The organism is Vibrio sp. 99K-1, from assembly GCF_013114585.1.
Classification (GTDB): Bacteria; Pseudomonadota; Gammaproteobacteria; order Enterobacterales; family Vibrionaceae; genus Vibrio; species Vibrio chagasii_B.
The window spans coordinates 1-57,671 of record NZ_VTXF01000013.1 but is presented as its reverse complement, the minus strand read 5'-3'; the positions used below and the strand labels follow the sequence as shown (position 1 = coordinate 57,671).

55 protein-coding genes and 1 pseudogene (1 of these 56 running past the window's edge) are annotated in these 57,671 nt (G+C 44.0%); 31 read left to right on the top strand and 25 right to left on the bottom strand.

Annotated features, from left to right (window positions below):
• Positions 1-592 carry the 3' portion of a LysR family transcriptional regulator gene (locus tag F0228_RS11955; protein ID WP_171730753.1) on the top strand. The gene continues 299 nt to the left of window position 1, outside the view, so the window shows 592 of its 891 coding nt (coding positions 300-891); the start codon falls outside the window, past its left edge; the stop codon is at positions 590-592.
• A 17-nt stretch (positions 593-609) separates the two neighbouring features.
• On the opposite strand, the gene F0228_RS11950 is transcribed toward F0228_RS11955, so the two are convergent.
• A complete protein-coding gene (locus F0228_RS11950; RefSeq protein ID WP_171730752.1) occupies positions 610-1,836 on the bottom strand; it encodes an AraC family transcriptional regulator in 1,227 nt (408 codons plus the stop codon).
• A 20-nt stretch (positions 1,837-1,856) separates the two neighbouring features.
• Here F0228_RS11950 and F0228_RS11945 point away from each other — a divergent pair, with 20 nt between their 5' ends.
• On the top strand, positions 1,857-3,863 hold the full coding sequence (locus F0228_RS11945; protein WP_171730751.1) for a TonB-dependent siderophore receptor: 2,007 nt from the start codon (positions 1,857-1,859) through the stop codon (positions 3,861-3,863).
• Positions 3,864-4,062: 199 nt separating this feature from the next.
• Here the strand turns inward: F0228_RS11945 and F0228_RS11940 are convergent, their stop codons facing one another.
• From F0228_RS11940 to F0228_RS11915, 6 genes are all read right to left on the bottom strand, one after another.
• Positions 4,063-5,007 carry an ADP-ribosylglycohydrolase family protein gene (locus F0228_RS11940; protein WP_171730750.1) on the bottom strand — a complete coding sequence of 315 codons (945 nt, stop codon included), beginning with the start codon at positions 5,005-5,007 and terminating at the stop codon, positions 4,063-4,065.
• Between the two features lie 215 nt (positions 5,008-5,222).
• On the bottom strand, positions 5,223-6,146 hold the full coding sequence (locus F0228_RS11935) for an amino acid ABC transporter permease (RefSeq protein WP_171730749.1): 924 nt from the start codon (positions 6,144-6,146) through the stop codon (positions 5,223-5,225).
• Positions 6,147-6,284: 138 nt separating this feature from the next.
• Positions 6,285-7,094: a transporter substrate-binding domain-containing protein gene (locus F0228_RS11930; protein WP_061030815.1), complete on the bottom strand. Its 810-nt coding sequence runs from the start codon at positions 7,092-7,094 to the stop codon at positions 6,285-6,287.
• A gap of 12 nt (positions 7,095-7,106) precedes the next feature.
• Positions 7,107-7,904, bottom strand: coding sequence for an amino acid ABC transporter permease (locus F0228_RS11925; protein WP_032553985.1), 798 nt, complete (start codon positions 7,902-7,904; stop codon positions 7,107-7,109).
• On the bottom strand, positions 7,904-8,650 hold the full coding sequence (locus tag F0228_RS11920) for an amino acid ABC transporter ATP-binding protein (RefSeq protein WP_032553986.1): 747 nt from the start codon (positions 8,648-8,650) through the stop codon (positions 7,904-7,906). Before F0228_RS11920 ends, F0228_RS11925 begins: the two co-directional genes overlap by 1 nt.
• Positions 8,651-8,884: 234 nt before the next feature.
• Positions 8,885-10,033, bottom strand: coding sequence for an iron-containing alcohol dehydrogenase (locus F0228_RS11915; protein ID WP_116871457.1), 1,149 nt, complete (start codon positions 10,031-10,033; stop codon positions 8,885-8,887).
• 193 nt (positions 10,034-10,226) lie between these two features.
• On the opposite strand from F0228_RS11915, the gene F0228_RS11910 reads away from it, so the two are divergent.
• The 10 genes from F0228_RS11910 (at position 10,227) to F0228_RS11865 (ending at position 17,459) form a co-directional block, all read left to right on the top strand.
• Complete coding sequence (locus F0228_RS11910) at positions 10,227-11,111, top strand: AraC family transcriptional regulator (protein ID WP_105023580.1); 885 nt, start codon at positions 10,227-10,229, stop codon at positions 11,109-11,111.
• Between the two features lie 484 nt (positions 11,112-11,595).
• Entirely contained in the window at positions 11,596-12,843 is a 1,248-nt protein-coding gene (locus F0228_RS11905) for a RidA family protein (RefSeq protein ID WP_171730748.1), read from the top strand.
• Between the two features lie 314 nt (positions 12,844-13,157).
• Positions 13,158-13,508, top strand: coding sequence for a hypothetical protein (locus tag F0228_RS11900; protein ID WP_105058285.1), 351 nt, complete (start codon positions 13,158-13,160; stop codon positions 13,506-13,508).
• Positions 13,509-13,527: 19 nt separating this feature from the next.
• Positions 13,528-13,983: a GNAT family N-acetyltransferase gene (locus F0228_RS11895; RefSeq protein ID WP_105058284.1), complete on the top strand. Its 456-nt coding sequence runs from the start codon at positions 13,528-13,530 to the stop codon at positions 13,981-13,983.
• Positions 13,984-14,107: 124 nt separating this feature from the next.
• Entirely contained in the window at positions 14,108-14,761 is a 654-nt protein-coding gene (locus F0228_RS11890; protein ID WP_105058283.1) for a DJ-1/PfpI family protein, read from the top strand.
• Positions 14,762-14,819: 58 nt separating this feature from the next.
• Positions 14,820-15,176, top strand: a complete 357-nt coding sequence (locus F0228_RS11885) for a hypothetical protein (protein ID WP_105058282.1) — start codon at positions 14,820-14,822, stop codon at positions 15,174-15,176.
• Between the two features lie 94 nt (positions 15,177-15,270).
• On the top strand, positions 15,271-15,438 hold the full coding sequence (locus F0228_RS11880) for a hypothetical protein (RefSeq protein WP_171730747.1): 168 nt from the start codon (positions 15,271-15,273) through the stop codon (positions 15,436-15,438).
• Between the two features lie 90 nt (positions 15,439-15,528).
• Complete coding sequence (locus F0228_RS11875; RefSeq protein ID WP_171730746.1) at positions 15,529-16,047, top strand: GNAT family N-acetyltransferase; 519 nt, start codon at positions 15,529-15,531, stop codon at positions 16,045-16,047.
• A gap of 103 nt (positions 16,048-16,150) precedes the next feature.
• A complete protein-coding gene (locus F0228_RS11870) occupies positions 16,151-16,627 on the top strand; it encodes a GNAT family N-acetyltransferase (protein WP_105058845.1) in 477 nt (158 codons plus the stop codon).
• A gap of 79 nt (positions 16,628-16,706) precedes the next feature.
• A complete protein-coding gene (locus F0228_RS11865; RefSeq protein ID WP_116871463.1) occupies positions 16,707-17,459 on the top strand; it encodes an alpha/beta hydrolase in 753 nt (250 codons plus the stop codon).
• Between the two features lie 168 nt (positions 17,460-17,627).
• Here F0228_RS11865 and F0228_RS11860 read toward each other — a convergent pair whose 3' ends face one another.
• On the bottom strand, positions 17,628-18,074 hold the full coding sequence (locus F0228_RS11860) for a DUF417 family protein (RefSeq protein WP_061030823.1): 447 nt from the start codon (positions 18,072-18,074) through the stop codon (positions 17,628-17,630).
• 192 nt (positions 18,075-18,266) lie between these two features.
• Here F0228_RS11860 and F0228_RS11855 point away from each other — a divergent pair, with 192 nt between their 5' ends.
• Positions 18,267-19,031, top strand: a complete 765-nt coding sequence (locus F0228_RS11855; protein WP_171730785.1) for a PhzF family phenazine biosynthesis protein — start codon at positions 18,267-18,269, stop codon at positions 19,029-19,031.
• Positions 19,032-19,141: 110 nt separating this feature from the next.
• A complete protein-coding gene (locus F0228_RS11850) occupies positions 19,142-19,504 on the top strand; it encodes a RidA family protein (RefSeq protein ID WP_004737330.1) in 363 nt (120 codons plus the stop codon).
• Between the two features lie 128 nt (positions 19,505-19,632).
• Here the strand turns inward: F0228_RS11850 and F0228_RS11845 are convergent, their stop codons facing one another.
• Entirely contained in the window at positions 19,633-21,219 is a 1,587-nt protein-coding gene (locus tag F0228_RS11845; RefSeq protein ID WP_171730745.1) for a BCCT family transporter, read from the bottom strand.
• Positions 21,220-21,695: 476 nt separating this feature from the next.
• Between F0228_RS11845 and F0228_RS11840 the strand changes: the two genes are divergently transcribed.
• On the top strand, positions 21,696-24,863 hold the full coding sequence (locus tag F0228_RS11840) for a glycosyl hydrolase family 18 protein (protein WP_171762256.1): 3,168 nt from the start codon (positions 21,696-21,698) through the stop codon (positions 24,861-24,863).
• Between the two features lie 304 nt (positions 24,864-25,167).
• Positions 25,168-26,631 carry a sensor domain-containing diguanylate cyclase gene (locus F0228_RS11835; protein ID WP_171762255.1) on the top strand — a complete coding sequence of 488 codons (1,464 nt, stop codon included), beginning with the start codon at positions 25,168-25,170 and terminating at the stop codon, positions 26,629-26,631.
• A 117-nt stretch (positions 26,632-26,748) separates the two neighbouring features.
• On the opposite strand, the gene F0228_RS11830 is transcribed toward F0228_RS11835, so the two are convergent.
• On the bottom strand, positions 26,749-27,003 hold the full coding sequence (locus F0228_RS11830) for a YgjV family protein (RefSeq protein WP_029627241.1): 255 nt from the start codon (positions 27,001-27,003) through the stop codon (positions 26,749-26,751).
• 268 nt (positions 27,004-27,271) lie between these two features.
• Here F0228_RS11830 and F0228_RS11825 point away from each other — a divergent pair, with 268 nt between their 5' ends.
• The 3 genes from F0228_RS11825 to F0228_RS11815 all read left to right on the top strand — a co-directional run bounded on the left by F0228_RS11825 (position 27,272) and on the right by F0228_RS11815 (position 29,689).
• Complete coding sequence (locus tag F0228_RS11825) at positions 27,272-27,865, top strand: DUF4136 domain-containing protein (protein WP_171730742.1); 594 nt, start codon at positions 27,272-27,274, stop codon at positions 27,863-27,865.
• 181 nt (positions 27,866-28,046) lie between these two features.
• Complete coding sequence (locus F0228_RS11820) at positions 28,047-29,231, top strand: D-alanyl-D-alanine carboxypeptidase family protein (protein ID WP_171730741.1); 1,185 nt, start codon at positions 28,047-28,049, stop codon at positions 29,229-29,231.
• Positions 29,232-29,395: 164 nt separating this feature from the next.
• Entirely contained in the window at positions 29,396-29,689 is a 294-nt protein-coding gene (locus F0228_RS11815; protein WP_080566553.1) for a YkgJ family cysteine cluster protein, read from the top strand.
• A 135-nt stretch (positions 29,690-29,824) separates the two neighbouring features.
• On the opposite strand, the gene F0228_RS11810 is transcribed toward F0228_RS11815, so the two are convergent.
• The 6 genes from F0228_RS11810 to F0228_RS11785 form a co-directional block, all read right to left on the bottom strand.
• Complete coding sequence (locus tag F0228_RS11810) at positions 29,825-31,507, bottom strand: RluA family pseudouridine synthase (RefSeq protein ID WP_171730740.1); 1,683 nt, start codon at positions 31,505-31,507, stop codon at positions 29,825-29,827.
• Between the two features lie 152 nt (positions 31,508-31,659).
• A complete protein-coding gene (locus tag F0228_RS11805) occupies positions 31,660-32,280 on the bottom strand; it encodes a glutathione S-transferase (protein WP_171730739.1) in 621 nt (206 codons plus the stop codon).
• 24 nt (positions 32,281-32,304) lie between these two features.
• Positions 32,305-33,336 (bottom strand): NADP-dependent oxidoreductase, encoded by a 1,032-nt coding sequence (locus F0228_RS11800; protein ID WP_061030831.1) that lies wholly within the window; start codon positions 33,334-33,336, stop codon positions 32,305-32,307.
• 150 nt (positions 33,337-33,486) lie between these two features.
• Positions 33,487-34,080, bottom strand: coding sequence for a TetR/AcrR family transcriptional regulator (locus F0228_RS11795; protein WP_008219345.1), 594 nt, complete (start codon positions 34,078-34,080; stop codon positions 33,487-33,489).
• A 180-nt stretch (positions 34,081-34,260) separates the two neighbouring features.
• Positions 34,261-34,734: an FKBP-type peptidyl-prolyl cis-trans isomerase gene (locus tag F0228_RS11790; protein ID WP_061030832.1), complete on the bottom strand. Its 474-nt coding sequence runs from the start codon at positions 34,732-34,734 to the stop codon at positions 34,261-34,263.
• A gap of 56 nt (positions 34,735-34,790) precedes the next feature.
• Positions 34,791-35,417 (bottom strand): thioredoxin domain-containing protein, encoded by a 627-nt coding sequence (locus F0228_RS11785; protein WP_061030833.1) that lies wholly within the window; start codon positions 35,415-35,417, stop codon positions 34,791-34,793.
• 258 nt (positions 35,418-35,675) lie between these two features.
• Here F0228_RS11785 and F0228_RS11780 point away from each other — a divergent pair, with 258 nt between their 5' ends.
• Positions 35,676-36,308 carry an OmpA family protein gene (locus F0228_RS11780; RefSeq protein WP_008219336.1) on the top strand — a complete coding sequence of 211 codons (633 nt, stop codon included), beginning with the start codon at positions 35,676-35,678 and terminating at the stop codon, positions 36,306-36,308.
• Between the two features lie 106 nt (positions 36,309-36,414).
• Here the strand turns inward: F0228_RS11780 and F0228_RS11775 are convergent, their stop codons facing one another.
• Both F0228_RS11775 and norR read right to left on the bottom strand, forming a co-directional pair.
• Positions 36,415-36,774, bottom strand: coding sequence for a glutaredoxin (locus tag F0228_RS11775; RefSeq protein ID WP_008219334.1), 360 nt, complete (start codon positions 36,772-36,774; stop codon positions 36,415-36,417).
• Positions 36,775-36,863: 89 nt separating this feature from the next.
• Complete coding sequence (norR, locus tag F0228_RS11770) at positions 36,864-38,456, bottom strand: nitric oxide reductase transcriptional regulator NorR (protein WP_061030835.1); 1,593 nt, start codon at positions 38,454-38,456, stop codon at positions 36,864-36,866.
• A gap of 370 nt (positions 38,457-38,826) precedes the next feature.
• Between norR and hmpA the strand changes: the two genes are divergently transcribed.
• The gene (hmpA, locus tag F0228_RS11765; RefSeq protein ID WP_171762254.1) at positions 38,827-40,023 is read left to right on the top strand and encodes an NO-inducible flavohemoprotein; all 1,197 of its coding nucleotides are present in this window, start codon (positions 38,827-38,829) and stop codon (positions 40,021-40,023) included.
• A 155-nt stretch (positions 40,024-40,178) separates the two neighbouring features.
• On the opposite strand, the gene F0228_RS11760 is transcribed toward hmpA, so the two are convergent.
• Both F0228_RS11760 and clcA read right to left on the bottom strand, forming a co-directional pair.
• Complete coding sequence (locus F0228_RS11760; RefSeq protein ID WP_171730738.1) at positions 40,179-41,159, bottom strand: TDT family transporter; 981 nt, start codon at positions 41,157-41,159, stop codon at positions 40,179-40,181.
• A gap of 206 nt (positions 41,160-41,365) precedes the next feature.
• On the bottom strand, positions 41,366-42,772 hold the full coding sequence (gene clcA, locus F0228_RS11755; RefSeq protein ID WP_105058272.1) for a H(+)/Cl(-) exchange transporter ClcA: 1,407 nt from the start codon (positions 42,770-42,772) through the stop codon (positions 41,366-41,368).
• Positions 42,773-43,390: 618 nt separating this feature from the next.
• Between clcA and F0228_RS11750 the strand changes: the two genes are divergently transcribed.
• From F0228_RS11750 to F0228_RS11740, 3 genes are all read left to right on the top strand, one after another.
• Positions 43,391-44,374 (top strand): GTP-binding protein, encoded by a 984-nt coding sequence (locus F0228_RS11750; protein ID WP_116871468.1) that lies wholly within the window; start codon positions 43,391-43,393, stop codon positions 44,372-44,374.
• Positions 44,375-44,555: 181 nt separating this feature from the next.
• Positions 44,556-45,842: a DEAD/DEAH box helicase gene (locus F0228_RS11745; protein ID WP_004740103.1), complete on the top strand. Its 1,287-nt coding sequence runs from the start codon at positions 44,556-44,558 to the stop codon at positions 45,840-45,842.
• Positions 45,843-45,978: 136 nt separating this feature from the next.
• Positions 45,979-46,599, top strand: coding sequence for a LysE family translocator (locus F0228_RS11740; RefSeq protein ID WP_105058271.1), 621 nt, complete (start codon positions 45,979-45,981; stop codon positions 46,597-46,599).
• A gap of 172 nt (positions 46,600-46,771) precedes the next feature.
• Here the strand turns inward: F0228_RS11740 and F0228_RS11735 are convergent, their stop codons facing one another.
• Complete coding sequence (locus tag F0228_RS11735) at positions 46,772-48,799, bottom strand: PhoX family phosphatase (protein WP_171762253.1); 2,028 nt, start codon at positions 48,797-48,799, stop codon at positions 46,772-46,774.
• Between the two features lie 254 nt (positions 48,800-49,053).
• Between F0228_RS11735 and F0228_RS11730 the strand changes: the two genes are divergently transcribed.
• From F0228_RS11730 to F0228_RS11710, 5 genes and pseudogenes are all read left to right on the top strand, one after another.
• Entirely contained in the window at positions 49,054-49,395 is a 342-nt protein-coding gene (locus tag F0228_RS11730; RefSeq protein ID WP_008219317.1) for a YggL family protein, read from the top strand.
• 391 nt (positions 49,396-49,786) lie between these two features.
• Positions 49,787-50,470 (top strand): spondin domain-containing protein, encoded by a 684-nt coding sequence (locus tag F0228_RS11725; protein WP_105058269.1) that lies wholly within the window; start codon positions 49,787-49,789, stop codon positions 50,468-50,470.
• A 9-nt stretch (positions 50,471-50,479) separates the two neighbouring features.
• On the top strand, positions 50,480-51,160 hold the full coding sequence (locus tag F0228_RS11720; RefSeq protein ID WP_105058268.1) for a spondin domain-containing protein: 681 nt from the start codon (positions 50,480-50,482) through the stop codon (positions 51,158-51,160).
• Between the two features lie 81 nt (positions 51,161-51,241).
• Positions 51,242-51,972 (top strand): annotated as a pseudogene (locus F0228_RS11715) (response regulator transcription factor).
• A gap of 45 nt (positions 51,973-52,017) precedes the next feature.
• Entirely contained in the window at positions 52,018-53,391 is a 1,374-nt protein-coding gene (locus F0228_RS11710; protein ID WP_171762252.1) for a HAMP domain-containing sensor histidine kinase, read from the top strand.
• Between the two features lie 65 nt (positions 53,392-53,456).
• Here the strand turns inward: F0228_RS11710 and F0228_RS11705 are convergent, their stop codons facing one another.
• Together F0228_RS11705 and F0228_RS11700 are read right to left on the bottom strand one after the other, a co-directional pair.
• On the bottom strand, positions 53,457-53,921 hold the full coding sequence (locus tag F0228_RS11705) for a hypothetical protein (protein WP_008219313.1): 465 nt from the start codon (positions 53,919-53,921) through the stop codon (positions 53,457-53,459).
• Between the two features lie 137 nt (positions 53,922-54,058).
• Positions 54,059-54,997: a DMT family transporter gene (locus tag F0228_RS11700; RefSeq protein ID WP_171762251.1), complete on the bottom strand. Its 939-nt coding sequence runs from the start codon at positions 54,995-54,997 to the stop codon at positions 54,059-54,061.
• 150 nt (positions 54,998-55,147) lie between these two features.
• On the opposite strand from F0228_RS11700, the gene F0228_RS11695 reads away from it, so the two are divergent.
• The gene (locus F0228_RS11695) at positions 55,148-55,606 is read left to right on the top strand and encodes an Lrp/AsnC family transcriptional regulator (protein WP_116871473.1); all 459 of its coding nucleotides are present in this window, start codon (positions 55,148-55,150) and stop codon (positions 55,604-55,606) included.
• 171 nt (positions 55,607-55,777) lie between these two features.
• On the opposite strand, the gene F0228_RS11690 is transcribed toward F0228_RS11695, so the two are convergent.
• Both F0228_RS11690 and F0228_RS11685 read right to left on the bottom strand, forming a co-directional pair.
• Entirely contained in the window at positions 55,778-56,020 is a 243-nt protein-coding gene (locus F0228_RS11690; protein ID WP_004740110.1) for a hypothetical protein, read from the bottom strand.
• 235 nt (positions 56,021-56,255) lie between these two features.
• The gene (locus tag F0228_RS11685) at positions 56,256-56,843 is read right to left on the bottom strand and encodes a hypothetical protein (RefSeq protein ID WP_171762250.1); all 588 of its coding nucleotides are present in this window, start codon (positions 56,841-56,843) and stop codon (positions 56,256-56,258) included.
• A 105-nt stretch (positions 56,844-56,948) separates the two neighbouring features.
• Here F0228_RS11685 and F0228_RS11680 point away from each other — a divergent pair, with 105 nt between their 5' ends.
• Entirely contained in the window at positions 56,949-57,620 is a 672-nt protein-coding gene (locus F0228_RS11680) for an SH3 domain-containing protein (RefSeq protein ID WP_171730731.1), read from the top strand.
• The last annotated feature ends 51 nt before the right edge of the window (positions 57,621-57,671 follow it).

Below are 57,671 nucleotides of genomic sequence, written 5' to 3'. Positions count from 1 at the left end.
CATGCGTTGGTTGATGCCTCGTTTAGGCGACTTTTACGCTGAGTCAGGTATTGATGTTCGTTTGTCGACTGCTGGTGGGCCTGTGAACTTGAATGCGACAGGACTCGATATGGCGATTCGCCGAGATGACTTTAAATTAACCGAGCGTTACGAACAGATACCGCTAGTTGAAGAGTGGGTAGGCCCTGTGTGTTCCCCGGGTTATTGGCATCAGGTAAAAGATAACTTAGATGATGTGAAATTACTGCATAGCAGTACACGGCCAGATGCTTGGAGTCATTGGGGTGCTATCACTAAAGATAAAGTTAATGGTGGAGAGTGGTCTAATGCTCGAGCGAACCAAACATTTGCACACTTCTACTTTTGCTTTCAGGCGGCTGTCGATGGGTTAGGCATAGCGCTTGGGTCTTATCCACTTGTCGCCGACGATCTTGAAAGAGGTAACTTGATCGCGCCGTTTGGCTTCGTACCTTCTGGTCACCAGTACATATTGCTCACGCAAGATAGCAATCAGGATGAGTCAGGCAATTCATTCGTAGCTTGGTTGAAGAGCGAGTTATCGCAGTGTGTTCCAGTTATTAAAAACAAATAGATTCTTTACGTCAGAAGCTAATTCCCCCTTGATGCAGAGTGTTTCGCAAGCGCATGAGGCGGAACACCGAACGCTTTCTTGAAAGCATTGGTGAAGTTTGAAGGGTGCTGATAACCCGCTTCATAGGCGGCTTCGGTTACTGATACCAAGCCTCGTTCTAAGTGTTGTCGCGCGATATCTAAGCGTCGGTGTCGGATATAGCCGTTGATCGTCAGGTTGTAAGACTGCTTAAATCGACGTTGTAAGTTGGAGATACTCATCGAGAATTGACCTGCGATGCTTTCAAGGCTGAGTGGCTTATCTAGGTTGATTTCAATGTAGCTGATGATGTCTTCAATCTTGGCATCGAACCCTTTTTCAGCCGACACTTGGTTATCGTTTTGGTCCAAACCAACGTTCATATCCGTGCCATTTGGACTCGCGTTAATGTCCTCAGAAGTGCACTCTTGGCAGCATTGAATCGGCATCTGAGACAAGGTTTGAGCAAGCAACTGCTGGGTTAACGTCTCTACGACAAGCTTGGCTTGAAAGTTGGTCGGTGTAGCTTGGCTAGTGAGTGTATTGGCGAGTTGAATGATGTCAGCGTTGAACTGCACATCGTAAAACGCCTTGTGTGAATCTAAGAATGATTTGCTTGAACAGTGGTCACTTAAACGTGGTTTTACCCATTGTGGCTTAACCAAGATGTTGATCTTGTTCATCTTGTTATCTTGAATTAACGAGCGCCTAAAGTTGGCAGGTTTAGCTAAGTTTACCACCACGCCTTGTGGTCCATTGCTGGCATCGAGATCGAACTCAAGATCATCGTAGCCAAAGGTGAGTTTTCCTTCGAGAATAATGGTAATCAAGATCGCTGAGTGGGCTGTTGAGACGATGTTGCTGTCGACCAATTCAATACAGCGGCCGCCATGCACGAAAATTTGGTCATTGTATTGATAAGAAAGGAATTTACCTTCAGCGAGCGAGGTCTGCTTGGTTTGACCTTGTGTCACAATGATCTGCTTTTCAGTCTGTTCTAGCTTTTTGGTTAGAGCGACTTTTTTCGTTAACACTGGTTTATTCGCTGACACAGCTTTCTTGTTTAACTCGACTCTTCCAGTCATAGCCGTTTCGGCAAGTTTAGTTTGCTCTGACGCTACTTCACCCATTTGACCTTTCCTCATAACAGCTGTGCGTTTTCGCATAAGCAAATCATCTGTGCATTTATAAATTACAACTCTATCATGTTTGCGAATTATTATCATTTACATCTAGGATTGAATTTATGGAAAGCCCAGTCAGCTCAACAATCAAGCTTTCAGCCCTCTGTATTGCAATAGCCAGTGCGGTTAGTAGCCCTGTGATAGCAGAAGAGAACACATCGCACTTTGACGAAGTGGTGGTGTGGGGAACGAAGGTATCTAGTAACACAGAATCGATCATTGCCGATGATATGTCACTCAAACAAGCTGACCATATGTCGGATCTACTGCGTGAGATTCCGGGAGTTGATGTTGGGGGAACGCACTCGGTGAATCAAAGAATCACGATTCGTGGCTTGAGCGAAACGGATCTCGATATTCGACTTGATGGAGCATCTCAGCACGCCAACATGTTTCACCACATTGGCAACCTCACGCTTAACCCAGATATTTTGAAATCGGCCGATATTCAAGTAGGTAACAACTCAGTCACGCAAAATGGACTCGGTGGTTCTGTGTTGTTTGAAACTAAAGATGCAAAAGACCTGCTTCGTTACGACGAGAGATTCGGAGCTCGTGTTTATGGAGGCTATGCCACTAACGCAAGTCAGCAAGGCTCTTTAACTGTGTATGGCTTACTATCGGATAACGTTGATGCCATGCTCTACAGCCACTACATGAGCCGTGACGATTTTAAGGATGGCGATGGCAATGAAACCTTTGGTTCAGAAGGGGATGTATACAATATTCTAGGTAAGATTGGTTTTGAACCGAGCGACTTGCACCGTTTTGAACTCGCTTATGATCTCTACCGCGATAGCGGCGATTACAGTCCGCGCCCGGATATGTCGGGTGGCGCGAATGAAGGCCTGTCTAACGATATTCTGATCCCAACCGATTACGACCGTGACACCGTCACTGCAAGCTATGAGCTTCGTGGCGATACTCACCAAGGGGACGTGACGCTTTACAACACTCAAACTGAAATTAAGCGCGATGAAAGTGTCATGGCACCACGCTGGCCGTCGAATCGCTTGTCTAACAACACGGCGAAGAACCAAAACTTTGGCTTGAATGCTAAGTTCCAATCGGACTATCGCTTGATGTCGTTTGATAATGTTGCGACCTACGGTTTTGATTACATGGACAAGTCATCAAGCAGTTATTACGGCAGCAGTAAGTTTATGGATGAGTCGGCCATTTCTACCGCGCTTTTTGTTGAAGACCAGTTCTACTTTACTCAAGCCTTCTCGATCACAGCGGGTATTCGCTTTGATGATTATCAGCGTAAAGCAGAGACAGGAAATGACGATTTCGATGACGTAACTTGGTCTCTAGCGACGCAATGGGACGTTACACAAGATTGGACGCTGTTTGCGAGCACACGTTCGTTATTTAAAGGCCCAGAGTTGATGGAGACCTTTATTGCGTATCAAGATGCTGCGTACTTAGCGGATGATATCAAAGCTGAAACAGGGCAGAACACACAAGGTGGCGTGCGTTTCGACAAGCGTATTGATGATCACTTTGTTGGCGCGAACCTAACTGTATTCCAAACCAATATTGATGATTACATTGCCGAAGAGTACCAGCGTGCTAGCCAAAGTTACTTGATTTACAACTTAGGCGACGTGGAGATCAAAGGCTTTGAAGCAAGCTTGTCTTACGGCTACGAGATGTTTAACAGTAAACTTTCTTATGCACGTTCAGATACTAAAAACAAAGACACAGGCGGCGCTGTCGCAGGTGGAAATGGTCGTAGTATTGATATGGGCGATAGCATCACTTTAACACTGGACTATCAATCTGAAGCGTTGGAAACGATTTTTGGTTGGAATTCGATGTTTGTTAAGGATGAAGACAACGTATTTGATGGTCAGCCAATCAAAGAAGGTTACGACGTGCATAACCTTTACGCACAATGGGTGCCATCTACCGTGGACGGATTGTCTGTCACCTTTGGTATCGACAACGTGTTTGACGAGCAATATACCTCACACGCATCTCGTTCAGGTACGGCGAGGGGCTTTACCCTCGATGACTATGAACCTGGTCGTAACTACAAGCTTTCTGCCGCGTATCAGTTCTAGGAATGAGGAACGAAATAGGTTCAGTCAGAGTGACAAACCAGCGGTCGTAGGGAGCCGCGAAGTTTATAATCTGAAGCTGAAGCTATCCGTTTAAGCCATTCGTTGAAGTGAATAGTGAAAACTAAAGCGCCTCTCGAGCAAGGAATCGAGAGGCGCTTTAGTTTTTGATTGCCAGAACGGTTACTCAGGCTCCAAAACACTACTCAATGGGCAGGGATAACACACCACCATTTAGCTCGACTTGCTTAAGCCATTCTTTTGGAATCGCACCGTCTTCTTCGTAGAAACAAGCCGCTAATACTGCGCCAATCACTATTGCCCGCCCACAGCTGTCACCGCCACATAAAATGTTATCTCGAATACCTTGCTTAAAGCTCTGAGCGCCAGCAATGATGCGAATCAGCAAGGGGAATGCGGCACTCAATTCACAATGCAATCCAAATTTCTTTGCCGCGTCAGTTATTGAAAGCTCAGGCTCTGCGAGGGCTTCATCGATTTGATCGTGTATAAACCTGCTGCAGGTCTGTCTTACCATTTCTACGGATTGTAATGGCGAATTACCTTGTATCGCAGCTTGAATCAGTAGGGTGATGGCTTGTGCCCATTCTACTGCTTTATCGTTGTTATTAGTGACTCGAACCGCGCTTTCAACCATTGCTGGTAAGGTGTGAGACGTATAGGTACAAGCCACTAAAGGGATGATTTTTGAAATTGCAGGCAATTGCGTGTCGTCAGCGCCACACGAAGTAATAGGGGCGTTTGCTAATTCTAATTGATGGATGTTCAGCAAGCTCATGCGCGTCGCTTTATCTATGTAACCTTGCCAACTGCCGCCGAAATCAAACCAGAAGCGGAAATGTTTGATGTAACTTGCTTCATCGTAGTGTTGATTGTCGACTAGGCTATCGACCATTGCTAATAGTTGAGCACCGTATTGCGATTGGTCGCCTGCGGATTTTCCTTGGTGAGCAAAATAACCTTTATCTTGATAATCGGATTCGTTTGGCGAACGAAACTCAGGCTCGAAACCCGCTACCTGTATGATCCTCTCTTGATCATATAACCAATGCAGCCCCATAGAGGCAGCGTCCCCAACTAATGCGCCGACAACGGCATAAAATGCTCTTTCTTTATGATTATCCATGTTGGTTTGACCTTTGAGAGAATCCGATGGGATTTAGTATTCAAAGTATAGTGTTTAAATGAAGGGTTTGCTGTGCTTTAGAAGAGAGTTTTGAAACGATTAATCCTGATTGGTCAATGAGTTAAACCAATCAGGAAAAGCTGATGAATATTATAGGCTAAGGGCAAGCAGAGGTTACTGAAGTACCACAGAAGCAACCGAATGACTAGTGCAAATTAGCGGTTGAGATAAGCACTTGAACGGTGCTCTATGGTTCTGAAAATGCGCGAGAGAGTGAAGCATAACGCGAAGTAAACCGCGCCGACAATCAGCCAGATCTCAAAGATCAAACCGGATGAGTTGGCCATCTCGGTGCCAATGAAGGTCATTTCTTGAATCGAAATCAGAGAGACAATCGATGTATCTTTTACCAACGAAATTGCTTGGCCAGCCAAAGGTGGGGTAATCGCGGTTAATACCTGCGGACCAACCACATATCGATATTTTGAGAAGACGGACAAACCAAGTGAGTCCGCAGCTTCCCATTGCCCTTTCGGAATGCTTTCCAAGCCAGCGCGAATCACTTCAGCGATATACGCCGAAGAGAGCAAACCAATACAGATAACGCCAGAAGCTAAGTTTTCCCAAAGGTTGGCAGGGCCAAATAGAAAAGCTTGCAGTTGGTTGATGTCGCCATTGTGTTCACGCAAAAGGGTTTCTAAACCAAGTAAAGGAATCAGTTGGTTAGAGACAAAAAAGTAAAAGATAAACACAAAAACCAGTGGTGGAATATTTCGAACCAATTGGATGAAAAGCAGCGCCGGTGTTTTGAATAAAGCGATCTTAGAGTGTCTTGCTACTCCTAACAGTGTGCCGAAAGAGAGCGCTAACACCATGCTCCATAAGCTCAAACGCAATGTTGCGACCAAGCCTTGGAAGAAATATGGAATATTGCCTTGAGAAGGTGGAATAAAGATTAACGTGAACGCGTCTTCCCATCGCCACTGATAGTTAATGCCGACAGCAGAGCGATAATAAAGCCAACCTGCGAACGCACAAATGATGGAAAACAACACTCCATCTAATAGATTGAGGCGTTGATACCAAGGCTTGGTGTGAAGGTTGGGCTTGGGCGTTGATAATGCGCTAGTACTACTCACGTCATTCCTGTTTAAACAATGATAATTAATATGCTGTGAGAGTGGCTATGAGTTTATAGCTATCTCGGGTGTTTCTTAAAAGGCAGTACCAGCAAGGTACTGCCTTGATTGGTTATTTAGCGTCTAATTAGCTATCAATTACTGACCTTGAGCAATCTGGTCTTGCCAATCTAGAGTAGAGAACCAGTACTCGTAACGCTCTTTCAACCAACCGTCTTCAGTACGAGCTTTGATCCACTCGTTGAAGAACTCAGCTTTGTCCGTTTCACCTAGGCGAACAGCAAATGCCTCGTTACCTTTTGATAGACGTTCATCAAATGGAATGAATAGCGTGTCAGCGTTCTTGATCGCTTCGTGCTCTGGCTTAGGGCTTGAAGCGATAACCGCGTGTGCATTGCCGTTTAGTACTTCTTGGAAAGCTTGAGCGTCGTCATCGAACTGAAGTACTTTCGCTTTCGGGAAGGTTTCACGAGCCACTTGAACTGTGAAGGCACCACGACGAGCTGCAATTTTCACTCGGCGAGAGTCAAAATCAGAAATCTTGCTGAAGCCTTCTGCTAGCTCTTTGTTAGCCGCCAGTTGAACACCAGAGTGAGAGTATGGTTCAGTAAAAAGAACACTCTTAGCGCGCGCTTCAGTGATCGACATACCGCCAATGATTACGTCAAACTTATTCGATAACAGTGAAGGGATAATGCCATCCCATGCTGTCGGTACAAATTCAACTTTCCAGCCTGAATCTTCAGCAAGGCGTTTTGCCACATCGATTTCAAAGCCGACAAGGTCGCCTTGTTTGTTACGCATTGCCCAAGGAACAAAAGTCGACATGCCAACACGTAGGGAACCACGATCGTTGATTTTGTCTAAGTTAGGCGTTTCAGACGCAAGTGCAGGCAAACTTACGGCAAGCGCAAGTAAAGCAGTGATAGCGGTTTTAAATAGCTTCATGCTGATAAATCCTTATTGTGTTCGCCAGTTGGCTCCGAGCTTATGCTCAAGCCAAGCTGCAACGGCAGAAAGTGAAAGTGTAAGTGCAAGATAAATGATCGCCACAGAGAACCAGATCTCAAATGGCATCGCAGTTTCAGAAACAATGTTTCTGGCCTCGGTTGTCAGGTCGAAAATAGCCATGACACTCACAATCGAAGAGTTTTTGATAAGGGAGATCACTTCGTTGGTAAGAGGTGGCAGCGTACGTTGCACCACTTGAGGAAGAATCACATCCCAATAAGTATAGGTCTTTGATAAGCCCAAAGATTGAGCAGCTTCAAATTGTCCTTTAGAAATACTATTTAACCCAGCACGAAATATCTCAGCGGTGTATGCCCCTTGAAAAAGTGCCAAAGCTAAAACAGCTGTGCTAAAGCGATCCAGACCGATTACAGGGCCGAATACAAAATAGAGCAGGTAAATTTGTACCAACAATGGTGTATTACGAATCAATTCCACATAGCTGGTAGCGAGGGTGCGACCAACCACTGAATTGGAGTTTCGCAATAGGGCTGTGGTTAAGCCAATCACCAGCGTTGCAACTAAAGAAATAAGAGAGATATTGATGGTAACGAGTAGTCCTTCCATCAATTCTGCAGGCCACCATTCACCATCTTCATAGAAAGCGATGTAGTCAGGTACTCGATCCCATTGCCAGCTGTATCCCATCGCCTGAGCACCAGAATCGAGGATCCAAACAACGGCTGCCGCAAGCACCACAATTTGTACCAAGGCAGAGAGGGCGGGTTTCACTATCTTCAGCAGCATCAGTAAGTCAGAATCTGATTTAGGAACGCTTGAGTACGTTCGTGTTGAGGATTTTCGAACAGACTTTGTGGTGTATTTGATTCCACGATCTGTCCCTCGTCCATAAAGATGACTCGGTCGGCAACGCGTTTTGCAAAGCCCATTTCGTGTGTCACGCACACCATGGTAATGCCTTCACTTGCCAGTTCGACCATTACATCCAGTACTTCATTGATCATTTCCGGATCAAGGGCAGATGTCGGTTCATCAAATAGTAGTAGTTCTGGCTTCATACAAAGAGAGCGCGCAATTGCTACACGTTGTTGTTGGCCACCTGAAAGCTGAGCCGGGTACTTATTCGCTTGCTCTGCGATGTGTACACACTCGAGATAATGCATGGCGGTTTTCTCTGCTTCTTCTTTGCTTTTTTTGAGCGTGCGAATAGGAGACAGAGTCAGGTTTTCGAGCACAGTAAGATGAGGGAATAAATGGAAGTGCTGAAACACCATTCCAACTTGGCCTGGTGTGTTGAACTTGCAGGGAAGTGACTGTTCTAACACGGAAAGTTCGCCACTTTCGAACGGTTCTAGCTGATTGATACAGCGGATAAGAGTGGATTTACCAGAACCAGATGGTCCGCAAATCACCACAATCTCTCCCTGTTCAATATTAAGATCGATATCCTTTAGGGCATGAAAATCACCATACCACTTGTTAAGTGACTTAAACTTAACCATTTCCTTAAGATTGTTCAAATCGTTGTTCATACCTAGTAAAGAGACAGGTTTACCTTAACAATATAGAAATATGATTGCACATAAAATTAGGAACTTATGAGAATTTAATAGCATCTTGTAGGGCAAATAAAAAGCAGCGCCGGATTAGGACGCTGCTTGAGGGTATACGCAAGGTCAAAGAATTTGGTTCAGTTTCGCTACATAAATTTTTAAATTATCGCGATTTTATTTAAAAACCTGATTTCTTTGCTTTAATTTTAACCATTAATGGATTGCAGACTCTAGAATCTCGCGAGTTTTCTCTAGCGTGATCGCTTGGTTCTCACCAAGTTGTAGGTAGCCGTGTGATTCTAGCTGTGCAATCACATTGTCGATAGCCGTTTCTTTATTCGCCTCGTAGCCATCAAACATGGTTGCTACGTCAAGGCTGTGATAGAAGGCTTCGATAGCGTCGATAGTGCGCTCTGCTAAATCTGCGCCCGCTTCTAGGCCAAATACGTTACGCCCCATCTGCTCTAGCTTAGTGCGTTTCGCTTCAATCTGGTTACGAAGCAGTGAAGGTTGAACGATAGCTAGAGAACGCGCGTGGTCGACATGCCACAATGCAGTGAACTCATGACCAATCATGTGCGTTGCCCAATCTTGAGGAACGCCAGTACCAATAAGACCGTTTAGCGCTTGGTTAGCCGTCCACATTAGGTTTGCACGCCATGTGTCATTGTCACGCTCGTCGTATTGTTTACCCAGTACAAGAAGGTTTTTCAGCAATGTTTCTGCGTATCCGTCTTGAACCATCGCGTTAGCAGGCATAGTGATGTATTGCTCACACACGTGAACCCAAGCATCAACCAGACCATTCACCAATTGGCGCTCTGGTAGAGACTTCATGACATCTGGGTCCATAACTGCAAACTTAGGTTGGACCGCAGGGTTAAGGAAAGCCAGCTTCTCTTGAGTCGCTTTACGAGTGATTACTGCGCCCATGTTTGATTCAGAACCTGTGGCAGGAAGCGTCAGTACCGCACCGATTGGCGTTGCTTCGGTGACTTGGTGCTTGCCTGTTAGGATGTCCCAACCGTCACCGTCGTATTTCGCTGCTGCTGCAACGTATTTCGAACCATCGATTACTGAACCACCGCCAACAGCGATAATGAATTCTACGTTTTCTTCTTTAACGATAGCGACTGCTTTGTCTAATGTTTCTTTGGTTGGGTTTGCTTCAACACCAGAAAACTCAATCCAAGCGTGATCTTTAAGAGCTGCGACTACTTGGTCGTAAACACCGTTGCTTTTGATTGAACCGCCACCGTAGATGACAAGCGCTTTCTTTGAAGTATCAACGGCTTGGCTGATAGCGTTGATTTGGCCTTGGCCGAAGTGAATAACAGTAGGGTTAACATAGGTAAATTGCATCGTCAGTTCCTTGTGTAAAGCTAAAATTTTTATTTTGTTGTAGTGCTCAATTTCTATATTTGCATATTAGTACACGGAATTAGGGGGGTGAAGGTCAATTTCTCCAAACTAATTGCCTATTTCTACATAATTGATATTCTCTTTGGGCTTTTGTGCAAACCAACATCACCCTTTGAATGGAACATCACCTGTTATGAATACACTCGCTCAGTTACTGCAATCTTACGTTGAACTTAAAGGTTGGGATGATCTTGAAGGGATCAGAGAAACAGAGATTGAGGGTGTGTGGTTGTATCGCAGTAGTGGTGGGAATCAGCGCCAACCATTCACTTATCAGTCAGGTATCATCATGCTTGGACAGGGTAAAAAGAATATCTACATAGGCGACAGGCCCGTGACTTACGCGGCTGGTGATTACCTTGTGGTGGGGGTGCCAATGCCACTGGAATGTGAAGCGTTACCGGTTGATGGTGAGCCGTTATTGGGTTTGTCGATCAACATAGATTCTCAGCGTTTACATAGCTTAGTGAAAAAGCTCGAAGAGCAAGGTTTTCTGGAGAGTTACTGTAACAAGCACAAACAGAATTCGAGTGGCTTAGAGTCCACTCGAATGGAAACGGCGATGCTAGAGAGTTTCACTAGGTTGGCGAAGACACTGCATTGCGATATTGAAGCCAACATCTTGGGTGATGCAATGGTGACGGAGATTGTTTATCGCGCTTTAACAGGCTCTGAAGGCCGCGTACTCTTTGATTTAGCCCATCATGATGGCCATTACGCACGCGTCGCCAAAGCATTGTCTAAAGTGCATGAAGAGTATGACCAAACCATTACTGTTCAATCGCTAGCCGATGAAGCGAATATGAGTGTGTCTGCTTTCCATAATGCTTTCCGCAACGTAACTTTCGAGTCACCACTCCAATATTTGAAGAAGGTAAGGCTCAACAAAGCCAAAGAACTGATCCAGTTAGAAGGTCTGCGAATCAGTGATGCCGCACGCCGAGTTGGCTATTCCAGTCCATCTCAATTCAGCAGAGAATTTAAGCGTCACTTTAATACAACACCAAGAGCTGTATAGTTTTCCTTCCTCGAAAATCTATATTCTGAAACAGGTGGTGTTTTTATTAAACATATTATTAACGTGACCATATAAAACACGTTATTTAAAATAATTAGTTAGATAGCCTAAACATTTATGCATGGATATAAGCCCGTAACTTATAAAACTTATCGGTTAAGGGTATTTTAGTGTGAACAAGTTAACAAACACGATCTAAATTTTAAAAGTTACCCATCATATTTTGTGGGAAAGTATTCAATATTGTTGGATATACTTAAAAATAGAGAGAGATGAGTAGTCCTCCAACCTAAGTTACGTGGATAATTAGTCTTTCGATGACTAATTATCCCATAAGTCAATGAATATTAGTTGAGTGATAGTCTGATGCATGTCACGTTCAACCCAAAGTTATTCACCTAACATGGCGCTACTTTAATTATTCATTCCAATACGATTGTTCAATATAAATACGTATTCTTATTCTATTAAAAGGATCACACCGATGAGTAGCGATATCATTAAAATTTCAAGAAATACTGAAAATGCTCCGCTAAACAATGTATCTACACAAACAGTTGCTTTTTCTCATTATAATAACTTTTCTGCTCAATTACCTATTGACCCTAAAACAGGTGAAATAGTCATCGGTGATATTAAAGATCAAGCAATGCAATGTTTGAATAATATTAAAGCGATTGTTGAAAGCATCGACCATGTAATGGATGATGTGGTGAAAATTAATATCTTCGTTAAGAACATTTCCGATATGGAAGCTATCGATGAAGTTTATAAGGGCTTCTTTAGTAATAGCCTTCCGACACGCACTGTGGTTGGTGTTGCCGCTCTACCAATGAGCGATGTGCTAGTTCAAATGGACGCTCTTATCTCAAATGGTGAAGGTACAACACCACAGGCACCATGTGCGTTAGTTAAGGTATCAAGAAACACGGATAAAGCCCCTCAGAGTGTTTTATCGACTCAGACTGCGGCTTTTTCTCACTACAATAATCTTTCGGCTCAATTACCGATTGATGTGAATACTGGTGAGTTGGTTTCAGGTGGAATCACAGAGCAAACAACTCAATGTTTAGCAAACATTAAAATGATTCTAGAAAGCATTGGCCATGTTATGAATGATGTGGTGAAAACCACGATTTACCTAAATGATATCGAAGATGCAGAAAAGGTAAACGAAGCTTGTGCCAAGTTCTTCCCAAGTTATGTTCCGGCGCGAACGGTTGTACAGGCATCTGAATTACCAATGGGCGCTTTAGTACAAATTGATACCTCGGTTTCACATGGCGATGGCACACCGCCACAACTACCAGAGGATACTTGCTTACTGGTTATTGAAGCAAATAACACTGCTGACGCACCATTTATGCCTTATTCACACACCGTTGCTTTCTCTCACTACAATCATATTTCAGGTCAACTTCCTGTAGATCCGAAAACCAATGAAGTGGTTGCTGGTGGTATTAAAGAGCAAGCTGAACAGTGTCTTAAGAATATTAAGGCGATCATTGAAAGTGTTGAACATTGCATAGACGATACGGTGAAAATCAATATTCAACTTAAAGATATTTCAGATATTGACGCGGTAAACGAGGTCTATGCGACATTCTTTAAGGCTGACTTACCGGCAAGAACGGTGGTTGGGGTTTCTAAGATTCCTATGAATGCTTTAATTCAAATTGATGCCGTCGTTTCTAACTGCGAAGGTACACCTCCACAAGACATTGTTGCTTAAACATCGTTACATACATCGATAACAGTGTTGAAATTTCGGCTCTAGTTCCTAACTTGGAATTAGAGCTGATTCAGTTTGAAGGCCTGCGATCAAACGACATTGTATACCGAATAATTCATCACAAGTTGGGCGCGAATGTAAGCGTCACCTCAATACATCACCACGAGCGGTGTAATGCTTCCTATCAGCAATAAAGGTTGTTAAACATGCGGCACTTCATATAGTGCAATCTTGCGCATAATTTTTGATTGACCGAGAAATCTAAATTTTATAAATACCTGTTACTGGATACTAAGATTCTGGAGGAGGTTCATTTGCTCGATTTGTTAAAGAAAGTGGTGCTTATCAATTTGATGGCTGCAATGGTCGTTTATGTGCTGTCGCAGTTTTTTCCTTTCTTTGCTTCTACTCAACTCGTCGACTTCTTATTTTTTGTCGTTATAGTCATTTGGATTTTGGCAAAACTTCTGTGGGAAGGAGGGGTTCATAGCAAAACAACGCGCTTAGATGATCCTATTACAGACAAAGTCTACAAAATGGTCGACGGGCACGATTTTGCTAAAGACCAACAAGAACACTACCGAATGAATTATCATACGGGCTTAGTGTTATTCATTGCTGGCTTACCGGCGTTTATTGCGTGTTTTGTTCTGCAATTCTTTTAAGTACAGGTAAGAGGCAGTAATGCAAGAATATTTAGAACTGGACGTGATGACATTGGAGTCAATTTCAAAAGAAGCGGGCTTTCCAATAGATAGAGATGTGTATTTAGCATCGCGCACCCAATCGATGGAACAAGGACTGCTTGTCGAATATCGGCGACATAATAAGCTAATTGGCTACACCACGTTAAGTGATTTAGGCGATGGCAAGTGGTTTGTCCCTATGTTTGTGGTGCACCCAGACTACAGAAGTAAAGCCGCTTTTCTTGCTCTATTTCGTGGCATTGTAAACATACTGAAAGATCGTGATTCAAGGGTATTAGTAAGCAATGTTTTACGCTTAAATGAACTGTCGGTGCAGTTTCATAAGCGATTAGGGTTTGAAATAACACGTGAGAATCACTTAGGTTATGAGTTTACTCTAGCGTTGACTCCCGAAGTCAAAAGAAAATGGTCTAATTTCGTCGCTGTTACCTAGGGGCCATAAATAATTGTGGTTCGAGTTTGACCTCAAGTATGTGGTGGTTAATATCACCTTTCTATGAATCGCTTCACTATTAACGCTTCTCATCTATCGAGAGTAATCAACAAGGGCATGTATTATGTACAAAGTCGGAATCGTATTATTTGATGACTTCACCGATGTAGACTTCTTCTTGATGTATGACTTATTAGGAAGAACGACAGACTCTTGGGAGGTTAAGGTTCTTGGAACCAAGCCTGAGCATCGCTCACATTTGGGGATGACGGTGAAAACCGATGGCCATTTGAGTGAGGTTGCGCAGCAAGATGTAGTGCTGATCACAAGTGGTTATCGCGGTATTCCGGCTGCATTGAAAGAGCCGGAGTTCATGAACTCATTACAGCTGGATCCGAGCGAGCAGTTAATCGGGTCGATTTGCGCGGGATCTTTTGTGTTGCACGAACTCGGTTTACTTAAAGGTAAGAGGCTTACAACAAACCCGCATGCAAAACCAACATTAGAAGCAATGGGTGGCAACGTTCAAGATCTGCCTTTAGTCATCGAAGGCAATATTGCTACAGCTGGTGGGTGTCTTTCTCTGGTCTACTTAATCGGCTGGGTGGCAGAGCGGTTATTTGATTCAAACAAACGTAGGGCGATACAAAATCAACTCATCCCCGCAGGGCAGTTAGATCTCTTCGAAGACCTTATCTCTGGAACCATCCAGTCCGCAGAGGCTGACAACTTACACAATAAATCACTAGAAGCTGAGCTGAAAGGCGCAGTGGTTTGAATCATCGTCATGGTATTTTTACAAAAAAGCGTTTAACGAGAGAACGAAAAACAAGTTTATGCAATTTCGAATTATTTTAATGTTGTGCCTAGCTCTAATGGGCTGCGCGTCCAATGAAGCTATACAACCTGACCCAACAAGTATCACGTTGTTTTATGGCGAGACATCCATCTCCGCAGGCGTATTAGAAGATAAAACATTTAATTCAGTACTCGCCGATAGGGCTGAAAGTGTGACTTTTTCGGGCTTAGTACGAAAGCAAGACTCTGGCTACTTGGTCGATATGCTTGTGATTCGAGAAACGAAAGAGCCACGTTCGACTCGACAATTAAACACGTCAATTCATATGAAAACTGGAGAGTTAGTAGATGTGGGTGGCGTGAACAACGACATTTTTAGGGTGATTTTGGAGTAACTCGTTTAACGATGTGAATTAACATGATTTTTCGCTTTACCTCAACCTAACTTCAAGTCTTAAGCTTCTCTTAGTTATTCAGAAGGAGCTTATTATGCAAAGTAATTACGTTAAGGAACTCTCCGTTAAAACTTACCAAGAAGCGATTGAGAGAGAGGTCGTTAAATCAAAAGTTCGACCATTTCATACACCGAGTTTTTTCAGTGGTGCTTTGTTATCTATGGCGGTAATGGGATTGCTTTTGGTCACGCCAATACTCTGAGCGATGGTTAACTCCCATCAACCTAGATAGAAACACAGAGAGTTCGAAATCTGAAAAACAGTACTTTAAGGGAGCCTTGTAGAGTTATTTATGGATATATCTATACACTTACTTCAACCAAGTGATGTTGGTCCTCTTTTCGAATTTGAAGTCGAAAATAGAGAGTGGTTTAATCAATTTGTTCCTGCTAGGGATGACAGTTTCTATTCTGATTCAGGGGTTGCCGACCAAGTTACGCGCTTCCTCAAGGAATACCAAAATGGTGAGTTGATCCCAATGCTAATTAAGGACGCTAACGGCGTTATTTGTGGAAGAATCAACGTTCGCGATATCAGCAAAAATGGTGAAAGCGGGGAGCTCGGCTATCGGGTTGGTCGAGCTTTTGGTTCTAAAGGTGTCGCCTCTAATGCGGTCAGAAAGCTGCTAACCTACTTGTCTAAGCACTCATCCCTAAAATATATTGATGCTTATGCATTAGTAGGTAATGTCGGTTCAAATAAAGTACTAACAAATACGGGTTTCGAGCTAGTTGAGCGTGTCCAAAATTACGCAGTATTCAAAGGACAACAACAGAATGCCAACTATTACCGCCAGGCAATATCCGTGTAAGTGGGTATTTGATATCTATTATTTTTCCTATAATCAATGAGATAATAGGCTCGGAAAGATGAGCTCACACCATTGTGGTGCGAAACAATACAGAGGTCAGTTTATGAACATTGTGACAGTCTATAGTGGTAATCAGCAGGTATACGCGAATTTATATCAGGGCTACGCGGCTGAGTTTTCAAAGATTATCGGAGACAAACCAGACGAGTATGGCTTGTTTGAGATTTACCCGACGCTTGGTGATGCCGTAACGGGTTATTTACTCTACATTGATGGAGTTCCTGCTGCATTAACCGCCATTGAAACCAAAGCGCCAAACGAGTTTGAGATTTGTGATTTCTATGTGGTGCCTTATTTTCGAAAAAATAAAGTCGGGAAGCAGTTTATCTCTGAACTGTTTGAACACCTAAAAGGCAGTTGGGAGATTAAGCAAGTATTGGGCGCAGATCATGCTGTTAAGTTCTGGAGAGAAGTCGTTAATGACTACACCTCAGGTAAATATGTGGAAGACCAGTACCAAGACGAAAAGTGGGGCTTGGTAACAAGACAATGTTTCAATCATGATGGTATTGAAGAGTAAAACCTAATGATGAGGTAGAGGTTTGGGACATATATCTTGATTCTAACCTATTAACTTTATAAGTATTACAAGGTGTTATGTGAAATATTTAATGGGCGCTATCTTAGGTGTTCTGTCTTTGCCTACGTCGGCGGAATCGATGGTTATTGTTGACTCGGAAAGAGATCGCCATATACCTGTAGAGATTGTTTTACCTCAGGACTCTGAAAGTTGCACAACGACAGAGCAGTGTGACGTGGCTTTTATTAGTGCTGGTAATCGAGTTCCATTCACCAAATATAGTTTTGTTGGAGAAATGCTCAACGATAGGGGTTACATGACCATTTATGTCGATCACGAACTACCAAGTGATCCTCCTTTATCGAAGACTGGTGACTTGTATGAGACAAGAATTGAGAATTGGACGCGAGGGGCAAAGACTCTCAATGTCCTCCAACATGAGCTAGCGAGTCGTTTCCCTGCTTATGATTTTGACAAGTTAACCTTAGTCGGGCATTCGAACGGAGGCGACATTTCTACATGGTTGAGTAACGAAAATAAAAGTTATGTTTCTCAGTTAATTACGCTCGACCACAAACGAGTCACTTTACCCAAAAGTGAAAATATCCGAGTGCTTTCCATTCGAGCAACTGAATATCCTACCAAAGAGGGTGTACTACCGACTGAATCAGAGCAAAAGCAATATGGTAGTTGTGTTGTTGAGATTCCAGACTCTAAGCATATGGATTTAAGTGATTATGGCTCTAATCTCGCGAAGCAAAGTACGAATGACATTATTGTTGGCTTTTTGGATGGATTAGAGTGCGAAGAGTTGAGAGTAAAAATTGAGTAGAAACATCTAATTCATTAGGGCTTGATATCTGTATTCGGAATAGACGACCGACTTAATCGATTATCGACTTATATATAAGAAGCTGGCAGCGTCCTTCTAGCCAGCTTCGAGTCTTTTTATTTCAAGGTTTAAGGTTACTTCTAGTTACGGCCACTTATAGATTTACGGTTACTTCTGAGGTTTGTTACGTTCGATTACGCTAATCGCGATAGCCAAAAACAGGACATCTTTCACTAGGAAGAAGTTAGTGACTAAGATGCCATCCGATACTTTCCAAGCATTTGGCGTTGTAATCAGGAAGCTAAGTGTCACAACAAAGATAGCCGTCGCAGCAATGCCAGAATAAAATGCGACTTGCGGTTTCTTAAATCCAATCATCAGTCCGATCGCGACAATGATTTCAGCACCACCAACCATATTAGACACGGCTTGGACTGAGAATAAATTGTAAAGCCAGTTCATTGCTGGGTGGTTTGCAATTAAAGGCTCAATCAACATCGCCTCGGTAGGCGTAAACTTATAAATTCCAATCCAAGCTAACACCAACGCGACACCTATCACGCCAAGGTTGTATCCGAAGTTGCTTTGTTTTAAATCATAGGTTTGAACATGCATAAAAGTACTCCATTAATAAGTTCTACACATGACCGCACTAGTGCAAAATTAATTTCACTGTGAGAGTATTACTTCTGTTTATGAATCATTACACTTGGCATTTCAATGTTATATGTATCAATGGTTTATTTGAAGAAAATGAAATGATAGTTTTTATTAAGAGCTTAATACGACGGTACAAGGAGATAAGTTATCAAAGCACTTATATATGATGTATTTAGTGGAGAGTCGGCGAAAGGGAACCCTTGTGGGGTTGTTGAATTAGAGCAATGGTTAGCAGATTCAGAGCTACTAGAAATAACACATCAACTAGCACAGCCTATTACTGCTTTTGTGAAGAAATCGGGAAGTCAGTTCTACATCCGTTGGTTTGGATTAGATGGTGAGATAAACCTGTGTGGTCATGGTAGTTTGGGTGCTGGTACTGATTTGATCGAGCGGTATAAGTTTGAAGAGGTTACTTTAAACAGTGATTATGGACAGGTCGTGATTTCTAGAAAAGACGGATTATCTCGATTGGAACTGCCAAGCTGGAATGGTAAATCTTATGTTGAGCGGAGCGATGCTCCAATTGATTTGTCGGCATTGAATCAGACCGTTGTCGATGTATTCTCGACAAGAGACTTAGTGTTGGTTTTAGATTCAGAGGAAGCTGTAAGGAATTTTGCTCCTGATTTTGAACAGTATAAAAAAATCAATGACCTGCATGCTGTGATGGTGACCGCCCAAAGCTCGGATGACGGTTATGTACTTCGTTATTTTGCACCGAAGATCGGCATTTCAGAGGATTTAGCAACCGGATCTGCGCAATGTTCACTGGCTCCATATTGGTTCGATAAGTTAGGAAAAGACAAACTCTCAGTTCGTCAGCTTTCGAGTGCTGGTGGTTATTTTGAAGTCGAGAAGGGAGCCAACTCTTCGATTGTCGTCTCTGCTAGAGTTGAATGCCGTCAGTGAAAGTGTGTTGAACCTAAGACCGATAGCACGATCTAGTTTTTGTTTTCAATATTAGGGATTTGGATTAGATTACCCTGATGTAGATCCTAACAATAAGAAGAGAATAGCAAGTGAAGATTCATAGAATTAACCCGACCAAGCGTTGGTCTGATGTGACTGTTTTTAATGGTATTGCAAGCTTTGTTGAAGTTGCTGAGTCAGACACATCTGCGGGCATTAAGAGTCAGGTTCAACAAATCTTTGAGCAAGCTGAAGAGATGATGAGCCTGGTAGATAGCGATAAATCTCGCGTATTGTCGGTCACTATTTACCTAACGGATTTTGCTAACTTTGATGCACTCAATGAAGTGTGGGAAGCATGGTTTCCTGAAGGGTGTGCGCCTAGCCGCGCATGTGTGAAAGCTGAACTGGCAAATCCTGAACTGTTGGTTGAAATGTCATTCATGGTTGCCGCTGGGGAAAAGTTTCAATAAGCCGAACTATCGGTAGAAATAAGCTTCGCCGATACAAGTACCGAGCAGATAAAACAAAGCCACTCAGGTGATTCACTTGAGTGGCTTTTTTGTTCGAAACACTAAACCGAGGTTAGTTGGCTTTGGTATTAAGCGATGCCTTGCTCTTTTGCCATCTGTGTCGCGATCTTAGGAGCATGCCATAAACATGGTAGTAAGATGAATGACACAGGAACGGCAGTAATCACTATGAACGACTGCAACGCAGAAATACCGCCAGAGCCCATTGAGATAAGCGCAATGGCTACAGCACCCATGATGATGCCCCAGAAGGTGCGAACTGCTGCGTTTGGCTCTGTGGTGCCTGTCATAACTACACTGATGGTGTAGGTCATTGAGTCACCCGTTGTTACGATGAACGTGGTGGTCAGGATGAGGAACAGAATTGCAATCAGAGTTGGGAACGGCAGTTGCGCAGTAATAGCAAGTAATACCGCAGGAAGGTTGAAGCCTTCGAACGCACTAGAAATTACGCCAGGGTTTTCTAACTCAAACGCTAAACCGCTACCACCAACGATGCTGAACCAGAAACAGGTTACTAGCGGAGCAACGATACTGATAGACACGATCATTTGGCGAATTGTTCGGCCACGTGAGATGCGAGCAATAAAGATTGCCATCATTGGGCCATAACCTAAGAACCAACCCCAGAAGAATACCGTCCAACCACCTAGCCACGCTGAATCTTGTCGGTAAAGCGCCATTGGGATGAAGTTATCGATCATTTCACCCATGCCTTGCAAGTAGCCATCAACGATGAAGCTTGTTGGACCCACAAGAAGGATGTAGCCGATCAGGCATACAGACAAGATGATGTTGTAACGGCTAACCAGTTGAATGCCTTTGTTCACGCCGCTCAATGCAGATAGGGTATACATGGCGATGGCGAATAGAATAACGATGCTCTGCGTAGCAAAGCTGTCTGAGATGCCAAACAGTTCACTTAGCGCATAACTGATTTGAAGACCTAAGAAACCAATTGGGCCGATAGTGCCTGCTGCAACAGCAACAATACTACATGCGTCGACTAAGTTACCAATCCAGCTATTGATCGCTTTGTCGCCCAGTAGCGGGTAAAGCAGAGTACGAGGTTTAAGAGGGAGCCCTTTGTCGTAGTGTAGGTGCATCAGTACGATAGAGGATAAGCCACCTAAGATTGCCCAAGCAAGAAAGCCCCAGTGCATGAAAGACTGAGATAGGGCGTTGAATGCCATTGCTTGAGGATCAGCGTTGCCGTATAGAGGCGGAGCAGAAACGAAGTGAGCAATAGGTTCTGCTGCTGCCCAAAATACACCACCGCCTGCGAGCAACGTACATAGGACAATCGACATCCATTTGAAGGTAGTCATTTCTGGAAGGGCAAGTTTACCCAAACGAACGTGACCTGTGCGTCCTAGTGCAAGCACTAAGCCGATGATGAAGTTGAGTAGTAACAGAACCTGCCAAAGAGCACCGAACCATTTAGTTGAGTAACTAAAGCCGATGTTTACAAGTTCTGACAACACCGAGGTGTTGGTGAAGGCAAGAATGACAAAGAGAGTTAAAAAGCTCCCACTTAGCCAAAATACTGGATTTCCAAGCTCCAGTTTTTCACCCAAAGATTGGGCTTTAGTGAAGTTAATAGAAGTAGATTCTGCGTTGATGTTTTCGTTGGCGACTTGCGTCAAGTTGGACATTATTTCTTCGCTATATTTGGCTCTTTCGAGCCTATGTATTTCTCCCACACTTGCATTGGAAATGTGAGGTTCGTCAAAAAAAGCCGCGATACTATCACAATTGTTAAGAAAAAGTGGGCAAATTTAGAAAAGAAATCAGTTCTACGGCGAAATCACTCCCTTTTGGTTAGTTTTAAAACGAAATTTCAGAACGAATAAATAAAGTAGATATGAATAGAGTTTTGTAATTAAGGATGCGAATTAGGCGATATTTTTTAGCGTACCGAAATAAATTTAATATTAGTTGTTCGTGCAAAATAAGTGTCGACTCATTGCATGCTATAAACAAATTATTGCGAGTCATTTTATAAATATCGAATATTTTAGGTGTTAAATTGGCACTGTTACCTACAGTTGTTTTGCGAAGAAATTTAAGTGATGAGATATATGACACTTAAATTAAGCATCTTGAAACAATAACTTAAGGGACAGCTAACATGCACCTAAACCAAGGAAGAGTGGCCAAGAAGGTTTTTACACTCAGTACTCTCACCGCGTCATGCTTAATGGCGTTCAACAGCTACGCGGCTGTTGATTGTTCAACGTTAGAAGCGTGGGATTCCGCCACGGTGTACACCGGTGGTGATCAGGTTTCACATGACGGCAGCGCGTACTCAGCGAATTACTGGAATCAAAATAACAACCCAAGCCAATTCGAGGGTGACTATGCACAATGGAAAAAGATTGATGTGTGTAGTGGTGGTGGAGGCGGTGGCACGCCAAATGAAGCCCCAACCGCTTCGTTAACAGCACCTACCGCGTCAGATGTAATCGTTGAGGGCGATAATGTCGTCTTAAGTGCAACAGCACTCGATACTGATGGCAGTGTTGCTTCAGTAGAGTTCTTTGTCGATGGAACTTCAGTTGCTGTAGCTACTGCGGCACCATTTGAAGCGGCTTGGGCTGCAACGTCGGGTAACCATCAGGTTTCTGTTGTTGCAACAGATAATGAAGGCGCGGCAAGTGTCGCAAGTGCAGTATCCATTTCTGTTGATTCACTACAACCAGGTAATGAAGCGCCAACAGTATCAGTTTCACTTTCAGCGGCTTCTGTTGATGTCGGTAGCGTGGTAACACTCACTGCAACGGCTGCAGACAGTGATGGTACGGTTGATAAGGTCGATTTTTATGTAGCAGGTTCTCTAGTCGGAACAGCGGCTACAAGCCCGTACACGCTTGACTACACAACCACTCAAGCAGGTACCTTGTCTGTTTACGCCAAAGCGACCGACGATCAAGGTGCAACAACGGATTCAGCGTTAGCTTCTTTAACGGTGAATGGCGCTCCAACGGTGAGTACATGTCGTCCTGATGGCTTGTATCAAACGCAAGGTGTCGATGTTCCTTACTGTACGATTTATGATGATGAAGGCCGTGAGAAAATGGGCGCGGATCACCCTCGCCGTGTGATTGGCTACTTCACCAGCTGGCGTGCAGGAGACGACCCTCAAGCGGCTTACCTGGTTAATGATATTCCTTGGGAACAACTCACACATATTAACTACGCGTTTGTAAGCATCGGTTCAGATGGCAAAGTGAACGTTGGTGACGTAAATGATCCAAATAATGCTGCTGTAGGTAAAGAGTGGCCGGGTGTAGAAGTCGACCCTGCATTAGGATTCAAAGGTCACTTTGGTGCGCTGGCAACCGCGAAGAAAAAACATGGTGTTAAAACGCTAATCTCAATTGGTGGTTGGGCTGAAACGGGCGGTCACTTCGCGACTGACGGAAGCCGAGTTGCTGATGGTGGCTTCTATACTATGACGACCAATGCTGATGGATCTATCAACCACCAAGGCATTGAAACATTCGCGACTTCAGCGGTTGAAATGTTACGTAAATATCAATTCGATGGCCTAGATATTGATTATGAGTACCCAACGTCTATGGCTGGTGCGGGTAACCCATACGACAAAGACTTCATGGAACCGCGTCGTGAGTACCTATGGGCTTCCTACCAAGTGCTGATGAAAGTATTGCGTGAGAAGCTTGATGTGGCGTCTGCTGAAGATGGCAATCACTACATGTTAACTATCGCGGCACCTTCTTCTGGTTACCTGTTACGCGGTATGGAAACATTCGATGTCACTCAATATCTTGATTACGTGAACATCATGTCTTACGACCTTCACGGCGCTTGGAACGACCACGTTGGCCATAACGCAGCCTTGTTTGATACAGGTAAAGATTCAGAACTAGCGCAGTGGAATGTATACGACACAGCGGCTTATGGTGGTATCGGTTACCTGAACACGGATTGGGCTTACCATTACTTCCGCGGTTCAATGCCAGCAGGTCGTATTAACATCGGTGTTCCATATTACACGCGTGGTTGGCAGGGCGTAACAGGTGGTGAAAATGGTCTTTGGGGCCGAGCTGCACTGCCTAATCAATCCGAATGTGCCGCTGGTACAGGTGAAGGTGAGAAGAATAACTGTGGTCACGGTGCGATTGGTATCGATAACATGTGGCATGATACCGACCCTAAAGGAAACGAAATGGGCGCAGGTTCGAACCCAATGTGGCATGCGAAGAACCTAGAGAAAGGTATTTGGGGTTCTTATGCGGACGCCTACAAGCTAGATCCTGTAAATGATCCAACGGATGTTCTAAGAGGCACTTACACGCGTAACTACGACAGCGTGGCGGTTGCACCTTGGCTATGGAATGCTGAAAAAGGCGTGTTCCTTTCTACGGAAGATAAAGAGTCTATCAACGAGAAAGCGGACTACGTTATCGACAAAGAAATCGGCGGCATCATGTTCTGGGAACTGGCTGGCGACTACAACTGTTATGTACTTGATGCAAGTGGCAACCGAACAACGGTTGATACCACAGAGCAAGCGTGTAACAGCGGTAACGGTGAGTTCCACATGGGTAACACAATGACTAAAGCTATCTACGATAAGTTTAAGTCGGCAACGCCATATGGAAACAAAGTCGCGACTGGTGCAATTCCTACCGAAGCACTAGACATTGCAGTATCGGTTGGTGGCTTCAAAGTCGGTGACCAAAACTACCCAATTAATCCTAAGATCACGTTTACCAATAATACGGGGCAAGCACTGCCTGGCGGTACTGAGTTCCAGTTCGACATTCCAGTATCTGCACCAGACAACGCGAAAGATCAATCTGGTGGTGGTTTGACTGTGATTGCTTCGGGTCATACTCGTGCGGATAACATCGGCGGATTAGACGGTACTATGCACCGTGTGGCCTTCACATTACCTGCATGGAAAGAACTGCCTGCTGGTGGTGTATATGAGCTGGATATGGTGTATTACTTGCCAATTTCAGGCCCTGCAAACTATGCCGTTAACGTAGGTGGTGTCGATTATGCATTCAGCTTTGAGCAACCAGATTTACCTTTAGGTGATATCAGTTCTGGTGGCGGTAACCCTGGCGACGGTGGTACAAACCCTGGTACTTGTGATACTGCAGGCTTAACTGTGTACCCAGATCTGCCTCAGAAAGACTGGGCAGGTAACCCAAGCCATGCAAACACGGGTGACCAAGTGGTTCACAACGGTAGCATTTACCAAGCTAACTGGTGGACAAGTTCTGAACCAGGAAGTGATGGTAGCTGGACCAAAGTGTGTTCGTAACCTCGTATTAGTTAATAGCTGATATCAATAATAGGAGTCATTAAAAGTACATTTTCATAATGATGATGAATGGTAGATGTAAATGATTTTGATTATATTTATCAGTCGTTTAGTGTGACTTTAGATGACAATGCAAACGCCGAACTGAAAACAGTTCGGCGTTTTTGTTATAAGTCACAGATTGCACATTGAAAGGCTCTAAAATATAGACATTCGTTCAGTAAAAACATCAATCATGATATAAAACAGTCTGCTTATTAGAAAAATATGAGTGTTACCTAAAATTAGAGATGATGGGGTAATCTTGAAAGTCAGACGTAAATACATTCTTAGCTTCTCAATTGTGCTAGCCGTTGTTTCTCTGCTCCTTTCTGCAGTTCAATTTAATCGAACCCAAAAATCACTATTGGATTCCAATCAGTTCTTCTTTCGTACTATTGTGAATGCGAGCTATGACATCGTCGACACCACAGTAAACGAAGCGATAAAAACCTATTTAAAAGGTATTACGGACACTGTTGCGTCTCACGTGTGGCATGCGGCCGAAGATCAAGAAATTGAACAGATAAGCGAGATAGCCAGTGAGTTGCACATTGGTCAGTCAGGCTATATCTATTTGACGTCTCCGCAAGGTGTTCATCTCTATCACCCTTTTTTGCAAGGAAAAAGGCGAGGACATCTTACCCATATACAAAAACAACTCAATATTGAGTCTGGTATGATCGAATACTTCCACGCCAACCCTCACGAGATAAGTCGACGAGCCAAAGTTGCTTATTCAATAAGACTACCAAGTGGCAATACTTTGGTGGCGACGACCTACAAAGAAGAGTTGATGTATTTGGTTGATCTAGATGCATTAAAAGACAAACTAAGAAAGTACTCTTATGGCGATAGCGGTTATGTATATATCGTCGATTTACAAGGTGAACTAGTGCTGCAACCTAGCGTTGAACATGAGCATTTAAAGGCCTTAATTGACGACTCTTCAGAGTTACTTATCAATAAAGTGGGCACTGAACCCGAAGGGCATTTTAGCTACTCGATTTCTGATTCGAATGGAACAACGAGCAAAAACGTATTTTATAAGTTCTACCCATATTTGAATTGGGTGATTTCAGCTGGGGTTTTAGAACAAGAGCTGAACAAGAACCATAGTTTGTTGCTGTTGAGCTTGGTGACGCTGGTTGTTAGTTTGCTCAGCATTATTGTTGTTTTGGTACTTTACTTACGCCATCGCCACTTAAAGGTACTGGATGTTGCGAGCCTCGATTATCTCACTGGTCTTTATAGCCGCCGAAGTTTCATTGAGCAGGTAAAGCTTAAAATATCTGATAACTCGCCATACCCCTTACAAGGTGTTGGTGTCATTTTGTTGGATATAGACCATTTCAAGCGAGTGAATGACCAATACGGGCATGCAGAGGGCGATAGGGTAATCTGTGCAGTAGCAGATACGTTGAAGCATTTGTCTAGCAAAGACAGATTGATTGCGCGTTATGGTGGGGAAGAGTTTATTTTGGTGACCTTTGATTGCGATGAGCGACAGTTGTTCGAACTGTCAGAAACTTTGAGGAAGAGGATTGAGCAAGTTCAGGGAGTCGTTTCACCTGTGACGGTTAGCGCTGGTTGTTGTTATGCTCAAGTGTTATTCCAGATAGAAGGGACAATCGAAAAAGCCGATCAAGCGTTATACAAAGCCAAAGCGAGTGGGCGTAACAATACCCAAATCTATAAAGAGAACGAATATCGAATTGCTTACCTGTGAGTTCACTCGTCATATTGAGTCTAAAAACATCTATTTAGAACAACACGAATAAAAAAGCCCAAATAGATCGCTCTATTTGGGCTTTTTCAGAATAGTTTGAAATCGCTAGTCGCTAAATTAAGCTTTTGCTTCTTTCATCGCTTCCGTTTTTTTTTCCTTTTGCATTTTTGCAAGGAAGTAGATGTTTACGCATGCGATGAAGCCGTTGGTTGCAACCACTGGCCAAGCGTCAATCATAACGCCGTATGCTGTGAAGAGTGCACAGCCAATAAAATTAAGGACACGCAGGCGAACGATATCTTTCATTGTTAATGAAATTGCGACCATAATAGACGCAGCGTAACCTAAAATCTCAACCATATTGAATTCCATTGTTTGACCCTCTTAAATTTGCCGATACTTTGTCGGTACCAATTCTTCTCTTCATGAGATGATTGAGGAAGCTCCGTGCCTCGAATGGTCTGGTTATGTTTTACGGGGTAGACTATACCAACTCCGTTTTTGTGATTAAACCCCCAAAATAGGTAGAAGTGAAGGTTAGCGATTACGCAAACGTTTAATGCACTTTCTACTAACATAATTACCATTTATGTTGGTGGTTAAATTGATAGTTATTGGTATATAGGTAAAGGCTCTAACCATGATAAAACGATCCATTTGTGCAACAAAAAGCATAAAGACCACTGTGCTTGTGACCTTGATGAGCATTGGTCTGACAGCATGTACTACCCAAGAACAGCCGCCCGTCCATGATTATGGTGTCGTGATCAGCGGCGACTTTGAGTTCATGAAAAATGGCGTATCAACTTATTCATGGCACCCACAATCGGAACAGGTATTCCTTTCTAAAAAGTACAATGAAACTGTGGTTACCGATATGGTGCGTGACGCAATTGAAGCGCAGCTAACGGAAAAAGGGTATCGCTTGGAGTCGGGGGGTGGCATCGGCGATGTGGTAGTTGGATTTGGACTGGCAGAAGAGTCAGAGCTGAATGACAATTCAATTTTCGAGGCGGTACAGCTTTCTACGGGCGTTCCTTTCTATGATGGCAAAGGAAAACTCACTGAAAAAGGTTCATTATACATAGTATTTTCGCTACCAAATTCTCAGATGATCCAATGGCAAGCGTTAGCTCAATCGGGGATTAAGCCTGACCTAGAAGCAAGCGAGAGCAAACAGCGCATTTCTGGCTTTGTTGAGATGCTATTTAGACGCATACCAAAGATAAATTAAGAATGTTTGAACAAGAGAGTATTTTCCTGGTCAATATTAACAGTTGAAAAAATAGACAAATCGCAGAATATACTTTTTTATTTGTAACTAAAGGTACATTTGCGTAAAGCTACGTAAAGTTCGCGCTTCTTTTGCTGGCATTTGTCTATACTGGTCAAAACGTTAACTTAGGTTTAATTCAATGAAACTGTTCTCAAAATACTCTCTTCCTCTATTAAGTATATTCATTGTAAGTAACGCAGCGATGGTTAGCACAGCAGCTATCGCCGCACCTTCTATCGTACCGGCTCCGCCTAGTTTAGGCGCCAAAGGCTATGTGTTAATCGACTTTAATTCTGGTGATGTGCTCGTCGAAAAAAATGCACATACCAAGCTAAACCCTGCAAGTTTAACCAAACTGATGACCAGCTATGTGGCGGGTCAAGAGATGAAGCGAGGTAACATTTCTGCAGATGACAAAGTAAGAATCAGTGAAAACGCTTGGGCGAAGAATTTCCCAGACTCCTCAAAAATGTTCATAGAAGTAAATACCGATGTGGCGATGATGGATCTATACCGCGGTTTGATTATTCAATCGGGTAATGATGCCAGTGTTGCAATCGCAGAACACGTCGCGGGTTCTCAAGATGCCTTTGTTGATTTGATGAACTCTTGGGCGACTTCTCTGAAATTGGAAAATACCCATTTCGCCAATGCACACGGTTTAGATGCGGAAGACTTGTATTCAACACCTTACGATATCGCGCTACTTGGCCGAGCAATCATTAAAGATCTTCCAGATGTCTATGGCTTATACAGCGAACGTTCTTTCAGTTACAACGGCATCACTCAACACAACCGTAATGGCTTGCTTCGTGATAGAAGCTTGACGGTTGATGGTATGAAAACGGGTTACACCTCTGGTGCAGGCTACAGCTTAGCGAGCTCGGCAACACAAGGTGAAATGAGGCTTATTGCAGTAGTGATGGGCGCATCGAGTGTTAAAAGCCGTGAGTTAGACAGCAAGCAGCTTTTAAGCTACGGTTTCCGATTCTTCGATACGCTTAATGTCCACCAAGGTGGGGACCAAGTGGCTGAAGAGAAAGTATGGTTTGGTGACCAAGACACATTGAAGCTTGGGGTTGCAGAAGACACGTTTATCACGCTACCTAAGTCAGACAGCAAAAAGCTAACCGCTTCTATCGAACTAAACTCGGAACTCAAAGCGCCGATTGCAGAAGGTCAGACTTTAGGTGTCGTTCATTACACGGTTGATGGTGAAGATGTTCAAACTCAGCCTTTGATCGCACTTGAATCGGTTGAGCAGGGGGGCTTGTTCAAACGTTTGATGGACTACATTAAATTGTTCTTCTCAAGTCTGTTCTAAACGAACTGGCACCAGAGAGAAAAGTAAAACGACTGGGCGCTGTGATTTGATCACAGCGCCTTTTGTTGTTTTAGAACGGGACAAAGCGAGGTGAATAACGTTCTTTATTAGCAGTCGCTGATGGTTTCGATTACTATACGCAAAATTTAGCAGTGTAGTTACTTATGACCATAGAGATAAAGAACATCACCGAACCTGAAGTAACTTGCGCCAATTGCCAGGCATGCTGTTGTCGTTTAGAGGTTATGATCATCACAGATACCGGTGTCCCAGAAGAGCATATTGCTTACGATGAGTGGGGCGGTGAAACCATGAAACGTCTTGATGATGGTTGGTGCTCAGCGGTAGATAGGGAAACACTGATGTGTACCATCTATGAAAACCGACCATGGATCTGCCGTGAGTTCGAAATGGGCTCGTTTGAGTGTGTCGACCAGCGTAAAGAGGTGATGGGTTAGGTTGTGTTGGCAGCCGGTTGATCCATATTATTAATATCAATACACGATTTCTTGAAAGTCAGGGCTTTATATCTCGATTTGATATAGAGCCCTGATTCGTTTTACTGATTTAGTTTTGTGTGAGAACGAGTCGATTTAGAACTTAGAAGGCACTTCAAATTCCATCCATTCCCCGGTGGTTGGGTGAATCAGTTTGAGGTAGCCCGCATGAAGGTGCAGCCGTTCGCGCTTATAGCCATATAGGTCATCACCACGAATCGGTACGCCAAGTCCTTGTGGGTGAGCGCAGTGTACGCGTAGCTGGTGGGTACGGCCTGTTTTAGGATACAAGTGCACCTTGGTTTTGCCGTTATTAGTGCTGACGGCTTGCCAGTGCGTTTCTGCGTTACGTCCGTGCTCATGACAAACCAGCTGTCTTGGCCTGTCGGTGATATCGCCACGCAAAGGAAGGCTGATGTCACCAGATTCACCCGTTATTTCGCCATCAAGTAGTGCGGTGTAACGCTTTTCGACCGTTCTATCGATGAACTGCTTTTGGATGTGCTTGTTGGACTCGGCTGTTAGCGCCAAGATCAACAAGCCAGATGTCGACATATCCAATCTATGGATAATCAAAGGGCCTGTAGCATCTGGGTAGCGCGCTTTTATACGCGTATACACTGAGTCTTCGATGAACTTACCAGGAACAGACAAGAACTCTTCAGGCTTGTTCACGATCACGATTTCTTCATCTTCATAAACAATATCAAACGACTTACCCACCGCAGGGTTTACGATAAGCGGATTATCCTCTAGATCAATGCCGTTTAGCTGGTGTTCAAGGATCTCAAAGCTTTTGCTCTGGCAAACTGGGTAGAGGTTCCCGTGTTGTCGAATGATATCTGTTGGCGGTAATCCCCACCAAAACTCAGCTAAAGCCAACGGTCTAAAGCCGTATTCAAAGGCAAAATTAAGCAGCTTTGGCAGGCAGCAGTCGCCAGAGCCTTCAAGCGCGTCTTTACCATCCAACAATTCAACTAGGCTCTTTGATTCTGCCGTTTGGTTGATAAAACGATAGTGAGACAAGCGCTGTGTTTCTAACTCTGCAGAAATGGCCTGGTAGTCGTTCTTACGGCTTTTAAGCTCGCTTTCGATAGCGTCTACTTGTGATTGTTTTTCAGCGATCTTCTGCTTCCACTCGATCCGAAGTGCTTTTAGGTCGCGCTTCTCTTGGCTGCTTTGATTTCCTAACTGCTTAAGTAGGTTGGCCGCAGATTCTGGGTTTCCTAGATCTTTCTCTTGAGCTGCTTGCTCTCTAAGCTCATTACGCTGTGCTTTGTTGGCGGCCATGGTGAGCTGAAAGGCTTCTATTGCTTTGTTTGCGTCGTTTTTAAGCCCGCTTAGCGTTGAAGTCAGTTCATTTAGGTTATGAGTTTGCTCTAGGTTCGTAATGTCGTTAGCTAATGTCGCTTGTAGGATTAAGCCTTGCGTGTTTAGGGCCTGAAACCTCTGCTTATCAAAAGCAGAAGGAACAAAGGCGGTACTCGACACCAGAGGCTCCAAAGACGAATCTAGCTGCAAACCTGAGAACGCAGAAAGGTAGCCCAATTCTTGAGTTTGAGGGTGTTGAACCAGAAGAACGGCATAGAGATTACCTTGTGATGTTTCATTCACACCACAGTCAAGCAGTGACTGTTGAAGCTGCTGCATCGCTATTTCACACAGTGGATGCGGAGTATAGTAATACGGGAATGTAAAACGCTCTGGCAGCGATAAGGTTTGATTCGCTGTTTGGTTTAACGTGTGCAGTGGTGTGTATTGAGCAAGGTTTGCTGACATGAAGATCAAACTCTATGGGTATTCAGTTTAGAGCTCGATATTGTTGTCGAAATGAAGGTAAATGAGAAGCCAAAGCGAAAGATAAATCGGCTTTGGCTTCATTTAGACAGTCATTTTCACGCTATGGAGGCATTGAATAGACTGAAAATCAATTAATTGGAGTGTTCTAACTCGAGTTGCTCTGCCTTTTGGTAAGCAGGGTGGCTCGCCAAGAGCTCACCGTATTTGGCAATGTTAGGGTAAAGCGCAGTTGCACCAAAGTTACCGACGATTTCTACGATGAATGACATCATAAAATCGGCACCAGTGAGTGTTTCGCCTACAAGATAGGTTTTGCCTTCAAGAGATTGGTTTACGAAGGTCAGGATCTTTTGATTTTCGTCATCAGCGTAACCACCAAGGAAGTTTGTTTCGGCGCCGTCTTTCATCACGAAGATCTTAAGCAGCATTGGTAAAATCCCCGAACTTTCGGCAAAGTGTAGCCACTGAGAATACTCAACGTATTCAGCTGTGCCACGTGCTGGTGCAAATTTACCTCCGCCAAACTTGTCGATGAGATACTCAGTAATCGCGCCAGATTCGCTGATCACCACGCCATCATCTTCAATGACTGGAGATTTGCCTAGAGGGTGAACAGACTTCAGTTCAGGTGGTGCTAAAAACGTGACACTGTCTCGTTGGTAAGGTTTGATTTGATAGTCGACACCAAGCTCTTCCAGTAGCCAGATGATGCGCTTAGAACGCGACTTATTAAGGTGATGTAAAGTAATCATAGTTCTGTCTATTCTATCCTTGAGCTATTTTGGTTCGTTAGTTTTGATAACAAGTTTGCCGAAGTTCTGACCTTCTAACAGACCCATGAATGCTTGTGGTGCTTCATCTAGGCCTTCAATTAGATGCTCGCGGTAGTGCATTTTTCCTTGAGACAACCATTCAGTCATTTGAGTTGCGAACTCGTTGTAACGGTGCGCGTAGTCGTCGAAGATGATGAAGCCTTGCATCTTAATGCGCTTAACTAGAAGGGTGCCCATAAGGCTAGACATGCGATCTGGGCCTTCAGGGAGTGACGTTGCATTGTATTGTGAGATAAGGCCACAAACAGGAATGCGAGCGCCTGTATTAAGTAGAGGCATTACTGCATCGAATACCTTGCCGCCAACGTTTTCAAAGTAAACGTCGATGCCATTTTCACACGCTTTCGCCAATTGCTCTGCGAAGTCATCTGCCTTGTGGTCGATACATTCATCGAAACCAAGAACCTCTTTCGCGTACTGGCACTTTTCTTGACCGCCAGCCACGCCAATGACACGACAGCCTTTTAGTTTACCGATTTGTCCTACGGTAGCGCCAACTGGACCAGTTGCAGCCGCTACCACTAACGTGTCGCCTTCTTTCGGTTGGCCGATATCCAGTAAACCCATGTAAGCGGTAAAGCCTGGCATGCCCATGATGCCCAATGCGTAAGAAGGATGAGTCGGCGCTTTTCCTAGCTTGATAAGACCTTCACCGTTCGACACGCCATAATCTTGCCAACCTGTGTAAGCCAATACCCATTCGCCAACTTCATAATTGCTGTTGTTTGATGCTTCGACCTGACACACAGTTGCACCAACCATCACCTCATCAATAGCAACTGGATCGGCGTAAGATTTTGCATCACTCATACGGCCACGCATGTAAGGGTCGAGAGATAGGTAAACCGAGCGTAGTAACATTTCACCATCATTGATTTTTGGTGCGGCAACGGTTTCTAAGCGGAAGTTATCTTGAGTTGGTGCGCCGACAGGGCGAGAAGCCAATACGATGCGACGATTGTCTTGTTGAGTCATTGGATGTCCTTAATTTTATATTGTGTTTATTTAGAATTAGACCAGTCGTCTAGTTTTATTTCCTAAAAATCCCGCCGTCATCAAATTGATAAGAGGGCGGGTGATTTCTTTTGAGCTAAAAAAGTCAATGCCAATAAAACGCAGTGCGCGTTAATGGCTTTCACCTTTTAAAATTTGTTCGGTAAGGCGTAATGCCGATTCTAAGCTATGTGAACTTTGGCTTAACTTGCTTAATAAACTAGCGCCTAGCCACATTGAGTATAGGTTCTGGGCCGCTTCTTGACTGTTTTCTACCGAGATAGAGCCATCTTCAATACCGCCAACAATACATTGTTGAATGGTTATTGTGACTTTCTCAGCACCTTTTAGCAGAGCCTGGCGCATAGGATCAGAAAGGTCAGAAACTTCAGCGCTGAGCTTAACCACTAAACACTTGTGTGCGTTACAGGTGCCATCTTCAGTTTTCGCCCATAGTGAAAAGTAACCCAGAATTCGTTGATAATGGTTGCCTTCACCGTGCACTAAAATGGATTCAATCTTAGTGATGTAGTTTTCAAAATAGTGCTGAATTAACGCCTCACCAAATTGCTCTTTCGATTTAAAGTAGTGGTAAAACGATCCTTTCGGTACTTCCGCTTCTTTAAGCAATTGTGATAAGCCAACGCCATTGAAGCCGTTGTTCACTATTAATTGATAGCCAACATTCAAAATATGCAGGCGCGTGTCATTTGTTTTCTCGTTCATGGTCGATACTATAATTTAAATTAGACCAGTCGTCTAGTGGCTGTGTTTTTACTTGATTATACGTGTCAACTGGATGGTCGCCAGTGATAAGGCGATTTAAAGTAATGACTTACGAATAAAAAGCCCCGGCATGTTCTGCATGTCGGGGCTTAACGTAATGCTCACTTTCAAGCGAGTAGATTACTGGATAGAGATTAACTCAACGTCAAAAATCAGTGTTGCTGATGGTGGGATAGGACCTGTACCACCTTTGCCGTAACCTAGCGTGCTTGGAATGAATAGGCGAACCTTTTGGCCTTCTACCATGTAAGTCAAACCTTCTTGCCAGCCTTTGATTACTTGCTTAAGAGCGAATGAGATTGGCTCGCCACGTTCTACAGAGCTATCGAAAACCGTACCGTCAATCAGAGTACCGTGGTAGTGAACCGTTACTTTGCTGTTTTTAGTTGGGTGCTCTGTACCTGAACCTTCTTCAAGAACTAGGTATTGAAGACCGCTTTCAGTCGTGATCACACCTTCTTTTTTTCCGTTCTCTAGCAGGAACTGTTGACCTTGTTCGAAGTTTTCTGCACCAGACTTATGATTTGTCCAAGTACGGTAAATCATGAAACCCGCCAAAAGAAAGACGATGACCGGGATGACAAATTTAGACATAGTAAAACCTATTGTATTTATTGCTTAGTTTATTGATGAGCTGACTAAAGCCGCGCTTATGGTTGAGTCAAAAGGTAGTTGATCGTTTTTGCGATGCCAGCAACGTCTTGGTGCCCAGCTGTCAGTACTTGGTATTTGCCGTTAACGATAAACGTTGGTACTGAGTTGATCTGACCTTTTACTGAAACTTCTTCTGCTTTTTTAACATAGTCAAAAAGCGTTACCTGTTGTTCTTTGTTCAATTGGTACGGGCTAACCAAACCGCGAGAAGTAAAAGCGGTTTCTAGCGCTTGTTGACGTTGCTCTGGTGTTGCGTCTGCACCCATTTGAACAGCGCCGAATAAGTCGTCCATGAAAGCGTGGTCTGGCGTTGCATTAAGCTGCATCACTGCTGTGTAGTAGATCATTGCGCTGATTTGAGCACTTTCATTGAATGTTACGTGCATCTTGCCAATGGTTTGGTCTGTAAGCGACTCAATCTCTGGAATTGCACTTTCCATTTGACGACAGTGACCACAGTTTAGAGAGAAGATTTCAGTGATCGGAGACAAGTTAAATTCTGTTAGAGCGGTAGGAAGTGCTTCGTATTGAACACCTTTTTGTGGCTCGTCTGTTTCACTACAACCGGCGATAACAAGTACAGCAACAATTGCAGTGATGAATTTAGTAAATGGTTTAAACATGATGTTTACTCTAGCGTTAAGAAGTCGTGAGATTCTAACTATTTAGTCGGAATTGGAAAACAATTATAAGGTAAATAAATGCAAACAGTTCGAACTAGCGAGCGAAGACAGGCTAGTTGACGGTTAACTGTGATCAAAAGCACTTTTTTAAGATGTGTTCTCATTTTGTCTAAAGTTTTTTTCTCGATGCCGATATAGACATTAGTAAATGATTTATCTGCATGAGTGGTTGGTGAAGTAATGAGATATTTAGCGATAATGTTAAGCATAGCTTTGGCTGGGTGTGAGACAACATTACCAACCGGTATGCTAGGTGATAACCTGTTAGAGACGGCACCGCAAACCGACTATGACCTGATGCACCCAGAGTGGGGTGTGGTTCAAACTACAGGTACAGCGAGCAACCGCGGTTACTCAATGCAGAGCCATTCTCATCAAAAAACCATAACTACTAACTATGGTCGTGGTGTGTCGACGAATGATCCGCTAGAAGTGTTTTTAAGACAAAACCGTATCGATTTTGAAGTACTGCCGGGTAACCACGTGATGGTTAAGCTTGAGCAACACGTGAACTTTAAGACAGGGTCAGCCTTCCCAGAGCCGGCTTATAACCAATGGTTGGACACACTTGGTAGTTACCTTTCTCAGCGCCAAGACATCGATATCGTGATTGAAGGTCATACTGATAATACAGGCACAGATCGTATTAATGATCCTTTGTCAGAGCAGCGTGCAAAAGAGGTGAAAGCTCGCTTAGAGAGCAACTATGTATCGAGTCGTTCTATTTACACTCGCGGCTTTGGTGAGTATGTTCCAGCATGTACCAACGCTTCACCGCAAGGTAAGGCGTGTAACCGCCGCGTGGAACTGATGCTTATCGTCGCCAAATAACCTTTAGCGTTTTTGTTCCCAAGTGAAGAATACGCAAATAACAGACATAAAAAATCCCTCACATTTGAGGGATTTTTTGTATCTGACTTTCGCTTAGCTTTTCAGCTTATGCAAACTGCTTTTCTAAGTAAGCAACGATGTCTGAAGACTCGTACATCCACTCAGTTTTTCCGTCTTTTTCAATACGTAGGCAAGGTACTTTCACACGACCGCCGCCCGCTTCAAGCTCTGCACGGTGCTGTTCGTTATTTTTAGCATCACGAAGTTCAAATTGAACCGATTGACGTTTCATCGCGCGGCGCACTTTTACACAAAATGGGCACGCTTCGAATTGGTATAACGTGTGCGTTTTTGCTTGCTCATTCACTTGGCTTTGTTCTTCTTGAGAACGCTTCACGCCACGAGGGGTAAAAACAAAATTTAATAGCAAAATCACACGACCTAAGAACCAACGGATAAACTTCATAACTCTCTCTACATATTTAAAATTAGCGTTACAATTTGCAGCATTATATACACAAGTTTTGTCAGATGCTCGCAACAAACCGCTAATATCTATTTTGTCCGTTCAATCGTGTGAGACTTAGCCACATTTAACCCTAAACGCTTAGACAGTCGAGTCAGGTTTGCTCGGTCTGTTTTCAGAACTCGCCCAGCTTGTGCCCAGTTAAAGTTGGCATCTTCCAACACCTCAGTGATGATACTGCGTTGAAAATCGTCCGTTGCGCCACGTAGCCCTGCAGAAAGGTCGATCGTTGGTGTCGATAACGGTGTGTTCTTCACCTGGGTCGTCGCAATAGGCTGATCTTGGTCGAGTGGACCACAATCTTCTTTAGTAATTGTCACCAGGTTTTTATTGGTGCTACGCGCTAATGCTTTCAATGCTGAGCGACTGATCACGTGCTCAAGTTCACGCACGTTACCCGGCCAACCATAACGGTTTAGGAAAGAAAGAACGTCAGAGCGGAATTTCACTTGGTTGATCCCCAACTTACGACGCGCTTGTTCCAGGAAGAAGCCCGCTAGCAAGCTGATGTCGTCACCACGATCTTTCAATGCAGGAACCGCAATAGGGTATACACTTAATCGGTGGTACAAGTCAGCTCTGAATCGACCGTCTTCCACTTCTTGCTTTAAATCTCTATTAGTGGCCGCCAATACGCGTACATCTATGGTTTGGATATTGTCTTGACCTACAGGCTGAATTTCATTGTTTTGCAGGGCACGCAGTAATTTACTTTGCGCGGCTAACGGCAGTTCACCAATTTCATCAAGGAATAGGGTGCCGCCATCGGCTAACGCAAACTTACCTAAACGGTTTTTGTCTGCACCTGTAAATGCGCCACGTACGTGACCAAACAATTCACTTTCAACTAGGTTTTCAGGAATCGCAGCACAGTTTACGTAAACTAATGGATTACGCTTACGTTGCGATTGATGGTGCAGAGTGCGAGCGACCAGTTCTTTACCTACACCTGTGTCACCGTGAATCAGAATATTGAATTCTGAAGGTGCTACTACAGCGATGTCGTTCTTAAGTGCAACCATGGTGTCACTGTTACCGATCAACTCACCGCCGTCGCGTTCCCAAGCTTCAACGTTCAACTCTTCTAACAACTGTTTGGATTGTTTTGCTTGATGTTCAAGCTGAGAAAAGGTCAATGCCATCTGCATGCTTGACGCCGCAATGGCTGCTAATACTTCAAGGTTACGTGCTGGAATGTTAGCGAAGACGTCTGGTTTTAGGCTGTCTAGCGTCAGAACGCCCAATAGTTTATCGCCAAATAGTAAAGGCAGTCCCATACAAGCGTGCATCGGAAGGTCGCCATCATGGTCGATCAGTAGACCATCAAAAGGATCAGGCAGTGAACTGTCAGAATCGAAACGAACAGGAGAGCGAGATGCACATATCTCCGCAAAGCGTGGGTGCTCTGAAATGATGAACCGACGACCGAACGTGTCGCGACTGAGCCCCTGCATTGCAACGGGGACTAACGTGTCACCTTGAAGGCTTAATAGCGCGACACAATCACACGTGATGGTTTTACGAATGGCATCGATAAGGCGGTTAAAACGATCTTGATCGTTCACACCACTTGCGAGGCCAATGGTCATTTCCATGAGGGTAGATGCGGAGATATCTTGCATAAAAAACTCTAACTGTGTGTGTTTATATACACTATAGAGTCTTATTGACTTAAAAAAAAGGTCTTTTTGACATTTTTATAAAGGCGGTTTTGAGAATAAAGCGAGTGGTGGCGGGGCTCGAAAAAGTTGGCACTGATTGTGCTAAACAGACAGTGAAGCCCAATTATAGCGCTGATTAAACAGACTATTCTTGATCTCAATCAATCAGGTGGCATTAATCAGGTTTCGCGATTTTTTGAAATGAAAACGAGTCAAAATAACTCAGTTTCTAAGAATAACTAAGCTTTCAGAAAATCGATAAGTCATTCTTAATTTTTAAGTAGTCAAAATGACATAATAGGTCATAAGGCTCAGTGTTCGGAGTAAATTCATGCTTAACAATGCACATATCGAAATCATCAAATCTACTATTCCTCTACTTGAGAGCGCAGGCCCAGCTTTAACTCAGCACTTTTATCAACGTATGTTCACGCATAACCCTGAGTTAAAAGATATCTTCAATATGACTCACCAAAGAACAGGTCGCCAAGGCGTAGCACTGTTTGAAGCTATCGCGGCATATGCAAAGAACATTGAAAACCTAGCAGCGTTAACAACAGCGGTTGAACGCATTGCTCACAAACATACAAGCTTTAACATTCAACCAGAACACTACCAAATTGTTGGTTTACACCTGATTGAAACACTACGCGAATTGGCAACAGACGCGTTTACTCCTGAAGTAGAAGAAGCGTGGACAGCGGCGTACCTTTTCTTGGCTCAAGTATTCATCGATCGTGAAGCTGAACTTTACCTACAACGCAAACAAGCTGTTGGCGGCTGGGAAGCGGCACGTACATTCGTGATTGCAGATAAGATTGAAGAATCAGCACTAGTAACAAGCTTTATTCTACAACCAAAAGATTGCGGTGACGTTCTAGACTACACGCCTGGTCAATACATAGGTATCGAAGTTAAGCCAGAAGGCGCGCAATACAGCGAAATTCGTCAATACTCACTATCAGATAAGCCGAACGGTAAGCAATACCGCATCTCTGTGAAGCGTGAAGGCCATGGTCAAGAAACACAGGGCGTGGTTTCTAACCACCTACACGACACGGTTGCTATCGGTGATGAAGTAAGCCTTTACGCTCCGGCAGGTGACTTCATGTATCAAGAGCGCAGTAAGCCAGTAACGCTTATCTCTGCAGGTGTTGGTGTAACGCCAATGCAGTCTATGCTTGAGTTCCTGAATACTGAAGAGAAAAATGAGCCAGTACTTTACCTACACGCTTGTGAAAATGAAGGCCAACACTCATTCACTAAACGTGTGAAAGATATCGTTGCCGATAAAGGTTGGGAAGCAAAAACCTGGTACATGAACAAAGAAGCATCTGCGTGTGAGAATACGCACGAAGGTCAAATGGACTTAGCGTCTATTTCTGACACGAAAGGTTTTGAAGAGAGCGACTTCTACATTTGTGGTCCGGTTGGCTTTATGAAGAACATCGTAGAGCAACTAGACGCGCTAAACGTTTGTCGTTCACGAGTTCACTATGAAGTATTTGGCCCTCACGCGAACTTCTAAGAACCACGCTAACTTTTAAGAACTCTAGGGAGTTGTGTTAACACTCGCCTGATCTATTAAAAACCTTGCCTATTCAAAAGGCCTCACAGTGTGAGGCCTTTTTTGTTGTGTGTAGAACCGCGGATTCAGCGAGTTAGAAAGTGTTTTTTAGTTGATTAAGAACGTTTCACTTTCTTAGACATGTAATCGGGGTCAAAAAGCTCGGGCCAGTACATTTTCACGTAACCGCCTGCGACCCAAATCACTAAGATAGTTGCGATGGTGAGCTCGAAGAAGCCAAACTTGTGTAGCCAGTACCATTGTGGGTATTCTGCACCGAAAAATGTAGTTAAACGATGCATGGCGATGGCACTGATAACAGAAGGAAAGGTGACAGCCGCTATTGAAGGTTGAAACTTCAAGCGCATTAAGCGGATGTAACATAGGTAAATCAACAATGTCATGGTGATGGCGATACCTGACAATGCGCCTGTGAGAATAGGATCTGGATTGTTAAAGTTGACCAAGTACGCGGCTAAAGACAAGTTTACCGGAGCGGCCATGATTGCCAGTGTTGGCCTTGCTCTGCGTGGAAGGTTCCCTTCAAACACCAAGCGATATAGCACCACAGGGAGCATGAAGAAATAGATACCAATACAGGTTGCTGCAAGCGTTTCTGAAAATACGGTGTGGCCAAACTGTGTGCCTGCCAATGAACTACTGATCAAGCCTACTGGATATAGGAACCAACTTGGAACAATGTTCGACATTTTGAAGTTGATGATCTGGAAACTGAAGAACAACACCATCATAGTAAAATGCAGCAATAGAGCACAGAACCATATTGGGTAGGCGATTATGGTGGAGATCTCGGCTAAATAGTCGCACAGGATCAACAGTGCCATGCTCATTGGTGCCATTAGGCTTCCACTAAGCGGGTGACGAATATCATTGATGAAGGTATTAAAGCTGGTGAGATAACGAAGTAAAACTGGCAGTAATAATAGCGCGCCGAATGCGGCGAGATAAGGACGAATGATCTCACCAACCCCCGGGAGATACAGTGCCCACGCCTGTCCTAGCCCAATAACACCAAGTGCTAAAGACGCCTGTGATGGCGGCACATTTTTTACTTGGGTTAATCTTCTCCAGTTCAACGACTTGCTCCAACTTAGTTATTTATCAAACATTAGAATTTTTGCTCTAGTTAGAGCGTGCAGTTGTGCCTTCAATAGATGTTGAGGGCGCTCAACTAATTTTGAGTGGATGATACCAAGTTTAACGTTTGCTTTTTTGATTTTGATGCGAAATCGGGACATTAAGCACGTTGAATGTGTGCTTTTGTTTCATGAGTTATTTGTTATTAACGAACTTCCTCTTGTTGAGGGAGATCTTGTTGTCTCAATTTCTCGTTTTTTAGTGTGCGGTTGAGGAGTTGGCTGTAAATCGGCTGACCACCTAACATTTGGGCAATGATTACGGCACCAAGACAAGTGATGATCAACGGTAAGATCAGGTAGTAATTATTGGTCATTTCGATAACCAGTAATATCCCTGTAATCGGTGCACGTACAGTAGCTGCGAACAGTGCGCCCATACCTGCAATCGCAAACATGCCCGGTTCTATATTCAGCTCAGGAAAGAGTGCTGCCGCGATAAGCCCGAATGCGTAACCAAAGAGCGTGCCCAGTGCTAGCATCGGCGCAAAGATACCGCCCGGTGCGCCAGAGCCGAAACAGAGTAACGTGGTTAGTACGCGCCCTAAAAAGATAAGCAGTAATATATTGGTACTGTAATTGCCGTTGGTGACATTTGGGATAATGCCAATACCACCACCAGTCAACTCTGGAATATAGAGAAGCAATAGGCCAAAGCACCCGCCAAGCAAAGTACCTGTAATCAAGTAACGTTTACGGTCGTTCTTATGTATTGCGACAAACATGTCTTGTGAAAGGGTGATAAGTTTATTGAATATCACCCCAAACATACCGAACAGTACGCCCAATAATAAGAATAACCAAAGCGCACTCAGATCCGGTTGTTGATACTGAGGCATGGTAATAACAGCCGACTGCCCATTGATAGAGCGAAATACAATGTTGGCTGAAACGGCAGAAATGATGACGGCTTTGATAGAAATAAGCGAGTAGCGAAACTGCGGTCTCATCTCTTCGACAACGAACATAATCCCAGCTAGCGGTGCGTTGAATGCAGCAGCTAAACCGCCAGCCGCACCCGAAGCTAGTAAAGAGTGGCGGCTGTCATCATCTTTTACTCGGAAGATGTCAGTGACCATACGACCAATACTACCACCCATTTGCACGGTTGGCCCTTCACGACCTAAAACCATACCAGAACCGAGTGCGCCCATACCACCAAAGAACTTCACGGGCAATACTCGCCACCAACGAACCGGACGCATCCCGTCCATTGCGCCTTCAATCTCAGGAATACCAGATCCTGCGGCTTCAGGAGCAAAGCGATGAACGAGGAAATAGCCAATAAAGGCGAATGCAGCACTGATAAGAAAGGCAGCTAGCCAAAGTGGTAAATAGCTTCCAATCTCGTCTTTTAGCCAATCGGTACGCGTTTCTGTGATGAAATGAACCGCAACTTCGAAATAGGTACCAACGACACCGGCAAGGACACCAACAATGCACGAGAGGATGAGAACTGAAACGGGAGCTTTGTCTCTAGAAAGAAATTGGTTAATAGCACCCCTTGGCATTTTTGCTAAAAGGGATTGCTTAAATTTCTCTCTATTGGTCATTGAAGGTTGGTTCCTGAGTTGATGCGGTGGGACTGTCGTAAATTATACGCCTCCCTTGCTTATCCTATAGCAGCAAAGATGCAAAGTTGAATTTCATTTATGAAAGTAGTGTATTACATAAATAAGATCTATGGACAATATAGTGGAATCACCGTCACAATTTTGATCGTTTCTCGGGTGGTAACTTGAATTACCGCAAAAATGAACCATAGTTAAATCGTAAAGCAACATAACGAACCGCAAGGAGAAGTGAGGTTTTACACACAATTTGGATGGATTCAGAAACAAAGTTTTTAGTTCCTCGTTAAATGTTCAGGTCGATATCTAAGGCTTCCTGATTCGCGAACTCACGATTGAGTAACGAGGGTGAGGCGTACTCATGAAGTACGCCTTTAGTTCGTTTGGAGCATCCAAAATCTGCTTTTCTTTATTTTGCTAGCCATCAGCCAACACTCATCTCTCCCTGGATGTTAATTCCTTATTGGTCAATTTTCAGCTTCTCAGCCCGACTCTCCATTTTGCGAACCCACGCTTTGCGATTCAATATGAGTATAAACAAGTGATTGGGGTCAACTTTTCGGTAATTGTGTATATACTCCCTAAAAAAGGAGAACTGATATGACCAAAAAAGTTCCTACAAACATAATTACGGGTTTCTTAGGTGTTGGTAAGACGACAGCGATTTTGAACTTACTTAAAAACAAACCTGAGAATGAAAACTGGGCTGTACTGGTTAATGAGTTCGGTGAGATCGGCATTGATGGTGCATTGATGACAGACCAAGGTGCTTTGATTAAAGAAGTACCGGGTGGTTGCATGTGTTGTACTGCTGGCGTGCCGATGTCGGTGGGCATTAATGCGTTGCTCCGTCAAAAGCCAGACCGTTTACTTATTGAGCCAACAGGTCTAGGGCACCCAAAGCAGGTTATTGCGACCCTGACTTCAGATCAATACACGCCATACGTTGATCTTAAAGCGACGCTAGGTTTGGTAGATCCGCGTAACTTATCCAACGAAAAATACACCTCTAATCAGAACTTTAATGATCAGTTAGACAGTGCCGATGTGATTCTTGGTACTAAAGTTGACCTTGTTAACTCTGAAGACATCGATGTATTTAATGATTGGGTAACGGATCAAACGCCAGCGAAAGTGTTCCATAAGTTGATTCACGATGGTGAAGTGCCTCTAGAAGTGTTGGACATTGAACGTGTGTACGGCAGTGCGTCAACTCATCTTGAATCACACCATCATGATCACGCTGAACAAGAACCTCAATTTGAACTTCCTCCGGGCGAAGCGTTCATCCGTAAGGAAAACAAAGGGCAGGGTTATTTTAGCTGTGGTTGGCTGTTTGGCGCAGAGTATAAATTCGATTTCGATGCGCTATTCTCAATGCTGTCTGATTTAACGGCTGAGCGCGTTAAAGCGGTGGTCAACACTGACCAAGGTTGCTTTGCTTTCAACGTCGCGAATCAAGTTGTTTCAGTCAATGAAATCACACTTGATGGTTTTGAATCACGATTAGAAGTTATCGACTCACAGCTAATGCCTTGGGGCGATCTAGAGCAGATCTTGCTCAATCTGTGTGGCATCAAATAGGGTTTATTCCCTGTTTGAGCATAATAATCGGGTGTTTGCTTCGCAGTTAGCTAGGTAAACACCAGATTAAGTGAGAAAATTTGCGTTATATCACGATAAATGTGAGATAAATCACTCTAATTACTTTATAGTGCTCGGCTGAAATAAGAATGTAGGCTGTCTGCTTAAGGAACTCGTAACAATGTCATTTTCCTCTCAAGGTTTTGCTCCTGAATTAGTCAAAGCGCTGACTGAGTGTGGTTATGAAAAACTCACTCCAATTCAACAAAAAGCAATTCCAATGGCTCGTAAAGGCCATGATATTTTTGCTACTGCTCAAACCGGTACAGGTAAAACAGCGGCATTCTCATTGCCTGTTATCCAGCATCTACTGAACAGTGGTAAAAAAGCATCTCGAGGAACGGCTCGCGGCCTTATTCTAGCTCCAACTCGTGAGCTAGCAGCGCAGATTGCTCAAAACATTAAAGACTACGTTAAATACACAGAACTAAGCGTTTCTGCGGTTTACGGTGGTAACAAGATGTCTTCACAGGTTCGTCAATTAGAACTGGGTGTTGATATTCTGGTTGCGACGCCAGGCCGTTTAGAAGAGCACTTAGAAGCGGGTAACGTGTCTATTGCTAACCTAGAATTCCTAGTATTTGATGAAGCTGACCGTATCTTAGATATGGGCTTTATCAATGCGGTTCGCAAGATCATGTTGGATGTAGAAACTTCTCCACAAATCATGATGTTCTCTGCGACCACATCAACGCAGTTAAACCAACTGTCGGTTGATATCTTACGTAAGCCAAAACGTATCAGTGTTGAGCGTGAAAACTCAACGGCTGCAACGGTAGGTCACGTAGTTTACCCTGTGGATCAAGAGCGTAAAACAGAGCTACTTTCTGAGCTGATTGGCCGTAAAAACTGGCGCCAAGTGCTGGTGTTTGTGAACTACAAAGAAACCGCAAACGAAGTGGTTAAAGAGCTTAAGCTAGACGGTATTAAAGCTGTACTGTGTCACGGTGATAAAGCGCAAAGTGCTCGTCGTCGTGCTCTAGATGACTTTAAAGAAGGTAAAGCGCGTGTAATGGTAGCAACCGATGTTGCGGCTCGTGGTCTTGATATTGAAGACTTACCACACGTGATTAACTACGACATGCCTTTCTTAGCAGAAGATTATGTTCACCGTATCGGCCGTACTGGTCGTGCAGGTAAGCAAGGTCATGCTGTTTCTTTCGTTAACCGTGAAGAAGAGTTGACCGTGGTTCAGGTTGAGAAACTGATTCAACAACGTATTCGTCGTGTTGAGCAACCTGGTTACGAGCCTAAGAAGCGTGATGCTTACATCGAGAAGCTAAACACGAAAGCGGCATACAAAAACCGCCAAGGTCGTAAGAATAACGCGAACGATGCACCACAAGACCAAGCAAGCGCAGAACGTCGTCTAGCTATGATGAAGCGAATTAAAAACCGTCGTAAGTAAAATTACGGTTGGTTATAGAAAAGAGCCACTGTATTGTGGCTCTTTTTCGTGGTGTCGCTAAATATAAGGTCGCTCCTTACAAAGACAGCTCAACAAGCTAAACAATCAAATAAAAATAAGTCGATAAGGTAATAATATGGATAGCGCGCTACTTTGGGCTTTCATCCCCACGTTTTTCTTTGTATCAATCACGCCCGGCATGTGTATGACTTTGGCCTTAACGCTTGGTATGAGTATTGGTTACAAGCGCACATTATGGATGATGATCGGTGAGCTGGCAGGTGTTGCTGTTGTGTCGGTTGCCGCTGTATTGGGTATTGCTTCAATAATGCTGAACTACCCGTGGTTATTTGCTGGCTTTAAGTTCGTTGGTGCAGCATATTTGTTCTACCTAGGTATTCAGATGTGGCGCTCAAGAGGCAAACTGGCGATCAGTACTGATAATCAAGACACCCAAGTGAACAATGATTGGGATTTGGTGGTTCAAGGCTTTGTTACTGCGATTGCAAACCCGAAAGGCTGGGCGTTTATGATTTCTCTGCTGCCTCCTTTTATTAACAGCAGTAAAGACTTAGCACCGCAGTTGTTCATTCTCGTGTCGATTATTCTTGTTTCTGAGTTTGTTTGTATGACTCTGTACGCGACAGGCGGTAAGAGCCTTAAGCACATGCTCGGTAAGGCTGATAACGTGAAGTTGATGAACCGCATTGCCGGCACTTTGATGATGGGTGTTGGTGTGTGGTTGTTCGTGAGTTAACTGCGATTAACGAGAGCTTGGTATGACGATGAGCTTGAATGCTAGGGTTCTTACTTAAACCGAAGATTGAATAGAATAGAAAAAGAGCGATAGGGCATTTGGCCTTATCGCTCTTTATGGTTTTACATAGCTAGATGTTAGAAATGTTTCCGATCTTAGCCAGTTCTACCGATTAAACCGCGATTTCACCACCGTCCTCACGGCGAATCACAACGGTAGATGCTCTCGGACGAACGTTGCCTTGAGTCTGAGCCGTTGCATCGTCTGATGATGGCCAGTTCGCAGGGTGTTGAATGTTCACAAACAGTGATTTGAAGTCTGGGCTGATGGTAAAGCCAGTCACTTCACAACCGTTTGGACCAACAAAGAAGCGCTTAAGTTGTGCTTGGTTGTTTGCATCAATCACCGCGCTGTTGCCTTTGTCATCCGTTAACTGAGATGGAACCACAGCCAGCATTTGATCGTTGGTGTAGCCCGTTACTTCGTCTGAGCCGTTATCTGTCTGAATCCATAAGATGCCACGTGCATCAAAAGCTAGGCCATCAGGGCTCGCGAATTGGTTCATATCTGTTAGACCTGAGCGGTTGATAGATTTGTCTTCCACTGCAGGAGAGCCGAATACAAAGATATCCCAATCGAATTCGCCCGCCGTTTTGCCTTCATCCCAACGGATAACATGACCAAACTTGTTGTTTACGCGAGGGTTCGCTGAGTTCGCTTCTTTGCGCTTGTTGTTATTAGTCAACGTTAGGTAAGCCGTACCTGTCATTGGGTCTACAGAGCACCATTCAGGGCGATCCATTGGCGTTGCGCCTACAAGGTCGGCTGCGCCTGCTGTATTAACGATAAGTGCAGCTTGAGAGTCAAACGTATCACCTAGCTTGCCACCGTTAGTGGTTTTGCTGCTCAGTGTTAGCGGTAACCATGTCCCAGAACCATCGTCGTTGAACTTAGCGACGTAAAGCGTGCCTTTGTCCATGTACTTGTCGCCCGCGCTTAGGCGGTTGCTTGGCTCAGCGTCACGCGGGTCCCATTTCGCTTCAGAAACAAATTTGTAGAGGTATTCGAAACGAGAATCGTGACCAGAGTAGAATACGATTGGTTCGCCTTCGGTTAACTTACCAAAGGTACAACCTTCGTGACGGAAGCACCCCAGAGCAGAGCGCTTTTTCGCACGAGAGTTTGCAGTGTAGGGGTCGATCTCAACAATGTAGCCGTGACCGTGTGCTTCGTTACGATAATCGTCCATCGCTGACTCACCTGTTGGTGTTACGTCAAAGCGTGCAAATTCGTCTAAGCGTTCTTGTTTGTTACCTGAAAGTGTGTCCCAACCGTAACGTGTTTTGTCGGTAGCGATTCCAATACGTTCTTGCGCTGGCGTTGTCTCGCCTTTATTGACGAAGTAACCCGGCCAGTTCTCTTCACAAGTCAGGTAAGTGCCCCAAGGTGTGTAGCCGTTACCACAGTTATTCAATGTGCCGCGAGCTTGGCTGCCGTCTTGTGAGAATTTGGTTTTGGTAAACTCACTGTGAGCGACAGGGCCAGATAGATCCATTACTGTCGTGCCAGTGTAGCGGCGGTTAAGTGGATCGTTATCGACCATTACCCATTGACTACCTTCAAGCTTCACGCGAACCACACTTACGCCGTGCGCGTTGATCTCTTTGCGTACTTCATCAATGTTAGGACGAGCGCCTTCATTGTATGTCGGGCCATTAGCGTGCAATGCTTTTTGGTCAATGTATTCGTGGTTGATTACCAATAAGCCATCGTTGCTGTTGCCATCAAGCGGGAAGAAGTGCATGCCATCGTGGTGCATTCCCAGTGCGTTAGCTTGGTCTTGCGCGTTGTTTGTACCGTCTTTTAACCAAGCATTGCCATGTTTGTTAAGTGGTGTGCCCCAAGGAACGAGCACTTGTGCTGTGTAGCCTTTAGGCACAACAACACTGTCAGTCAATGAGCCTTTAACCGATTCAAACGCTAAAGTTGCGGTGCTTTTTTGCGCGCCTGTTGCTTGCATTGTTGCGGCGTTAGCTGTGCTGTGACCCGCTAAACCAAACGCGCCAAAAGCGGTCATTGCACTGATGCCTAAACCGCCTTTTAATACGTTTCTTCTTGAAAGGTTTGCATCTAGAACTTCTTCGAAGGGTTTGTTTTTACTCTTGTTAAAACGAGTGCTATCAAATGTTTCCTTGCTCATCGCGACTGCTTCCTATTGGCTGATTTTATTATTCGTTATTTATGACTTACCCTCGTACTAACTGATTGGTTAATAAGTTGGGTAAATGTGTGACCAATCGTGAAGCAGTTAAGTGACAGATTTTTATAGTTTTTATTAAGTTTTTGTTTCTGTAGCACGATTTTTGCCATAAGACTTCTCATGCAAGACAAAACACTTGGGGATTGGGTTAGAACTGTGTATAAATGCTTAATCAAATGAAAAGAGAGACAGTTATGAAATTAGATAAAATCGAAAACAAAAATCGTCGCCTACGCAAAAAGCTATACCTAGGTGAATTCGCGATTCTGGGTTTTGAAGTAAGCTGCAAGACATCGATTGCTGATTTTGACCAATACGATGTGTTCATTGACGAGTTCATCGATTTCATCGACAGCATCGGCTTATGCTTTGGTGGCGGTGGCCTTGAGCTGTTTGAAGGTTTCTTATGTTCTATCGAGCGTTACCGTTCTGTAACTGAAGCAGAGCAACTGCAAGTTGCACAATGGCTTGAAGCGCGTGCTGAAGTAACAAAAGTTGAAGTCAGCGAGCTTATTGACGCAAACTACGCGTTCTAAATTGATGTTGTACTGTTAGCTTCACTTAGAGGCCTACACGGCTTTTAGAACGAGCAACAATACACCCAAACAGAGGCCGAATCGGTAAATCGATTCGGCCTTTTTGCGTTTTCTTCCTTTATTATTCTCTTTTTAATGTTTCTCTTTTGCTTTGCTTTGCTTTGCGAGGCGACTAATTTCACTTAAATATCAGCGCTCTATGGGTACTTATCTGGGCTGTAATAAGTTTGTATAAACTTGTGAGACTTTTATGAGAATTCAATGAAGTTGCTGATAGATTTGGGCGTCATTCTTAGAGTCAACACCACAGTTCGTGGCTGACTAGATAACACGTATTTCGATGTTATTGATTCGTCAGTCACGAAAGGACTCAGTAAAGGATGGAATCAAAATGAATAAACGTACTCAAATCAGCTTAGTGATCGGCTCTGCGATGTTCGCTTTTGGAGCTGTTCAAGCCCAGGCAGCCCAGCTTGAGGTGACAGTGACGAATGCAACTAAAGGAATCTACTTTACGCCAATCTTGGCAGCGGCCCATGATTCAAGCTTGTTCATGTTTAGAACGGGGGAGGCAGCTTCTGCTGAGTTGGAATCCATGGCGGAAGGCGGAGACATCTCGGGATTATCTGGTGTAATCGCCAATGCGGGTGGTGTCGTCGTTGAGAACCCTGCGAGTGGCATTCTTAACCCAGGTGTCGCAACTACGTTTGATATCGATACGGGTGATTTAGCTTACTTGTCACTTGGCGCAATGTTATTACCAACCAATGATGGTTTTGTTGGATTAGACAGCTGGAAGATCCCAGCTCAAGCAGGTACCTATAAAGCCACACTGAATGGCTACGATGCAGGTACTGAAGCCAATGATGAGTTGGCTGGTAGTATGCCAAACCCTCCCTTTATTACCTTTGGTGCTGGTGGTACAGGTGTAGAAACTGCCGTGTCTAACGCTAAGGTACATATTCATCCGGGCAACATTGGTGATAGTGATGCTGCAGGCGGTATTAGTGACCTCGATAGCAGCAGCCATCGCTGGTTAAACCCTGTGGCAACCATCACGATCGTTGTGAAGTAAGGGGGATGTATGAAAGCTAGAATTTTATTTATCGCTGCTTCTGTCGCCGTGTTAGCCGGTTGTCCTGATGATGACGATGATTACTACCGCTACGATGTGAGCGTTACCAACCTCACGCCCAACCAACCTATGTCACCACTCGCGGTACTGACACACAACACTAGCTTTGAGCTGTTTGAGATCGGCCAAAGTGCTTCTGTTGACCTTGAATACCTAGCTGAAGGTGGAAGCAATGCTGAACTCATCGCGCTAAGCGACAGCGACGCGAATGTTTATCAAGGCATTTCAGGCAATGGGCTGATCCTTTCCGGAGAACAAGACACAGTGTCTATTCGTGTCGACCCAAGCTTAGAAGAGTATATTTCTGTTGCTTCAATGTTGGTGAATACCAATGATGCGTTTGTCGGTGAATCTGGTTTATCGCTGAAATCATTAGCGGTGGGCGACACATTCGTGATGAACATGAATGTGTGGGATTCAGGAACCGAGCTTAATGATGAACTCGCAGCAACCATTCCTGGGCCTGCTGGTGGTGGAGAGGGCTTTAACAGCGTTAGAAACGACACCGATGTCGTCAGCTTCCACTCTGGTGTTATTAGCCAAGATGATGGTTTGGCGACTTCTGCACTAAGTGGCAATCATCGTTTCCTTAACCCCGGTGCGCGAATCACTATTACTCGCACAGAGTAGCTGGGTAAAAACACGATGAAAGAATTCCTGCTCTGTTCCGGTCAATTGAAAGGTGGGCAGACTCCGAATAGAGCAGGGATAATGAACAGTGCTGCGGTAAATTTGATGGCAAACATATTGTTAGTCGAAGACGATGACGACTTGGCTGAGCTGGTGCAGATGCATCTCAAGTTCCAAGGACATGATGTTGTAAGGACCAACTCAATTGAAATGGCTCAAGCGCTATATCAGGGAAGCCAGTTTGATTTGATCGTGCTTGATCGAGGCTTACCTGACGGCGATGGTCTCGATTTCTGTCGATTGTTACGCCAGCAAGAAGACTGGACGCCTGTGCTAATGCTTACAGCAAGAGACACTGAGCTAGATAAGGTGTCGGGCTTAGAAGCTGGGGTTGATGATTACATTACCAAGCCTTTCAGCGTGCTCGAGTTTCAAGCTCGCGTGAGGAACGTATTGCGTCGTTTAAGTCACTCTGAATCAACAGTGAAAGATGCACAATCAACCGAACCCGTAATGAGTTTTGGCGGGCTTACCATCCAACCTGAGCGTCATCAGGTTTCATTGAATAATCAAGATGTCCCACTGACTGCAACCGAATTTACCTTACTTCACTTTTTAGCCACCCGACCGGGCGAGTCTATAGCAAAGACGAGCTGCTCAATCACGTTTGGAATACCGACCATTCTGGTTATCACCACACGGTGTGTAGCACGGTTAACCGCTTGAGAACAAAGTTGGCCATGCCGAATAGCGACGATGATTTCATCAAGACCGTGTGGGGTGTGGGCTATAAGTTCGAATCGAAAGTTTAGGGTTATGTGTCGCGTCCTAAGCTTAAGAGACATCGAGGAGAGAACATGAGCTTCAAATCGCGTTTAGTGCTGTTTACCAGTATATGGTTTCTGCTCGTGAGTGTGGTTATCGCCTATACCTATCATTGGCAAAAAGAGACCATAGAACAAAGAACTAAGCAGAGCTTACATAAAGATCTCGCGCTGCACATGCGTGATGATAACCCTCTGATGATTGGCACGGACTACAACCCAAAAGCCCTTAAATCCATATTTCATACCTTGATGTTGATTGGTCCCGATTTCGACATCTACTTTCTCGACAGTCAGGGCAATATCACGACACACGCCGCGCCAGAGGGCACTGTGTTGGCAAACCAGATAGACTTAGCCCCCATTAAACAATTCTTAAATGACGAGCCTTATCCGATTCTGGGTGAAGACCCGATCAATCCTGAATATCGTAAGGTATTCTCTGTTGCTGCGATTGAAGAGTTGGGTTCTACGGTGGGGTATCTGTATGTGTTGATTGGCAGTAACCGCCATACCGTCATTGCCAATTCACAAGTCGATACGCCTTATATGGCGCTAGCAGGACTTATGCTGATCTCTATCTTAGGCTTTGCGATTGGCGCTTACCTGCTCGTGAAACGTAGCCTGTTAAACCCTATTGAAGAGGTCACCAACAAGCTACAACAGCAAGCAGAGCAAGATTTCCGCCTCGACTCCAACTTTATTCACCAAGTGCCAGAGTTGGTGCCGATTGCACGCTCGTATCAGTTGATGGCGAAACACATTCAACAGCAGTTCTTACAGCTTGAGTATCAGTCTTCACATCGTAGGCAAAGTTTATTGCAACTGAGCCATGATTTGAAAACACCGTTATCAAGTGTGTTGGGTTACTTAGAAACATGGAAGATCCAAAACCCTCAATCGGATCCACTGATTGATGTCGCGTATCGCAATGGAAATAAACTGTCTGAACAATTGCATTCACTTCTCGACAGTGCCAAACATGACAATCCTGTTCCTACTTATCGATACGCATCGATAGATTTGAATGGGTTGCTTAGCGAGTGCTTAGAAACGATTCAGAGTCAGTACCGCCATAAAGATGTCGAACTTAAGGTTGACATGCCTGATGGAGTAAAAGCTGCTGGTGACAATGACTTGCTTGAAAGGTTGATTTTGAACTTACTAGACAATGCGTTGAGGCATAGCCCAACTGGAACAGTAGTTTCACTGAGTGTTGATTTAGAACCGGATTCGAAGCGGGTGAGGGTCGTGATTCAAAATGAGGTGGAGCAGGAAGCACCGAATGGTTCATTGGGAATAGGAACCAAGATCGCGCAGTCTATACTGATGTTGCATCACAGTGTGTTAGAAACAACAAAGGCAGAGAACTCATTTCAGCAAAGCTTTTACTTGCCTTCGATATAGTTCTTTCTGCCTTTGGTATTCGCTAGGCTGCTTTTGAATTGCAGCCTACTAAAGATTAGGCGAGGTTACGCGTCTTTCTTCTCTTCGTTGCCTTCATTTACTTTTGCGTAGAAGTGAAGCAACTCAGTTAATTCTTTAACCCAACCAAAGGCATCTTTTGGTGCGTTCTTTAAGATCTTCTCTACTTTCTCGCAGTGTACTTCAATCGCAATAGCTTCTTCTAAGTTGAAAGATATTGAGTAGAAGTGCCAAAGCAGTAGGCGAGTCATGCGCTCGATGTTTTGCTGTGAGTTATCCGATTCAGAAAACGCTAGGTTTACCTCACCAAGTGCGATTGCCGTCATACGCAGCATCGCATCGAATTTTGCCGACTGCATGCGTTCTTCGCTGGTGACTTCTTCTTGTTCAAACGTGAACAATTCTGTCATTGCGTCTTCAGGAACAAGGCGATGGATCATTCTTAAACTAAACTCTTCTAGTTCATGACGAGGCATGGTGATTAAACAATTTAAGGTGTAGTCGCGTTGCATGGTGTTCTCTTGAATCAGCAAAAAGGTCGGACAGTTTAATGGAGAAGCGAGCTTAGAAAAAGCAGATTTTAGATAAGCCTACCTTTGTAGGCTTATCTGGATGCCGCATACCTGAAAACTAGCGGAAATGGTGAACATTAACAGCGCCACGCTTTACTATGACTGGGCGGCTGATATTGCATGGATTGGTCGTTTCTCATGAAGATATTGCTCGCGACCAAGCTACCAATACAAATAGAACCAAGGGCAAGCCAGGTCATCGCATCTGGGATCTCTTGGAACAATGGAATCGCCAATAGTGTCGCAACGGCAGGTGTCGCGCTGCCAAACGCAGCAGAACGCTCTGCTCCTAAGGTATTAACCGCGTAAAGGTAAGTGAATGCGGCAATTAAACCCGCTCCGACACCTTGTACTGCTGAATGAATGGCAAGCTCTGCAAAAGGCCATTGAGCGAAAGGTGCATCCATTAAGTGACTAGGGAGTGTTCCTGTCAGGATAAGAAGGGCTAATAACAAAGTAGAGCAGAGAGAGATAAAGCCCGCACTGACCAAAGCATTTAAGTTGGCAACGCGAGCTGAGATAGTGAAGGTTGCCCACATTAAGCTCCCGCACAGGAACAGTAAGTGGCCTTTGGTGTGCTCAAAATTGAAGTTACTCAAACTGCTCCCAAGGAACAACACAATACCAAGTAACACCAAAGCTAGACCAACGATTCGGTGGCGGCTAAGTGGTTGCTTGAAAAAGAGCACCGCAATCCCGGTTACAAACAGAGGTAGCGTGCCGGGCACTAAAGCACTTCCGTGAGAAACTGGAACGAATTGCATCGCTGTGCCAGCAACCAGCAAATAAGGCAGGCCACTACCGATGAACATACCTGCTAAGTAACGGTTAGGCACTGCTGTAATGGTATTACGCGCTTTCCACACCAAAGGTAACAATACCAAGGCAGGAATAAGAAAGCGTGTGAGTGCGATGTCTGCGGGCGTTAAATTTGAATTAGCACCGCCTTTTAGTGAGAGAAAAAAACTCGCCCAGATTAGTAAAGTGACAGTAATGGAAAGATAGCCAAGCTTCATAATATAAACAAACAAGTAAATGGTGGTTTATTATGAGGGGATTTGTATGCCTCAAGTTGGCAAGTTTGGTTCTAACTTGACCTATCATTGAGGATTTCTGCTAACATTCCTTGGATTATTAACAAATTTAACTAATGGGTGGCTTTTGCTATGGACAGGATTGATAGGCATCTTCTCGAGTTGTTACAAAAGGACGGTAGATTGACCACGGCTGAGTTAGCGGATGAAGTTGGCTTATCCCCTTCACCTTGCGCGAGACGCATCAAAAGGCTAGAAGAAAAGGGCATTATCGACGGATATCGCGTGAGTTTATCGCGAGAGAAAGTTGGTGTGGCGATGAGTGTGTTTGTTGAGGTGAGCCTAAACAACCACCAAGAAGTGTCGATTGATAAGTTCGAAGGCGCGATTGTTGAGATGGAGGAGGTCATCAGCTGCCATGTTGTGTCTGGCGCTTATGATTATTTACTAGAGGTGGTTAGCCCGAACTTGATGGCTTATGAAGCCTTTACCCGAAAGCTCCAAAGACTCACTAATGTAAAAGACATCCACACTCACCTCGCGATAAGGCAAGTAAAAGGCAATGCGCCGCTTCCAGTGTATACAGACTAACACGATGGAGAGTGTGGTTGTCATTGGGGGGGAGTGAGCTGAAAACGAAATGATTTAGCCTTGGCGCGAGAGTGCGAGGTTCAACAAAGATGTTTCATCAAGTGCCAAACTCGCAGCAATAAAAAACGGAGCACCTCGTGAAAGGTACTCCGTATATGATAGGTGCAAAACTTAGTGATACTTAAAGTTAGAGATTGAACAATCTCCAGTTTGTGCGTTAATTCTGAATGAAAAAGCATGTGAATGATAATCCACACCGTCATTCCAGATTGTTTCTCCAAATATCTTACATAGCTCTAATTCACTTACTGAACCGAACTCTTCCATGTGTTTAGCTACAGATAAAAGCTTAGCTCTTATCTCTGCAGTCCATTCCGTGTTACTCAAGCAGTTGAAAGCCATAGTTTTTTGCATATTACCTAGCCAAAATGTTTCTTGTTATTAAGTTATATGAAGATTCATGATAACAATTTTCTGGCGTTTGTAAATCTATTTTGTGATGAATCTCTCACATAATTACTTGCATTGGTTGGAAATTGAACTTTGTTGTTGATAGTTAGCACATTAGTTTTACAAGTTATTGATAAAGCTTTGATTCAGGCTGGGTTGAATACATTTTCATCAGACGTAGCTGATTTTGCAGATAAATCTAGCGAAGCGGTTCGTTTGATTGAACGCTTTCCCGCTCATTTGATTGGCGCGCAGCATCGATCATTGTGGCTTCCTGACGATACCTAAATGATAGTTGCCTAAATTTTTCACTCAGCACATTAAGGTCTTGCGAGAGAGATTGCGAGCTCTTCACATGTGACAGTGCACTTTCTGACTGGCGCATTAGCTTGGCTTTCTCACAATCTTGAGCCATTGCTTCCCATAGTTGAGCAAGAGAACGAGCGCCTTCTAGTTCGGTCGATACTACATAGGACTGTTTAAGCAGAACTTCGGAGATATCGTAAGCGGTATTCATGTGGCTGTTGAGCTGCGTATTAAATCTTTGTTCGTATTTTGCCCAAAGTTCAACGACTTGCTCTCCAGTGAAATGTTTAGACAGTAGGGTCTGTGACTCATAGGTTGAGAGAACTTGGTTAAATTCTTTTGTGTATTGGTTATAGCGGGTTTCAAAAGCGAACTGACGAGCTAGCAGCGTTTGCCAATCTTCACTGTTACATCCGCTTGCAAATACGGTATTCGTACTAACAGACACACTTATGATCAGAACTTTTCCCCAGAAACTCATGACCTTCCTCTACTTATGGTGTTCTCTATAGAGAGTATAGATGAGCTGTACAATGAGTTGAGGTACACTGGACATTGACTTCAAACGGAAGAGCTGGTGGATTGAATGAAAAAAGCGCTGATCGCTTTACTTGTGTTGTTAGTACTAGGCGGAGGAGGAACTGCGTATTACTTCTTCGTTATGAAAGAAGACCCAACGCCACCAGAAAAGGTTGATGAGCCAGTTGTTGAAACGATTGAGCAACCCGAAGCTGATTTAAAGCCCATTATGGAGCTAAAACCGGAGCCAGAGCAGACAGAGTTTTATGTATCAGATAGGAAGCTGAAGGTGGTAGAGCAGCCTGAGGTTGACGGGTTAATAACGGACTATCTCTATAAAGGTGAAAAAGTAGAAGTGCTTGAGAAGCAAGGTGATTGGGGACGCATTTCGGATTACATTGTTTTAAAAGAAGGTGGCTCACAAACAGCAGAGTGGGTTTCCATGTCTGGCCTATCGAATGATGAAGTGATTATTTCTGAGAAAGAAAACAAAGAGATATTGGACTCTTATTTGGTTAAATCTGATGACCTTAAGCTATACCAAGAGACATTTCGCAATTCCGTTGCTAAGTTGATCTCTGAAGGTGAATGCGAACCTGGTGATTTTGAAGAGCTAGGTGGTTGGGTCAAATCAGTTCGGTATAAAGATCGTAATGTCTACTTTATTTACTGTGGTGGATTATCTCTTGAAAACAAAATTTATCTTGATGTAAATACAAATGAAATATTTAAAGATTAAGAGATGTAAAATTATTACCGTTGAGAATGTAAATAGTCGATAGACGTTAAC

Coding starts and splice junctions, on each gene's coding strand:
- F0228_RS11950 (WP_171730752.1), bottom strand. CDS start 1,836: ATGATAATAATTCGCAAACATGATAGAGTTGTAATTTATAAATGCACA.
- F0228_RS11945 (WP_171730751.1), top strand. CDS start 1,857: ATGGAAAGCCCAGTCAGCTCAACAATCAAGCTTTCAGCCCTCTGTATT.
- F0228_RS11940 (WP_171730750.1), bottom strand. CDS start 5,007: ATGGATAATCATAAAGAAAGAGCATTTTATGCCGTTGTCGGCGCATTA.
- F0228_RS11930 (WP_061030815.1), bottom strand. CDS start 7,094: ATGAAGCTATTTAAAACCGCTATCACTGCTTTACTTGCGCTTGCCGTA.
- F0228_RS11925 (WP_032553985.1), bottom strand. CDS start 7,904: ATGCTGCTGAAGATAGTGAAACCCGCCCTCTCTGCCTTGGTACAAATT.
- F0228_RS11920 (WP_032553986.1), bottom strand. CDS start 8,650: ATGAACAACGATTTGAACAATCTTAAGGAAATGGTTAAGTTTAAGTCA.
- F0228_RS11915 (WP_116871457.1), bottom strand. CDS start 10,033: ATGCAATTTACCTATGTTAACCCTACTGTTATTCACTTCGGCCAAGGC.
- F0228_RS11910 (WP_105023580.1), top strand. CDS start 10,227: ATGAATACACTCGCTCAGTTACTGCAATCTTACGTTGAACTTAAAGGT.
- F0228_RS11905 (WP_171730748.1), top strand. CDS start 11,596: ATGAGTAGCGATATCATTAAAATTTCAAGAAATACTGAAAATGCTCCG.
- F0228_RS11895 (WP_105058284.1), top strand. CDS start 13,528: ATGCAAGAATATTTAGAACTGGACGTGATGACATTGGAGTCAATTTCA.
- F0228_RS11890 (WP_105058283.1), top strand. CDS start 14,108: ATGTACAAAGTCGGAATCGTATTATTTGATGACTTCACCGATGTAGAC.
- F0228_RS11885 (WP_105058282.1), top strand. CDS start 14,820: ATGCAATTTCGAATTATTTTAATGTTGTGCCTAGCTCTAATGGGCTGC.
- F0228_RS11880 (WP_171730747.1), top strand. CDS start 15,271: ATGCAAAGTAATTACGTTAAGGAACTCTCCGTTAAAACTTACCAAGAA.
- F0228_RS11875 (WP_171730746.1), top strand. CDS start 15,529: ATGGATATATCTATACACTTACTTCAACCAAGTGATGTTGGTCCTCTT.
- F0228_RS11870 (WP_105058845.1), top strand. CDS start 16,151: ATGAACATTGTGACAGTCTATAGTGGTAATCAGCAGGTATACGCGAAT.
- F0228_RS11860 (WP_061030823.1), bottom strand. CDS start 18,074: ATGCATGTTCAAACCTATGATTTAAAACAAAGCAACTTCGGATACAAC.
- F0228_RS11845 (WP_171730745.1), bottom strand. CDS start 21,219: ATGTCCAACTTGACGCAAGTCGCCAACGAAAACATCAACGCAGAATCT.
- F0228_RS11840 (WP_171762256.1), top strand. CDS start 21,696: ATGCACCTAAACCAAGGAAGAGTGGCCAAGAAGGTTTTTACACTCAGT.
- F0228_RS11830 (WP_029627241.1), bottom strand. CDS start 27,003: ATGGAATTCAATATGGTTGAGATTTTAGGTTACGCTGCGTCTATTATG.
- F0228_RS11825 (WP_171730742.1), top strand. CDS start 27,272: ATGATAAAACGATCCATTTGTGCAACAAAAAGCATAAAGACCACTGTG.
- F0228_RS11820 (WP_171730741.1), top strand. CDS start 28,047: ATGAAACTGTTCTCAAAATACTCTCTTCCTCTATTAAGTATATTCATT.
- F0228_RS11815 (WP_080566553.1), top strand. CDS start 29,396: ATGACCATAGAGATAAAGAACATCACCGAACCTGAAGTAACTTGCGCC.
- F0228_RS11810 (WP_171730740.1), bottom strand. CDS start 31,507: ATGTCAGCAAACCTTGCTCAATACACACCACTGCACACGTTAAACCAA.
- F0228_RS11805 (WP_171730739.1), bottom strand. CDS start 32,280: ATGATTACTTTACATCACCTTAATAAGTCGCGTTCTAAGCGCATCATC.
- F0228_RS11800 (WP_061030831.1), bottom strand. CDS start 33,336: ATGACTCAACAAGACAATCGTCGCATCGTATTGGCTTCTCGCCCTGTC.
- F0228_RS11795 (WP_008219345.1), bottom strand. CDS start 34,080: ATGAACGAGAAAACAAATGACACGCGCCTGCATATTTTGAATGTTGGC.
- F0228_RS11790 (WP_061030832.1), bottom strand. CDS start 34,734: ATGTCTAAATTTGTCATCCCGGTCATCGTCTTTCTTTTGGCGGGTTTC.
- F0228_RS11785 (WP_061030833.1), bottom strand. CDS start 35,417: ATGTTTAAACCATTTACTAAATTCATCACTGCAATTGTTGCTGTACTT.
- F0228_RS11780 (WP_008219336.1), top strand. CDS start 35,676: ATGTTAAGCATAGCTTTGGCTGGGTGTGAGACAACATTACCAACCGGT.
- F0228_RS11775 (WP_008219334.1), bottom strand. CDS start 36,774: ATGAAGTTTATCCGTTGGTTCTTAGGTCGTGTGATTTTGCTATTAAAT.
- norR (WP_061030835.1), bottom strand. CDS start 38,456: ATGCAAGATATCTCCGCATCTACCCTCATGGAAATGACCATTGGCCTC.
- hmpA (WP_171762254.1), top strand. CDS start 38,827: ATGCTTAACAATGCACATATCGAAATCATCAAATCTACTATTCCTCTA.
- clcA (WP_105058272.1), bottom strand. CDS start 42,772: ATGACCAATAGAGAGAAATTTAAGCAATCCCTTTTAGCAAAAATGCCA.
- F0228_RS11750 (WP_116871468.1), top strand. CDS start 43,391: ATGACCAAAAAAGTTCCTACAAACATAATTACGGGTTTCTTAGGTGTT.
- F0228_RS11745 (WP_004740103.1), top strand. CDS start 44,556: ATGTCATTTTCCTCTCAAGGTTTTGCTCCTGAATTAGTCAAAGCGCTG.
- F0228_RS11740 (WP_105058271.1), top strand. CDS start 45,979: ATGGATAGCGCGCTACTTTGGGCTTTCATCCCCACGTTTTTCTTTGTA.
- F0228_RS11735 (WP_171762253.1), bottom strand. CDS start 48,799: ATGAGCAAGGAAACATTTGATAGCACTCGTTTTAACAAGAGTAAAAAC.
- F0228_RS11730 (WP_008219317.1), top strand. CDS start 49,054: ATGAAATTAGATAAAATCGAAAACAAAAATCGTCGCCTACGCAAAAAG.
- F0228_RS11725 (WP_105058269.1), top strand. CDS start 49,787: ATGAATAAACGTACTCAAATCAGCTTAGTGATCGGCTCTGCGATGTTC.
- F0228_RS11720 (WP_105058268.1), top strand. CDS start 50,480: ATGAAAGCTAGAATTTTATTTATCGCTGCTTCTGTCGCCGTGTTAGCC.
- F0228_RS11710 (WP_171762252.1), top strand. CDS start 52,018: ATGAGCTTCAAATCGCGTTTAGTGCTGTTTACCAGTATATGGTTTCTG.
- F0228_RS11705 (WP_008219313.1), bottom strand. CDS start 53,921: ATGCAACGCGACTACACCTTAAATTGTTTAATCACCATGCCTCGTCAT.
- F0228_RS11700 (WP_171762251.1), bottom strand. CDS start 54,997: ATGAAGCTTGGCTATCTTTCCATTACTGTCACTTTACTAATCTGGGCG.
- F0228_RS11695 (WP_116871473.1), top strand. CDS start 55,148: ATGGACAGGATTGATAGGCATCTTCTCGAGTTGTTACAAAAGGACGGT.
- F0228_RS11690 (WP_004740110.1), bottom strand. CDS start 56,020: ATGCAAAAAACTATGGCTTTCAACTGCTTGAGTAACACGGAATGGACT.
- F0228_RS11685 (WP_171762250.1), bottom strand. CDS start 56,843: ATGAGTTTCTGGGGAAAAGTTCTGATCATAAGTGTGTCTGTTAGTACG.
- F0228_RS11680 (WP_171730731.1), top strand. CDS start 56,949: ATGAAAAAAGCGCTGATCGCTTTACTTGTGTTGTTAGTACTAGGCGGA.